57 protein-coding genes, 1 pseudogene and 1 riboswitch (1 of these 59 running past the window's edge) are annotated in these 57,671 nt (G+C 33.4%); of the genes and pseudogenes, 19 read left to right on the top strand and 39 right to left on the bottom strand.

From position 1 onward, the window contains the following. From KGI96_RS00290 to KGI96_RS00215, 16 genes are all read right to left on the bottom strand, one after another. Nucleotides 1–495: the 5' portion of an alanine/glycine:cation symporter family protein gene (locus tag KGI96_RS00290; protein ID WP_211598074.1), read on the bottom strand. Its footprint begins 960 nt before the window's first position; only the first 495 of its 1,455 coding nucleotides appear in the window; its start codon is at nucleotides 493–495; the stop codon falls past the left edge of the window. Nucleotides 496–612: 117 nt separating this feature from the next. Further along, the gene (gene ftsX / locus KGI96_RS00285; protein WP_211598072.1) at nucleotides 613–1,524 is read right to left on the bottom strand and encodes a permease-like cell division protein FtsX; all 912 of its coding nucleotides are present in this window, start codon (nucleotides 1,522–1,524) and stop codon (nucleotides 613–615) included. 10 nt (nucleotides 1,525–1,534) lie between these two features. Continuing rightward, nucleotides 1,535–2,197 carry a cell division ATP-binding protein FtsE gene (ftsE, locus tag KGI96_RS00280; RefSeq protein ID WP_211598070.1) on the bottom strand — a complete coding sequence of 221 codons (663 nt, stop codon included), beginning with the start codon at nucleotides 2,195–2,197 and terminating at the stop codon, nucleotides 1,535–1,537. A gap of 162 nt (nucleotides 2,198–2,359) precedes the next feature. After that, nucleotides 2,360–3,253: an ABC transporter permease subunit gene (locus tag KGI96_RS00275; protein ID WP_211598068.1), complete on the bottom strand. Its 894-nt coding sequence runs from the start codon at nucleotides 3,251–3,253 to the stop codon at nucleotides 2,360–2,362. A gap of 15 nt (nucleotides 3,254–3,268) precedes the next feature. Next, the gene (locus KGI96_RS00270; RefSeq protein WP_211598066.1) at nucleotides 3,269–4,273 is read right to left on the bottom strand and encodes an ABC transporter permease subunit; all 1,005 of its coding nucleotides are present in this window, start codon (nucleotides 4,271–4,273) and stop codon (nucleotides 3,269–3,271) included. Between the two features lie 106 nt (nucleotides 4,274–4,379). Beyond that, a complete protein-coding gene (locus KGI96_RS00265; protein WP_211598064.1) occupies nucleotides 4,380–5,972 on the bottom strand; it encodes an ABC transporter substrate-binding protein in 1,593 nt (530 codons plus the stop codon). Nucleotides 5,973–6,194: 222 nt separating this feature from the next. Continuing rightward, a complete protein-coding gene (murA, locus tag KGI96_RS00260) occupies nucleotides 6,195–7,457 on the bottom strand; it encodes a UDP-N-acetylglucosamine 1-carboxyvinyltransferase (protein WP_211598062.1) in 1,263 nt (420 codons plus the stop codon). Between the two features lie 72 nt (nucleotides 7,458–7,529). Then, nucleotides 7,530–7,787, bottom strand: a complete 258-nt coding sequence (locus tag KGI96_RS00255; RefSeq protein WP_211598060.1) for a BolA family protein — start codon at nucleotides 7,785–7,787, stop codon at nucleotides 7,530–7,532. Nucleotides 7,788–7,808: 21 nt separating this feature from the next. Beyond that, a complete protein-coding gene (locus KGI96_RS00250; protein WP_211598058.1) occupies nucleotides 7,809–8,135 on the bottom strand; it encodes an STAS domain-containing protein in 327 nt (108 codons plus the stop codon). A gap of 8 nt (nucleotides 8,136–8,143) precedes the next feature. Further along, on the bottom strand, nucleotides 8,144–8,782 hold the full coding sequence (mlaC, locus tag KGI96_RS00245; RefSeq protein ID WP_211598056.1) for a phospholipid-binding protein MlaC: 639 nt from the start codon (nucleotides 8,780–8,782) through the stop codon (nucleotides 8,144–8,146). 40 nt (nucleotides 8,783–8,822) lie between these two features. Further along, on the bottom strand, nucleotides 8,823–9,332 hold the full coding sequence (gene mlaD, locus KGI96_RS00240) for an outer membrane lipid asymmetry maintenance protein MlaD (protein ID WP_211598054.1): 510 nt from the start codon (nucleotides 9,330–9,332) through the stop codon (nucleotides 8,823–8,825). Between the two features lie 18 nt (nucleotides 9,333–9,350). Beyond that, complete coding sequence (mlaE, locus tag KGI96_RS00235; RefSeq protein ID WP_211598053.1) at nucleotides 9,351–10,127, bottom strand: lipid asymmetry maintenance ABC transporter permease subunit MlaE; 777 nt, start codon at nucleotides 10,125–10,127, stop codon at nucleotides 9,351–9,353. Further along, on the bottom strand, nucleotides 10,124–10,927 hold the full coding sequence (gene mlaF / locus KGI96_RS00230) for a phospholipid ABC transporter ATP-binding protein MlaF (protein ID WP_211598052.1): 804 nt from the start codon (nucleotides 10,925–10,927) through the stop codon (nucleotides 10,124–10,126). The genes mlaE and mlaF overlap by 4 nt, the downstream gene beginning before the upstream one ends. Nucleotides 10,928–10,971: 44 nt before the next feature. Beyond that, nucleotides 10,972–11,604, bottom strand: a complete 633-nt coding sequence (locus tag KGI96_RS00225) for an MBL fold metallo-hydrolase (protein WP_211598051.1) — start codon at nucleotides 11,602–11,604, stop codon at nucleotides 10,972–10,974. A gap of 13 nt (nucleotides 11,605–11,617) precedes the next feature. After that, the gene (mepK, locus tag KGI96_RS00220; protein ID WP_211598050.1) at nucleotides 11,618–12,178 is read right to left on the bottom strand and encodes a peptidoglycan L,D-endopeptidase MepK; all 561 of its coding nucleotides are present in this window, start codon (nucleotides 12,176–12,178) and stop codon (nucleotides 11,618–11,620) included. Nucleotides 12,179–12,282: 104 nt separating this feature from the next. Next, nucleotides 12,283–13,740, bottom strand: a complete 1,458-nt coding sequence (locus tag KGI96_RS00215; RefSeq protein WP_211598049.1) for a L,D-transpeptidase family protein — start codon at nucleotides 13,738–13,740, stop codon at nucleotides 12,283–12,285. Nucleotides 13,741–14,018: 278 nt separating this feature from the next. On the opposite strand from KGI96_RS00215, the gene dksA reads away from it, so the two are divergent. The 8 genes from dksA to KGI96_RS00175 all read left to right on the top strand — a co-directional run bounded on the left by dksA (nucleotide 14,019) and on the right by KGI96_RS00175 (nucleotide 24,905). Continuing rightward, entirely contained in the window at nucleotides 14,019–14,468 is a 450-nt protein-coding gene (gene dksA, locus KGI96_RS00210; protein ID WP_211598047.1) for an RNA polymerase-binding protein DksA, read from the top strand. 106 nt (nucleotides 14,469–14,574) lie between these two features. Then, the gene (pcnB, locus tag KGI96_RS00205; protein ID WP_211598045.1) at nucleotides 14,575–15,999 is read left to right on the top strand and encodes a polynucleotide adenylyltransferase PcnB; all 1,425 of its coding nucleotides are present in this window, start codon (nucleotides 14,575–14,577) and stop codon (nucleotides 15,997–15,999) included. Further along, nucleotides 15,999–16,466, top strand: a complete 468-nt coding sequence (gene folK / locus KGI96_RS00200) for a 2-amino-4-hydroxy-6-hydroxymethyldihydropteridine diphosphokinase (RefSeq protein WP_211598042.1) — start codon at nucleotides 15,999–16,001, stop codon at nucleotides 16,464–16,466. Before pcnB ends, folK begins: the two co-directional genes overlap by 1 nt. A 106-nt stretch (nucleotides 16,467–16,572) precedes the next feature. Next, complete coding sequence (locus KGI96_RS00195) at nucleotides 16,573–18,123, top strand: type I restriction-modification system subunit M (protein ID WP_213156492.1); 1,551 nt, start codon at nucleotides 16,573–16,575, stop codon at nucleotides 18,121–18,123. A 96-nt stretch (nucleotides 18,124–18,219) separates the two neighbouring features. Then, entirely contained in the window at nucleotides 18,220–19,311 is a 1,092-nt protein-coding gene (locus tag KGI96_RS00190; protein WP_090921660.1) for a Fic family protein, read from the top strand. A 13-nt stretch (nucleotides 19,312–19,324) separates the two neighbouring features. After that, a complete protein-coding gene (locus KGI96_RS00185) occupies nucleotides 19,325–20,512 on the top strand; it encodes a restriction endonuclease subunit S (RefSeq protein WP_213156491.1) in 1,188 nt (395 codons plus the stop codon). A gap of 107 nt (nucleotides 20,513–20,619) precedes the next feature. Continuing rightward, the gene (locus KGI96_RS00180; protein ID WP_211598034.1) at nucleotides 20,620–21,789 is read left to right on the top strand and encodes an AAA family ATPase; all 1,170 of its coding nucleotides are present in this window, start codon (nucleotides 20,620–20,622) and stop codon (nucleotides 21,787–21,789) included. 20 nt (nucleotides 21,790–21,809) lie between these two features. Next, nucleotides 21,810–24,905 (top strand): type I restriction endonuclease subunit R, encoded by a 3,096-nt coding sequence (locus tag KGI96_RS00175; protein ID WP_211598032.1) that lies wholly within the window; start codon nucleotides 21,810–21,812, stop codon nucleotides 24,903–24,905. Here KGI96_RS00175 and KGI96_RS00170 read toward each other — a convergent pair. After that, a complete protein-coding gene (locus KGI96_RS00170) occupies nucleotides 24,902–25,606 on the bottom strand; it encodes a 3-deoxy-D-manno-octulosonic acid kinase (protein ID WP_211598031.1) in 705 nt (234 codons plus the stop codon). The two genes, KGI96_RS00175 and KGI96_RS00170, sit on opposite strands and share 4 nt — an antisense overlap. 196 nt (nucleotides 25,607–25,802) lie before the next feature. Between KGI96_RS00170 and KGI96_RS00165 the strand changes: the two genes are divergently transcribed. The 4 genes from KGI96_RS00165 (at nucleotide 25,803) to KGI96_RS00150 (ending at nucleotide 29,345) form a co-directional block, all read left to right on the top strand. After that, nucleotides 25,803–26,360 carry a VUT family protein gene (locus KGI96_RS00165; protein ID WP_211598028.1) on the top strand — a complete coding sequence of 186 codons (558 nt, stop codon included), beginning with the start codon at nucleotides 25,803–25,805 and terminating at the stop codon, nucleotides 26,358–26,360. A gap of 29 nt (nucleotides 26,361–26,389) precedes the next feature. Further along, nucleotides 26,390–26,794, top strand: coding sequence for a hypothetical protein (locus tag KGI96_RS00160; protein WP_211598026.1), 405 nt, complete (start codon nucleotides 26,390–26,392; stop codon nucleotides 26,792–26,794). Between the two features lie 64 nt (nucleotides 26,795–26,858). Next, nucleotides 26,859–27,515, top strand: coding sequence for a GTP cyclohydrolase I FolE (gene folE / locus KGI96_RS00155; protein WP_211598024.1), 657 nt, complete (start codon nucleotides 26,859–26,861; stop codon nucleotides 27,513–27,515). 48 nt (nucleotides 27,516–27,563) lie between these two features. Further along, the gene (locus KGI96_RS00150) at nucleotides 27,564–29,345 is read left to right on the top strand and encodes a cation:proton antiporter (protein ID WP_211598023.1); all 1,782 of its coding nucleotides are present in this window, start codon (nucleotides 27,564–27,566) and stop codon (nucleotides 29,343–29,345) included. 108 nt (nucleotides 29,346–29,453) lie between these two features. On the opposite strand, the gene cdd is transcribed toward KGI96_RS00150, so the two are convergent. The 4 genes from cdd to nfo form a co-directional block, all read right to left on the bottom strand. After that, a complete protein-coding gene (cdd, locus tag KGI96_RS00145) occupies nucleotides 29,454–30,350 on the bottom strand; it encodes a cytidine deaminase (RefSeq protein WP_211598022.1) in 897 nt (298 codons plus the stop codon). A gap of 10 nt (nucleotides 30,351–30,360) precedes the next feature. Beyond that, on the bottom strand, nucleotides 30,361–30,720 hold the full coding sequence (gene folB, locus KGI96_RS00140; RefSeq protein ID WP_211598021.1) for a dihydroneopterin aldolase: 360 nt from the start codon (nucleotides 30,718–30,720) through the stop codon (nucleotides 30,361–30,363). A gap of 117 nt (nucleotides 30,721–30,837) precedes the next feature. After that, the gene (gene recN, locus KGI96_RS00135; RefSeq protein WP_211598020.1) at nucleotides 30,838–32,520 is read right to left on the bottom strand and encodes a DNA repair protein RecN; all 1,683 of its coding nucleotides are present in this window, start codon (nucleotides 32,518–32,520) and stop codon (nucleotides 30,838–30,840) included. Between the two features lie 137 nt (nucleotides 32,521–32,657). Further along, nucleotides 32,658–33,503: a deoxyribonuclease IV gene (gene nfo, locus KGI96_RS00130; protein ID WP_211598019.1), complete on the bottom strand. Its 846-nt coding sequence runs from the start codon at nucleotides 33,501–33,503 to the stop codon at nucleotides 32,658–32,660. Between the two features lie 68 nt (nucleotides 33,504–33,571). Here nfo and KGI96_RS00125 point away from each other — a divergent pair, with 68 nt between their 5' ends. Beyond that, nucleotides 33,572–34,126 carry a TorD/DmsD family molecular chaperone gene (locus tag KGI96_RS00125; protein WP_211598018.1) on the top strand — a complete coding sequence of 185 codons (555 nt, stop codon included), beginning with the start codon at nucleotides 33,572–33,574 and terminating at the stop codon, nucleotides 34,124–34,126. A 116-nt stretch (nucleotides 34,127–34,242) separates the two neighbouring features. Here the strand turns inward: KGI96_RS00125 and KGI96_RS00120 are convergent, their stop codons facing one another. The 12 genes from KGI96_RS00120 to pyk form a co-directional block, all read right to left on the bottom strand. Continuing rightward, nucleotides 34,243–35,625 carry a glycoside hydrolase family 1 protein gene (locus tag KGI96_RS00120; RefSeq protein WP_213156489.1) on the bottom strand — a complete coding sequence of 461 codons (1,383 nt, stop codon included), beginning with the start codon at nucleotides 35,623–35,625 and terminating at the stop codon, nucleotides 34,243–34,245. Next, nucleotides 35,622–36,032 carry a DUF3284 domain-containing protein gene (locus tag KGI96_RS00115; RefSeq protein ID WP_211598016.1) on the bottom strand — a complete coding sequence of 137 codons (411 nt, stop codon included), beginning with the start codon at nucleotides 36,030–36,032 and terminating at the stop codon, nucleotides 35,622–35,624. Before KGI96_RS00115 ends, KGI96_RS00120 begins: the two co-directional genes overlap by 4 nt. Then, complete coding sequence (locus KGI96_RS00110; RefSeq protein WP_211598015.1) at nucleotides 36,032–36,175, bottom strand: hypothetical protein; 144 nt, start codon at nucleotides 36,173–36,175, stop codon at nucleotides 36,032–36,034. The genes KGI96_RS00115 and KGI96_RS00110 overlap by 1 nt, the downstream gene beginning before the upstream one ends. A gap of 51 nt (nucleotides 36,176–36,226) precedes the next feature. Continuing rightward, the gene (locus tag KGI96_RS00105) at nucleotides 36,227–37,543 is read right to left on the bottom strand and encodes a PTS sugar transporter subunit IIC (protein WP_211598014.1); all 1,317 of its coding nucleotides are present in this window, start codon (nucleotides 37,541–37,543) and stop codon (nucleotides 36,227–36,229) included. A 19-nt stretch (nucleotides 37,544–37,562) separates the two neighbouring features. After that, nucleotides 37,563–38,423: a DUF7916 family protein gene (locus KGI96_RS00100; RefSeq protein WP_211598013.1), complete on the bottom strand. Its 861-nt coding sequence runs from the start codon at nucleotides 38,421–38,423 to the stop codon at nucleotides 37,563–37,565. Further along, nucleotides 38,420–38,725 (bottom strand): PTS sugar transporter subunit IIB, encoded by a 306-nt coding sequence (locus KGI96_RS00095; protein ID WP_211598012.1) that lies wholly within the window; start codon nucleotides 38,723–38,725, stop codon nucleotides 38,420–38,422. Before KGI96_RS00095 ends, KGI96_RS00100 begins: the two co-directional genes overlap by 4 nt. Beyond that, nucleotides 38,718–39,056, bottom strand: a complete 339-nt coding sequence (locus KGI96_RS00090; RefSeq protein ID WP_090920635.1) for a PTS lactose/cellobiose transporter subunit IIA — start codon at nucleotides 39,054–39,056, stop codon at nucleotides 38,718–38,720. Before KGI96_RS00090 ends, KGI96_RS00095 begins: the two co-directional genes overlap by 8 nt. A gap of 8 nt (nucleotides 39,057–39,064) precedes the next feature. Then, on the bottom strand, nucleotides 39,065–40,891 hold the full coding sequence (locus tag KGI96_RS00085; protein WP_211598011.1) for a BglG family transcription antiterminator: 1,827 nt from the start codon (nucleotides 40,889–40,891) through the stop codon (nucleotides 39,065–39,067). Between the two features lie 299 nt (nucleotides 40,892–41,190). Next, a complete protein-coding gene (gene trxA / locus KGI96_RS00080) occupies nucleotides 41,191–41,514 on the bottom strand; it encodes a thioredoxin (RefSeq protein ID WP_211598010.1) in 324 nt (107 codons plus the stop codon). Between the two features lie 112 nt (nucleotides 41,515–41,626). Beyond that, nucleotides 41,627–42,748: a bifunctional chorismate mutase/prephenate dehydrogenase gene (gene tyrA, locus KGI96_RS00075; RefSeq protein ID WP_211598105.1), complete on the bottom strand. Its 1,122-nt coding sequence runs from the start codon at nucleotides 42,746–42,748 to the stop codon at nucleotides 41,627–41,629. Next, nucleotides 42,748–43,779: a glycosyltransferase family 9 protein gene (locus tag KGI96_RS00070; protein WP_211598009.1), complete on the bottom strand. Its 1,032-nt coding sequence runs from the start codon at nucleotides 43,777–43,779 to the stop codon at nucleotides 42,748–42,750. The genes tyrA and KGI96_RS00070 overlap by 1 nt, the downstream gene beginning before the upstream one ends. Before the next feature lie 58 nt (nucleotides 43,780–43,837). After that, nucleotides 43,838–45,280, bottom strand: a complete 1,443-nt coding sequence (pyk, locus tag KGI96_RS00065; protein ID WP_211598008.1) for a pyruvate kinase — start codon at nucleotides 45,278–45,280, stop codon at nucleotides 43,838–43,840. Between the two features lie 126 nt (nucleotides 45,281–45,406). Here pyk and sixA point away from each other — a divergent pair, with 126 nt between their 5' ends. Both sixA and rlmKL read left to right on the top strand, forming a co-directional pair. Beyond that, nucleotides 45,407–45,892 carry a phosphohistidine phosphatase SixA gene (sixA, locus tag KGI96_RS00060; RefSeq protein WP_211598007.1) on the top strand — a complete coding sequence of 162 codons (486 nt, stop codon included), beginning with the start codon at nucleotides 45,407–45,409 and terminating at the stop codon, nucleotides 45,890–45,892. A 100-nt stretch (nucleotides 45,893–45,992) separates the two neighbouring features. Further along, on the top strand, nucleotides 45,993–48,143 hold the full coding sequence (rlmKL, locus tag KGI96_RS00055) for a bifunctional 23S rRNA (guanine(2069)-N(7))-methyltransferase RlmK/23S rRNA (guanine(2445)-N(2))-methyltransferase RlmL (protein ID WP_211598006.1): 2,151 nt from the start codon (nucleotides 45,993–45,995) through the stop codon (nucleotides 48,141–48,143). A 221-nt stretch (nucleotides 48,144–48,364) separates the two neighbouring features. Here the strand turns inward: rlmKL and KGI96_RS00050 are convergent, their stop codons facing one another. The 4 genes and pseudogenes from KGI96_RS00050 to rsmC form a co-directional block, all read right to left on the bottom strand. Beyond that, nucleotides 48,365–49,891 (bottom strand): Na+/H+ antiporter NhaC family protein, encoded by a 1,527-nt coding sequence (locus KGI96_RS00050; protein WP_211598005.1) that lies wholly within the window; start codon nucleotides 49,889–49,891, stop codon nucleotides 48,365–48,367. A 101-nt stretch (nucleotides 49,892–49,992) separates the two neighbouring features. Next, a riboswitch (Lysine riboswitch) is annotated at nucleotides 49,993–50,171 on the bottom strand. Nucleotides 50,172–50,280: 109 nt separating this feature from the next. After that, nucleotides 50,281–50,880: pseudogene (locus KGI96_RS00045) on the bottom strand (IS256 family transposase); the annotation flags it as partial. A 151-nt stretch (nucleotides 50,881–51,031) separates the two neighbouring features. Further along, a complete protein-coding gene (locus tag KGI96_RS00040; RefSeq protein WP_370685831.1) occupies nucleotides 51,032–53,005 on the bottom strand; it encodes a bifunctional 2',3'-cyclic-nucleotide 2'-phosphodiesterase/3'-nucleotidase in 1,974 nt (657 codons plus the stop codon). A 103-nt stretch (nucleotides 53,006–53,108) separates the two neighbouring features. Then, nucleotides 53,109–54,104 carry a 16S rRNA (guanine(1207)-N(2))-methyltransferase RsmC gene (gene rsmC, locus KGI96_RS00035; protein WP_211598003.1) on the bottom strand — a complete coding sequence of 332 codons (996 nt, stop codon included), beginning with the start codon at nucleotides 54,102–54,104 and terminating at the stop codon, nucleotides 53,109–53,111. A 97-nt stretch (nucleotides 54,105–54,201) separates the two neighbouring features. Here rsmC and KGI96_RS00030 point away from each other — a divergent pair, with 97 nt between their 5' ends. Continuing rightward, complete coding sequence (locus KGI96_RS00030; protein WP_211598002.1) at nucleotides 54,202–54,612, top strand: DNA polymerase III subunit psi; 411 nt, start codon at nucleotides 54,202–54,204, stop codon at nucleotides 54,610–54,612. A 2-nt stretch (nucleotides 54,613–54,614) separates the two neighbouring features. Beyond that, entirely contained in the window at nucleotides 54,615–55,052 is a 438-nt protein-coding gene (rimI, locus tag KGI96_RS00025) for a ribosomal protein S18-alanine N-acetyltransferase (RefSeq protein ID WP_211598001.1), read from the top strand. 4 nt (nucleotides 55,053–55,056) lie between these two features. Here the strand turns inward: rimI and KGI96_RS00020 are convergent, their stop codons facing one another. Together KGI96_RS00020 and KGI96_RS00015 are read right to left on the bottom strand one after the other, a co-directional pair. Next, nucleotides 55,057–55,941, bottom strand: coding sequence for an NAD(+) kinase (locus KGI96_RS00020; protein ID WP_211598000.1), 885 nt, complete (start codon nucleotides 55,939–55,941; stop codon nucleotides 55,057–55,059). 149 nt (nucleotides 55,942–56,090) lie between these two features. After that, entirely contained in the window at nucleotides 56,091–56,300 is a 210-nt protein-coding gene (locus KGI96_RS00015; protein WP_211597999.1) for a hypothetical protein, read from the bottom strand. Between the two features lie 199 nt (nucleotides 56,301–56,499). On the opposite strand from KGI96_RS00015, the gene grpE reads away from it, so the two are divergent. Both grpE and KGI96_RS00005 read left to right on the top strand, forming a co-directional pair. Further along, nucleotides 56,500–57,105, top strand: a complete 606-nt coding sequence (gene grpE, locus KGI96_RS00010) for a nucleotide exchange factor GrpE (protein ID WP_211597998.1) — start codon at nucleotides 56,500–56,502, stop codon at nucleotides 57,103–57,105. A 70-nt stretch (nucleotides 57,106–57,175) separates the two neighbouring features. After that, on the top strand, nucleotides 57,176–57,628 hold the full coding sequence (locus tag KGI96_RS00005; RefSeq protein ID WP_211597997.1) for a DUF441 domain-containing protein: 453 nt from the start codon (nucleotides 57,176–57,178) through the stop codon (nucleotides 57,626–57,628). The last annotated feature ends 43 nt before the right edge of the window (nucleotides 57,629–57,671 follow it).

Raw genomic sequence — 57,671 nt, 5'->3', positions numbered from 1 at the left:
ATTAAAACCGATAGAAAAAGAAAGTGTTAATGCAACCGCATAAATTACGGCTAACCAACGATAATCAGGACCTAATCCGTGTAAAATATAATGAGCAGGACCACCACGATATGTACCATCTGCTTCTTTACGTTTATAAAGCTGAGCTAAAGAACATTCAACAATACTGGTCATCATTCCAATAAGTGCCACAACCCACATCCAAAATACAGCACCTGGACCACCTAAACTGATAGCAACTGCAACACCTGCAATATTACCACCACCAACGCGACCTCCGATAGAAACCAATAAAGCCTGACGTGAGCTCACTGAGTCAGGATCATGACTCTCTTTTTCAGATTTGAAAACATTAAACATGCGTCCAAAATATCTAAATTGGGCAAAACCACCTACAGTAGTAAATAGTAAACCAAATACAATTAACATTGGAATTAATGCCCAACCCCAAGTTAGATCATTAATGGTATCGAAAAATTGATGAATATATTCCATAGTTAGAAATCTCCTAATTTTTTATTTCAGGTCAGAACTCTAACAATAAATGGCAAAACGATCAAGCATTATTGATAACTTTTTCTTATCACTAATATTACTTTTTATACGTTAAAATTAAATATTTTTTGTTGCAACCTTGGCTGATAACCAACCAATAAAGATACAAAAAATAATAACGAAAAAGATTTCACTAAAATTGAAATGGTTTAATTCAAATTTCACCACAAAAAGATCAGCTACATATCTCACCACATTTGAAAAATAGCTAGCTACAACTAAAGCCAGTAATATTGCTAAAATACTGCCAAGTAACCCATAAATCATTGCAGTATAAATAAAACGACGAGCAATAAAATACTTAGTTGCTCCCACTAACTGCATAACTTCAATCGTTGCTTTATTATTAGAAACCTCAGTACGAACACTATTAGCAATAACTAAAAAAACAGAAATTGACATCAATAATGCACAAATAACGCCCACTTTAGCAATTAACCAAGTAAGAGCCGTTAATTTTTCCAACCACTCATTATCAAGACGAACTTCTTGTATTCCTTTAATGTTTTGAAGCTCATTTCTAAATAACAGCATATGTTCTGTATCACTAAATTCTTTTTTTGGTTTAAGAATAACAATAGTAGGTAATGGATTATCATCTAAAATATCTAATGCCTTACTAAAGCCTGACCATTGACGAAAATCATTTAAACTTTGTTGACGAGAAATAAACTCAAAATTTTCCATTTTATCTGGTTCAAATTGACGAATTTTCTCCACAATCAAATTAACACTACTTTTAGATAAATTTTTATGCAAATAAATCGTTAATTCTTGTTCTGGATAAAATTGTGTTGCTGCATTATGTGTATTTTTCCACAATAAATATCCCACCATTGGAATAGTTAAAGAAACAGAAATAACTAAAACGGTTAATAATGTCCCAAGTTTATGCTGCAATAGATCCTGCCAAACAATTCGCCAAATATAGCGGGTTTGTACACTAAAAATATTAAATAACTGAAACATTATTATTTCCTTAACTGATTCTTTTTAAGTGACCATCTTCAAGTCCCAAACAAACTTTAGAACTTTGATTTATTATATTGGTATCGTGGGTTGCAATTAAAACTGTTGTACCTGATTGATTAAATACTTCAAATAAACGAAGAATATCAAATGATAACTTTTCATCCAAATTCCCTGTCGGTTCATCGGCTAACAAAAGCTGAGGACGATGAATTATTGCTCTGGCAATATCTACTCTCTGTTGCTCTCCTCCAGATAATTGCATTGGGAAATAATGAGTTTTATCTTCCAATCCAACTCTTTCTAAAGCTATTCTTGCTTCTCTTTCCACAATAGATTGCTTAATACCCATAATAATCAAAGGTAGCGCAACATTATCTAATATAGTTCGATCTGTTAATAGGGAATAATTTTGATGAACCATTCCAATTTGTCGTCTTAAAAAAGGAAGCTCTCTTTTAGGTAAACGTGTTATATCGTGTCCATTAAATAAGATTTTTCCACCATTCACTCGCTCCATTCCCATTATTAATTTTAATAATGTACTTTTCCCAGCCCCAGAAACACCTGTTAAATACGCCATTTCTCCAGCGGGAAGATGAAAGCTAATATCTTGCAATACAGGTCTTCTTGCACCAATATATGCTTTATTCACATTAGTAAACTGTATCATTTTTGCAAGAACCCTCTTTAAACAACTAAAATCGTTAGGCATTATATAGTAACACGAGATAAAACTTAAGCGTATTATTCATCTTTAATATTGTATATAAAAAACAAAATAGGTGAATGCTCAATTCACCTATTCTAATTTATAAGAAATTATCTTTAATAATTATTTCAACCTTGGATCCAACGCATCACGTAAACCGTCTCCCATAAGGTTGAAAGCTAATACGAGTAATAAAATTGCAATCCCTGGTATAGTAACCAACCAGTTAGCTGATTGCATAAAACCTCGAGATTCTGCCAACATTGTGCCCAGTTCTGGTGTTGGAGGTTGAGCACCAATACCTAAAAATCCAAGTGCGGCAAGCTCCAAAATCGCATTAGAAATACCCATTGTCATTTGAACAATAAGTGGAGCAAGACAGTTTGGTAGAATAATAATAAACATTAAACGGAATATACTCACACCAGTTACTTGAGAAGCGGTTACATAATCTCGTGTTTTTTCACTCATTACAGATGCTCTGGCTAAGCGTACATAACTCGGTATTGAGACAATAGCAATGGCAATCGCCGCATTAAAGAGTGATGGGCCTAAAATAGTTACTACTCCAATGGTTAATAACAAGCTAGGAATAGCTAGCATAATATCAACAAATCGCATAATTACTGCATCAAGCAAACCACCATAAAACCCTGCCAACAATCCAAAAAACACACCTAATAAACAGGATAAAACGACAATGAATAAACCAATAAATACGGACAATCTCGCACCATAAATGATACGAGATAACATATCTCGTCCAATATCATCAGTACCTAAGATATAAGTCCAATCTCCTCCTTCAAAAAAGGCGGGAGGTAACAATAATGCACTACGATTTTGCTCAATAGGATCAAAAGGAGCAACAAAATGAGCAAATACACAAATAAAAAAAACGAAAGCAATAAAGTAAAATCCTATTACTGCTCCTCTATTTTTTCGAAAATTAATCCAAAACTCACTTAAGAGGGATTTTGCTGGAGGAAGCGTGTTATCAATAACTGTACTAGACATTTTTTCTCCCTAAAATTAACTATGACGGATACGAGGATTAACCACGCCATATAATAAATCAACCATCAAATTCACAAAAACAATTACCATTGCAATAATTAATACTGAACCTTGTAACACAGGATAATCACGAGAGTTAATGGCATCAATTACCCATTTTCCAATACCTGGCCACGAAAAAATATTTTCAGTTAACACAGCTCCAGATAATAGCTGTCCAACAATTAATCCAACTACTGTAATAATAGGAATTAACGCATTACGTAATGCGTGGTTGATGATAATACGAGATTGCGTCAGCCCTTTCGCTTTTGCAGTACGAATATAATCTTGACTTAATACTTCCAACATTGATGAGCGAGTCATCCGAGTAACTACCGCTAGTGGGATAGTTCCAAGTACAATTGAAGGTAAAATCAAAGATTTAATCGCAGCAAAAAATGCCCCTTCTTCATCAGAATTCCACGTGTCAATTAACATAAATCCTGTATCTGTATCAATCCAATACTCTGCAGGTAATCGCCCTGATGCAGGTAAATCAAGAGGAATAGAAATATATAAAATTAAAATCAATCCCCACCAAAAAATTGGCATCGAATAACCTGTTAATGAAAGTGAACTAATTAAATGAGACCACCACGAATCTTTTTTAACCGCAGCAATAACACCTAAAACAATTCCACCAATTAATGACCACAATAACGCAAAAAATGCTAATTCAACAGTTGCAGGAAAGAGGGTAAAAAATTCTTTTAAAACAGGTTCATTATTTCTAAATGAATTACCTAAGTCTCCCTGAAAAATACCTTTTAAATAATTAAAATATTGTTGAGGTAATGAAAGGTCTAACCCAAGTTGATGCATCATTTGAGCATGAACTTCAGGACTCAGCCCTCGCTCTCCCATTCTAATTTCAATCGGGTCACCTGGAATTAAATGCACTAAAGCAAAAGTAATCAATGTTATTGCAAAAAAAGTAGGAATAACAGAAAGTAAGCGTTTTAAAATAAACTTTAACATTTATATTTTCTCAACTTAAATTAAATAAAAATGAAGCGGTAAGATTATAATCGATTTTTGCAAATTTTATATAAAATCTTACCGCTTGAATAACAAGATTCAATAACTATTTTAAATCAACATTATAAAAATCGTGTAATCCAAATGGACTCACAACATAACCTGTTACTTCTTTACGCACAGGGAAATACGTTGTTGAATGAGCAATAGTTAACCAAGGTGCTTGATCTTTAAATACTTGCTGTGCTTTTTTATAAAGTGCAGTACGCTCTGCTGGATCTGTTTTTTGAACAGCAGAAAGTACTAAATCATCAAATTCTTTATTACAGAATTTTGCATAATTAGACCCTTTTTCTTTCGCAGAACAACTTAATAGTGTATTTAAGAAGTTATCTGGATCTCCATTATCACCTGTCCAACCCATTAAGCCCGTTTGGTGATCACCTTGACGCATACGTTTTAAGTATTCGCCCCACTCATAGCTCACAATCTTGGCATTCACACCCACGTTTTTCCAATCTTCTTGGATAATCTCCGCCATACGACGAGCATTCGGGTTATATGGACGAGACACTGGCATTGCCCATAGTTCAACATCAAAACCATCTTTAAAGCCAGCTTCTTTTAACAACTCTTTTGCTTTCTGTGGATTATATTCATAATCTTTAACATCATCGTTATAACTCCACATTGTTGGTGGAATAGCATTTTTCGCGGCTTGCCCTGCACCTTGATACACAGACTCAATAATGGCCGCTTTATTAACAGCATAGCTTAATGCTTTACGTACTTTTAAGTTATCAAAAGGTTTTTTCTCAGTATTAAAGGCAAGATAACCAATATTTAATCCTGGTTTTGAAAGTAAGGTTATTTTTGGATCTGCTTTTAATTTTTCAATATCTGCTGGATTTGGATAAGGTGCTGCGTGACATTCCCCTTTAGTTAATTTTGCATCACGCACCGAGGCATCAGGGGTAATTGAAAACACTAAGCGATCAATTTTTGCTTTACCTTTCCAATAATCTTTAAAGGCTTTGTAACGTAAATTTGAATCTTTTTGGTAAGAAACAAATTTAAATGGTCCTGTTCCAATTGGTTGTGTATCAACCTCTTCAGGCGTTCCTGCTTTTAGCATTTTATCTGCATATTCTTTTGAAAAAATAGAAGCGAAATCCATCCCTAAGTTTGCTAGGAAAGGGGCATTTGGTACTTTCAGGCTAAACTTCACTGTGTAATCATCAACTTTTTCCACTTTATCAATAATACTTGCCATATCCATTCCCACAAAGTACTCATAGTTTCCTCCAGATACTTTATTATAAGGATGCTTTGGATTTAATTGACGATTAAAAGAGAATAAGACATCATCTGCATTTAAATCACGAGAGGGCTTAAAATTTTTATTACTGTGGAATTTTACCCCTTTACGTAAATGAAAAACATAAGTTTTGCCATCATCAGATACCTCCCATTTTTCCGCCAAAGAAGGAATAACTTTCGTCGTTCCTGCTTCAAAAGTGGTTAAACGGTTATAAATTGTTCGGCTTGCCGCATCTAATGATGCACCATCAGTTGCTAACTGAGGGCTTAAAAAAGACGGCGACGCTTCTAAGCAATAAACAAAAGTTTTAGGGGCTGCAAAAACAGTAGTAGATGCTATTGCTAATGTCATTAAAGAGAATTTTGTCATTTTTCTCATTGAGTTTTACTCCTATATGTTGTGTTTGAATTATTATTTTTTAAAGACTATTTTGTCTTCTTTTTTTAATTATGAGTCTATGACTATACAAGTTTTTTTATGAACTGCAATAGTTTTTTTAATGGGAAAGATGAAAAATGATCAAAAAATGTAAATTTTTTAAAATAAAAAAGCAATCTAGAAAGATTACTTTTATTAAAAATTTAAATTGATATGATAATATTATTCGGCAATTCGATCTATATTTGCACCAAGATTACGTAACTTTTCTTCAATATGCTCATAACCACGATCAATATGATAAATACGATCAACTACCGTTTCTCCATTTGCAATTAAACCTGCCAAAACAAGACTAATTGAAGCTCTTAAATCTGTCGCCATCACTTGTGCTGCAGATAGTTGTTCAACGCCGTGACAAATTGCCATATTTCCTTCAATTTCTGCTTTGGCTCCCATTCTATTCAACTCGGGAATGTGCATAAAACGGTTTTCAAATATTGTTTCTGTAATTGTACTAGTCCCTTCTGCAATCACATTTAACAAAGTAAATTGAGCTTGCATATCTGTAGGAAAGGCGGGGTGTGGCATTGTGCGAATATTCACCGCTTTTGGTCGTTTACCATGAGAGTCTAGAGTAATTGAGTTTTCATTCACTTCAACCTCCATTCCTGCTTCACGTAGCTTTTCGATCACCGCATCAAGGGTATGAGCCTTGGTACCATGACAAGTAATTTTTCCTTTAGAAACCGCTGCAGCAATTAAGAATGTACCTGTTTCAATACGATCAGGAACGATGCTATGTTCACATCCTAGCAAAGTTTCTACCCCTTCAATAGTGATAGTATCAGAACCAACACCCTCAATTTTAGCACCCATTTTATTCAAAAATTCTGCGGTATCAACCACTTCAGGCTCACGTGCCGCATTTTCAATAATAGTTGTGCCCTGTGCTAGGGTTGCTGCCATTATTACAGAAAGAGTCGCTCCAACACTGACTTTATCCATATAAACACGACAACCCATTAAACGTTCATTCACTTGTGCTTTAACATAACCTTGATCAAGAGTAATAGTTGCACCCATTTTTTCTAATGCTGAAATGTGCATATCCACAGGTCTTGCTCCAATAGTACAGCCACCGGGTAAAGAAACTTGTCCTTGATGGAAACGTGTTAAAAGTGGTGCCAATGCCCAAATAGATGCTCGCATTGTTTTCACTAATTCATAAGGGGCAATATAATGATTAATATTGCTGGCATCAATTTTTACTGCATTTTGCTCATCACGCTCAACAACAACACCTAATTCACGTAAAATTTTAAATGTAGTATCCACATCTTTTAGATCTGGTACATTCGTTAATGTTATAGGCTTAGTCGCAAGAATTGTTGCAAATAAGATTGGTAAAGCAGCATTTTTTGCTCCAGAAATTTGCACATCACCATTTAAACTAATAGGTCCTTTAACACAAAACTTTTCCATTTGAATTCCTTTATTAAATATTTTATAAAATTTGTAAATTTTTAATTAAATCTTACCGCTTAATACTTGTAATCAATTTGGAAAATTAAGAAGTTTTTCTCTCTTCCACTGCTCTTTTGTAAAGGTCTTAATAGTTAATGCGTGAATAACATTCGTGGTAAAAAGTTCGGTCAAAGGCGCGTAAATCATCTGTTGTTGTTTAACTTTTGAAAGTGAAGCAAAACTATCACTTACTGCAATAACACCAAAATGTGAACCATCACCCTGCACGTGGATTTCATCAAGTTCTAATGCTTTATTTAAGAGATCTTCTATCTGTTTTAATTCCATAATTACCGCTCTAGCTTAAAATTAGGTTGTAAACTGCTCTAACCATTCTTGCAAATCAAAAAGTTGTGCAAGATTAGTAATACTATTTGGTACATTTATAATATAATTCTTATTGTTTTTTGCATAAAAATGCAGCAATTCCATCAAAAGAGTGAACCCTGCAGAATCTATCTCTTTAAGATATTCAAGATCCCAATAAATACACTGTTTTAATTCTGGTTGCAAAAAAGAAGCACGTTGTTCCCATAAAGAGAACAACGTGTTTCTTGTTAAATTACCAGATAAAACAACCACTAAACCATCATTATTTACTTGAATATTCCATTGCAATATTTTTTGTGATTTCATAGCATCAATTATTTGCTTAAGGTAATAGGTTTCTGAGTAGATTTTTCTAAATCAGCGATTAAAACATCAATCCCTTTTTGGCGCAATATTCCACTCCACTCATTATGCTTAGTTGTAATCATACTAATACCTTCAGCAACCATATCATAAGCTTGCCATTCACCTGTTCTACTGTTCTTACGCCATTTAAAATTTAATTCAATTGGTTTTCTATCATCGTTTGCTAAAATATTCACTCGAATACCTACAATCAATTTATTATCAAGCGGTTTTTCTGTTTCAATCTCAATTTTCTGATTAGTGTATTGTGTCAATACTTGAGCATAAGATTGCTCAATAAATTGCCCAAAGACATCAAAAAATTTGTCACGTTGCTGTAAATTTGCACTTTTTAGATATTTTCCTAATACTTTTAGTCCCGCATATTTCACGTGAACATAAGGCATTAAATCATTACGAACAATAGTGCGTAAATAATTTGGATCCTTATTAATTTTATTTTGATTTGCTTTTATATCACTAAATAATTTATCTGCCGTTTGCTGCATTAATACGTAAGGGTTTGTATTTGCAAACGTTTGAGCAGAGAAAAGTGTTGATAAAGTGATAACTGTCGTAAAAATTAGTTTTTTCATTATTTTTATCATAGTTTTGTCAATCTCCGAGTAGTTATAACAAATAATTGTTTTATTGTGCGTCTAAATCTGGTTCATTTTTTGAACTATCTGATTTTTTATCACCATATAAAAATTGTCCGATTAAATCTTCTAGCACCATTGCTGAATTAGTGTCAAAGAATGTATCTCCTTCTTTTAATGTTGTGGTTTCTCCGTCAAGAACAAAGCCAATACCAAGAGCAATATACTGTTCACCTAGTAAACCTGCGGTTTTTATAGACAACGAACTAGTATCTGGGATATTATTAAATCTTTCATTAATCGCTAAAGTCACTTTTGGCGTATAATTTTCGGTATCTAAATTAATTTCTGATACTCGTCCAACAACAACCCCACCTACTTTTACAGGTGCTCGCACTTTTAGTCCGCCGATATTATCAAAAGTTGCATAAAGAGTATAGGTTTTTTCAGAAGAAAAACCTTGTACATTTGCAACACGTAATCCTAAAAACACCAATGCACCTAATCCAATAAGTACAAATAACCCTACCCAAAATTCATATTTTAACGATTGTCTCATTTTATTTTCCTTTTAAATCTAACCACCAAACATTATTGCAGTTAAGATAAAATCTAACCCTAATACAACTAATGATGCATTTACTACTGTTTTTGTTGTTGCCTGACTAATTCCTTCTGAAGTAGGTAGTGAATTATAACCATTAAATAAAGCAATCCAAACTACTGCAAAAGCGAAAAAAATACTTTTAATTGAACCATCGAGTAAATCTGTTAGAGTTACACTACTTTGCATCACAGACCAGAAACTACCAGAATCAACCCCTTTCCAATCAACACCAACGAGAGAACCACCCCAAATACCAATGGCTGTAAAAATAATAGCTAAAATTGGCATTGAAATAATACCCGCCCAAAAGCGAGGAGCAATCACTCGTCTTAGTGGATCAATCGCCATCATTTCCAAACTAGAAAGTTGCTCTGTTGCTTTCATTAAACCTATTTCTGCCGTTAATGCCGATCCTGCTCGACCAGCAAAAAGTAATGCCGTAACTACAGGTCCTAACTCTCTTAATAATGATAAGGAAACTAATTGTCCTAAACTGGTTTCTGCAGAAAAATCGACTAAAACGACATACCCCTGCAAGCCTAATACCATTCCAATAAATAAACCAGAAAGCATTATAATGAGCAAAGATTGTACACCTAAAACATATAACTGTTTAATGACTAAAGGCGTATTTTTTCTAAACTGCGGTTTTCCAACTAATGCTCCCCAGAGCATAAAATTAGCACGCCCAAATTCACGAAAAAATCGTACAACGGAAGAACCCAATAATGAAATAAAATTAATCACTGAAATAGCTCCTCTGTATAAGTTTTATTCGTTGGATAGTGAAAATGTACTGGTCCATCTGCATTACCCGCAAGAAATTGTATTACTCTAGGATCTTCACTTTCTATTAGCACTTTTGGAGAGCCTTCAGCAATGACTTTTTTATCTGCCACAATATAAGCATAATCCGCAATACTTAACACTTCATTTACATCGTGTGAAACAACAACAGAAGTTAATTTCAATGCTTCATTAAGCTTTTTAATTAATTCTACAATCACGCCCATACTGATAGGATCTTGTCCTGCAAAAGGTTCATCATACATTATTAATTCAGGATCGAGTGCAATTGCTCGTGCTAACGCTGCTCGACGAGCCATTCCGCCAGATAATTCAGATGGCATTAAATATGCCGCACCTCTTAATCCAACAGCCTCAAGTTTCATTAATACCATTTTTCTTATTAATTCTTCAGAAAGTTGAGTATGCTCTCTGATAGGGTAAGCTACGTTATCAAAAGTAGAAAGATCAGTAAACAATGCCCCTGATTGAAATAACATCCCCATTCGCTGACGCATTTCATAAAGCGTTTTATTATTCGCTTTACAAATATCTTCACCATCAAATAAAATTTCACCTGATTCAGGTTGAAGCTGTCCACCAATCAAACGAAGTAATGTTGTTTTACCAATACCTGATGGTCCCATAATAGCCGTTATTTTTCCTGCTTTTACACAAAGATTGAGATTATCATAAATCAGACGGTCGCCCCTACTAAAAGTCAGGTTTTTGACCTCAATTAAATTTTCTGTATTATGCATTCTATTTCTACTATATTCGTGAGAGTTGAAAGGTGAATTGTACCTTATTTTTTTAGAAAAGGGTTAGTTTGTTTTTCTTTACCGATAGTCGTATGAGCACCATGACCTGCAATAACAATAAAATCATCATCTAAATCAAGCATTTTTGTTCTAATGGAATGAAGTAATTGCTCAAGGTTTCCCATATATAAATCTGTTCGACCAATGCTATTTTTAAATAACACATCACCACTAAAAGTAATTTTATTTTGAAAATCAAAAAAACCAATATGTCCAGGTGCGTGTCCAGGTAAATGGCGAATATCAAATTTAAATTCTCCAAACTCAACAACATCACCTTCATTCAGCCAATGATCTGGTAAAAAGCCCTCAACTCTTGGAAAGCCATATTCTTCAGTAATTTGACCTAATTGTTCAAAAAGAGGTTGATCTGCTTGTTGTGAACCATAAATTTCCACACCAAAATACCGACGAAGTTGATCTGCTGCCATAATATGATCAAGATGGGCGTGAGTAATTAAAATTTTGGTTAAATTTAATTGATTTTGTTCAATATATTGAATTAAACGCTCACCATCATCACCTGGGTCAATAATAGCGGCATTCCTCTGGTTATCCCAAATGACAGAACAATTTTGTTGAAATGCTCCAACAGGAATAATTTGCAAATTAAACATAAAATGTCACCGCTTATCTACCACGCCAAGTGCGTACAGGACCAGTATCTATATGAACAAAATTACTACGAGGATAATAACCCACGCCACCATTATGCAAACTTAAGGCTGCTTGATACAAACGAGACAGCGGTACACCTGTTACTCTTAAATCAATGGCTTGTCCTTTGATATGATAACTCTGTTTAGCCACACCTCGACTACGACGATGCATTTTTGCATTTGTTCTAGCAGTACGATACCCACAAATAATCTTAACTTCTGCATTTTTTAGTGCGAGCTTTTTCTGAATTTGATCGATTTTCAAAAATAACTTGGGATCCATATTAGTGATCTTACCTGTTCTACGGTCACGAAGAATATAATTCAGTTTCTGTAATTCTTTCTTAACAAAATGCTTACCATTATGAAATTTTGAAACAAGATATTCATTTGTATTGATATTATGAAAACGCAAAGAACGTGGTTTTGAACCTGATAAGTGGGCCTGCACTGTAGAGGAAAGTAAGGTACTACCTAAGACAATCCCTCCTAACGAAAGCCAGCGACGACGATTATTATCAACTTGTTCCACAATTCCTCCCTTCATATTTATTAAAAAAATTATAAAAAACTCTATGTTAGTATCTTAAAAATAGATAAAGTTCCAAAAAATTGGAACTTTTAAGTAGTTGATAACTATTTTAGTAAAGTATTTATAGAATACAAATCAATGCCATTTAATCTAAATTTAGGATCTAAATGATAAACATCTGGTACACTTCGCACACTACCATTCTCAACCCAAGCGGTAACATAATAAAGATAGACAGGATTTTCCGATCTAATTTTAACAAAAGTCGTTTTCTCACTTCGATATACTTCTTTTTGCTTGGAAATATTCCAACCAGCTTCAGATAATAAAATTTCACTCAATTCTGCTGCTTTCTGTACTCGAACACAGCCTGAACTTAATGCTCGTTTTTTTCTTGAAAACACATTTTTATGAGGTGTATCGTGTAAAAATATCGCATCAGCACTTGGCATATTAAATTTATAACGACCTAAAGCCGCTTGTTTTCCTGGTTTTTGACGAACCATATAAGGAAATTTCTTCACATTTTCACCCTTGTAGTTTTCCCAGTCGATAGAGCTTGGCTCTACTTTTTCCCCTGAATAACTGATAATTTCAAATCCTTTTTTACTGCCATAATTTGGATCTTTAGCAAATTTAGGTATAACATCTTCTTCTAAAATTGTTGGAGGAATAGTCCAAGGAGGATTAACTACCACATCACTTAATTGACTAAATAAGATAGGTGTTTGGCGTTTTTTACGACCAACGACCACAACAGAATGTAATGCCAATGCGCCATTTTTATAGTAGTCCAGTTGATATGCAGGAATATTCACATACACGCCATTATTAAAGTTTGGAATAAGCCGTAAACGTTGTGCATTTAGTGCTAACTTAACAATGGTCATATTATCTATCGATTGGTTGCCTTCTGCTTCCGTGACTATTTTATTAATAATTTCTGTATATAGTTTATTATCACTTGGAATATATTTAGAAATAAATAATGCTCCATAGTTACTTTTAGCCAAGTCAACCCATTGTAATAATAATTGATCACTAAGCTCTTGTCTTTGATACGTGCTAGATTGATATAGCCATGAACTGATATTATTTTTTACATTTTTACTGTAATAAACATAATCTAGAAGTGCGTCTGTTAATAAAATATCCCTTTGCATACTTCCTTTAGGGCTTTCTATAATTTGTTTTAATGTTACTAAAGCACTATTCGAAACACCACTTGTAGCAAATACTATATAATCTCTCAAAAACATTTGTTCTGTTTTTTGATCTGTCCAAAGAGGTTCTAAATTAGCAAGAATATATACTTTCTTTAATTGATTTAAAGATTGTAATCTATTATTCTTCATTTTTTTGCGAATATAAGCCCCCACATCAGATAAAAGTTGAGGATTTTTCATTAATCGCTGAAATTTTGCTAATCTATTTTCTGTATGTATTTGCTGTTCTGTTAAGCTTAAATTTGGTAATACTTGAGTGACATTCGCTATCACAGATAAGGGGAAAACCATAATGCCGACTAATATTAATAATATAAGTTTTTTATTTTTAATCATATTTATCCTTAAGATAATATTATTTACAAGCTATAAAGTATTCGGCAAATTATTCTCATCACTCTCAATGATTAAATTTACATTATAAGGGCTGATTGTAACACAAATAGATCATTTTTGTTTTCCAATTTTTTTCGATTAATTTAAAAAAACATTTGCTAAATATATGTTTTTCTGATATTTGTAACGACCTTAAAAATAATCTTAATATTATAAATTTAAAAAAAACATATAACTTATTGTTATATAATAACTAATCATTCAAAAGGAGTTAAATTATGGTAAAAAAACCATCAGCATCTTCGTTAAGTTTACTCGCAATCGCTGGCGTTTCACCATATAAACCTAAAAAAAATGAAGAATATATGAGTGAATCACAAATTGCACATTTTCATAAAATTTTAACCGCTTGGCATACTCAAATTATGGATGAAGCCCAACGAACCAAAACACAAATGCAAGATGAAGTGACTCATTTTGCTGATCCATCAGATCGTGCCACTCAAGAAGAAGAGTTTAACCTTGAATTACGAAATCGTGATCGTGAACGCCGTTTATTAAAAAAGATTGAACTTACATTACAAAGACTTAAAGAAGATGATTATGGTTTTTGTGAAGCCTGTGGTGTAGAAATCGGTTTACGCCGCTTAGAAGCTCGTCCAACGGCTGAGTTATGTATTGATTGTAAAACATTAGCAGAAATTCGTGAAAAACATATGGGACGCTAGACTAGTAGTAACGAGGTGAATTATTTTTAATTATATTAAATCTTTTCTTTTTAAGAAAAAAAAATCTCACAACAACTCTTTTATTTCAAATAAAAAAATAAAAGAGATGGATTCTTGTGCGCCAAAAACATCAAATACACAAAAACCAAATAAAAAAGAAACACATCAGAAAAGTGATATGCCTTCACATATTTTACATAAAAATATTACGGTTAATGCCCCAAATTATGGCATTTCTAGACACAACATTTCAAAAAATGCACTTTCTATCGTAAATAAACTCTCTCAAAATAATTTTGAAGTTTATTTAGTTGGCGGATGTATTCGCGATATTTTATTGGGAAAACCCCCAAAAGATTTTGATATTGCAACCAACGCCCGCCCTGAAGAAATTAAACGTATTTTTGGACGACAATGCCGTTTAATTGGTCGCCGTTTTCGACTTGCACATATTGTTTATGGACGAGAAGTTTATGAAGTCGCAACCTTTAGAGCGGGGCATGATCAAAACTTAAATAATCAAATTTCTAAAACAAATGATCAAGGAATGTTATTGCGAGATAACGTTTATGGTTCATTAGAAGAAGATGCAAAACGTCGAGACTTTAGTGTTAATGCTCTTTATTTTGATGTTAAGCATAATTTAATTTTTGATTTTTTTAACGGCATTCAAGATCTCAAAGAGGGGAAATTACGTTTAATTGGCGATCCAACCACTCGCTATCAAGAAGATCCAGTTCGAATGCTTAGAGCCATTCGCTTTATGGCAAAACTGGATATGTTTTTAGATAAACCCACAGAGCAGCCTATCCGTCAATTGGCTCATTTATTACAACATATTCCAGCTGCACGTCTATTTGATGAATCATTAAAACTATTGCAAGCAGGTTATGGCGTAAAAACCTATGAATTACTACAGCAATATCATTTATTTGAAGTATTATTCCCTACTATTTCTAGTTCTTTCACTAAAGATAGTGACTCGAATGCAGAACGAATGATAACCAAAGCACTTACATCAACTGATGAGCGAATTCGTGATAATTTACGTATCAATCCTGCATTTTTATATGCTGCTCTACTTTGGTATCAGATGCGTGAAAAAATGGACGAACTCAAAAATGAGGGAGGACTGAATACTCACGATGCAATGATGCTCGCCGCCAATGAGATTTTAGCAGAAACCTGTAAAACCATTGGCTTACATCGTCGTCATACAGCAGTCATTCGAGATATTTGGCATCTACAATTTAAAATGACTAAACGTGTGGGTAAACGTCCTTATCAAACCCTTGCACATATTAAGTTTAGAGCAGGATTTGATTTGTTAGTAATGCGAGCTGAAATTGAAAAAGGGGATTTAGTTGAGCTGAGTGCGTGGTGGCACGAATTTCAACTAAGTAATGAAGTACAGCGTTCAGAACAAATCAAAAATGTTCACCCTCATCATAGTGATGATGAGAAGAAAAAACGTAAACCTCGCCGTAAACGTTATTACAAAAATCGTAAACCTAAAACAAGCATAGAATAATGGAAAAAGTGTACATCGCTTTGGGTTCAAACCTCAATAATCCGCTTGTTCAACTTAAACAAGCGGTACGATCTTTACAAAAATTTGCAAATTTTCAGGTAAGTTCTTTCTACACAAGTAAACCCCTTGGACCACAAGATCAACCTGATTATATCAATGCGGTTGCAAGTTTTGATACAGAGTTGCAACCATTGGAATTATTGGATTATTTACAAAATATCGAAAATCAACAAGGACGAGTCCGTTTACGTCGCTGGGGTGAGCGTACCCTTGATTTAGATATTTTGCTTTTTGGTAAAAAAGTGATCACAAGTGACCGCTTAATCATTCCTCATTATGATATGCAAAACCGTGAATTTGTGATTGTACCACTTTATGAGTTAGATCCTGAATTAATCTTGCCAAATCAAATGACATTAAAAACCTTATATACTAAATTTAAAAATCATCAGATGGTTAAAATTTAACACCTCCTCCTTACCTAGATTTTCTATCTATATAGTTTCGTAGATAGCTCTCGTTTTTTCTTATAATTACAGTATAATCTCACCCATATTTATTTGAGGAGTTTTTATGACAGTAGGCATTCAACAAAGAGCGACATTACAGCGTAGAATTTGGCAAATTGCAAATGAAGTGCGTGGTGCAGTTGATGGATGGGATTTCAAACAATATGTCTTAGGTGCATTATTTTATCGATTTATCAGTGAAAATTTTACCTATTTTATTGAAGCCGGTGATGAAAGTATTCATTATGCAAATTTATCTGATGATATTATCACTAATGAAATAAAAATTGATGCCATTAAAACCAAAGGTTATTTTATTTATCCTAGCCAACTATTTGAAAATATTGTAGAAAATGCACACAAGAACGATAATTTAAATACGCATCTTGCTCAAATTTTTTCAAGTATTGAAAGTAGTGCGACTGGATTTGACTCAGAACGCGATATCAAAGGATTATTTGCAGATTTTGATACAACATCTAACCGCCTTGGCAATACTGTTGAGGATAAAAACAAACGATTAGTTTCAGTATTAAAAGGAGTGGCTGATCTTGATTTTGGGGATTTTCAAGATAATCAAATCGATCTCTTTGGTGATGCCTATGAATTTTTAATCTCAAATTATGCCGCTAATGCTGGAAAATCAGGAGGCGAATTTTTTACTCCACAAAGTGTATCAAAATTGATTGCTAAAATTGCACTATTAGGTCAGAAAAATGTGAATAAAATTTATGATCCTGCTTGCGGTAGTGGTTCACTTTTATTACAAGCAAAAAAACAATTTGATAATCATATTATTGAAGAGGGATTTTTTGGTCAAGAAATTAACCATACGACCTATAACTTGGCACGAATGAATATGTTTTTACACAATATTAACTATGATAAGTTTGATATTGTACTGGGCGATACGCTTTTAAAACCTCAATTTAAAGATGATAAACCCTTTGATGCGATTGTCTCTAACCCGCCTTATTCTGTCAATTGGATTGGTAATGACGATCCAACGTTAATCAATGATGATCGCTTTTCTCCTGCTGGTGTGCTTGCACCAAAATCAAAAGCGGATTTTGCTTTTGTTATGCACTGCTTAAATTATTTATCTGCCAAAGGAAGAGCTGCTATTGTGACTTTCCCAGGTATTTTTTATCGAAGTGGTGCAGAGAAAAAAATTCGCCAATATTTAGTGGATAATAACTTTGTTGAAACCGTGATCGCACTTGCACCTAATTTATTTTATGGCACAAGTATAGCGGTAAATATTTTAGTACTTTCTAAACATAAAACGAACACTAAAACCCAATTTATCAATGCCACTGAAATTTTTAAAAAAGAAACAAATAATAATGTCTTAACCAATGAACATATTGAACAAATTTTAACATTATTTAGTGAGAAAAAAGATGTTGAGCATCTAACAAAATCTGTTGAAAATAATCAAATTGCGGAAAATGATTACAATTTATCTGTTAACTCTTATATTGAAGCAAAAGATACCAAAGAAGTAATCAATATTGATGAGCTAAATAAAGAAATTGCAAAAACAGTGAAAAATATTACCGCTTTGCGTAATGAAATTGATAAGATTGTCGCGGAAATAGAGGCAGAAAAATGATACTTTCTTCATATAGACACAATAACGGAAGAAAACATTGATTTTCTTCCGTTATTGTAAGAATATAGGAAGAAAGAGATAATTTTAGGAAAAGATATGAATTTAACCCCTGATTGTCCAGTAAAACCATTACCCTTTGATGAGATTTTTGAGAAAATTGAAACAAAAGCAATACTAAAAAAACTTGCGATAGCACACCGTTCTCTTGCAGAGTTAAAAGGTGTTGTACAGTCTATTCCTAATCAAACTATTTTAATTAATACACTCTCTCTACAAGAAGCTAAACACAGTAGTGAAATTGAAAATATTATTACAACGCAAGATGAACTTTACCAAGCAGATTTATCAGAATTTTCCACATTCAATCCTGCAGTTAAAGAAGTACAACGCTACAGTTATGCGTTAAATAGCGGATTTAACCTCATTAAACAAGAACAGATTATTCGACTGAATACACTTTTAATGGTTCAAGAACAGTTAGAACATAATAATGCAGGTCTGCGAGCCATATCGGGAACAGCATTAAAAAACGCCTATACAGGCAAAACTGTTTATACGCCACCACAACATAAAAATGATATTATCCTATTGATGGAAAATTTGATTGAATTTATCAATACAGAAGATCGCTTTGAACTTGATCCTTTAACTAAAATGGCGATTATTCACCATCAATTTGAAAGTATTCACCCTTTTTATGATGGTAATGGCAGAACAGGACGAATTTTAAATATTCTTTACCTTGTAAAAGAAAACTTATTAGATATTCCAATATTATATTTAAGTCGCTACCTTATTGAAAATAAATCAGACTATTATACTCTTTTACAAGCAGTTAGAGATTCTCAAAACTGGGAAGATTGGGTGCAATATATCCTTAATGCAATTATTGAAACAGCTCAATCAACCATTGAATTAGTTAAACAAATTAAAATTTTAATGCAAAATTTCAAAAATCAATTCCGCAGTGAATTACCGAAAATTTATAGCCAAGATTTGCTCAATCAATTATTTATGCACCCTTATTCAAAAATAGCCTTTATTCAAAATCATCTTGGTGTCAGTGATAAAACAGCAAAGCGTTACCTTGATGAATTATGCCGAATTGGATTATTAAAAAAAGAAAAAATTGGACGAGAAAATTTTTATATCAACTACGCTTTATTTGATCTATTTATCAAATATTAAATGAGAAAATAAAATGTTACATAACTATATAGAAAAATTATTACAAGGGCGAGAAGTTGAGTGGAAAAGACTTGGTGAGATAACTAACTACCAACAACCCACCCCCTATCTAGTAAAAACAACAAATTATAATGATAGTTTTAAAACGCCAGTTTTAACCGCTGGAAAAACATTTATTTTAGGCTATACCGATGAAACAGATGGACTTTATCAGGCCACAGAAAATCCTGTTATTATTTTTGATGATTTCACAACAGCAAATAAATGGGTAGATTTTGATTTTAAAGTAAAATCTTCTGCAATGAAAATAATCTCGTCAGTTGATGAAGAGCAGTATTTATTAAAATATATTTATCATTGGATAAATACTTTACCAAATATTGGTAAAAATACGGATCATAAACGCCAATGGATTAGCAATTTTTCAAATTTAAAAATCCCAATCCCACCACTTGATGTGCAACAAGAAATAGCAGAAACACTTGACAGAATGACAAACATATGCTATGAGCTTGCGAAAGAGCTTGCGTTGCGCGATCAACAGTATAACTACTATAGAGATAGACTATTGAACCTTGGAGAATTGATAGGGGGGGGGAATCAATGTGAATGGATTCGATTGGGAGATATTGCCTTAAAAATCACATCTGGCGGAACACCAAATACTAAAAAATTAGAATATTGGGAAAATGGAACAATTCCTTGGATGTCGTCTGGTGAAGTAAATTTGAAAATAATTTTTAAAACTGAAAAATTTATTACGCAAAAAGGATTAGAAAATTCTAGTGCAAAACTAATTCCGAAAAACTCTCTTGTTATAGCGTTAGCTGGGCAAGGTAAAACAAGAGGAAAAGTTGCAAGAACTAGAATAGATTTAACTACTAATCAATCTTTAGCAGCACTAATATTTGATGAAAAAAATATAAACAGTGATTATGTTTACTATTTTTTAACTACTCAATATAAAAATTTAAGACAAATTTCATTAGGAAATAGTGGACGAGGCGGACTAAATTTACAGATGATTTCTGATTATAGAATTCCCCTCCTCTCACTTGATGAGCAAGAACGGATTGTCAAAATTTTAGATAAATTTGACCGCTTAACCAACTCAATTACCGAAGGGTTGCCAAAAGAAATTGATCTTAGACAAAAACAGTATGAATATTATAGGGATTTGTTATTAAACTTTGATAAGTAAGCGGTAAGATTATTATAGTTTTTTGCAAATTCTGATTAGGATGTAACCGCCTATTACTATTTGATTCAATTAGAAATAAAAAATAAATTTTAGAGCAAAGGATAAATATGGATGAATTAGAATTACAAGGTACATTACAAGATATTGCCCAACACTTAAAAAACAAAGAGAAAAAAGTACAGCTAATCTATGCTTTTAATGGTTCTGGAAAAACACGGCTTTCTCGTGAATTTAAACAACTTATTTTTCCCAAACATAATACTGATGAAAATGTGGAGCAAATTCAGTTAGCTCGTACAAAAATTCTTTACTACAATGCCTTTACTGAAGATTTATTTTATTGGAATAATGATTTAAATAATGATGCCGAACCTATACTAAATATCCAATTAAATACTTTTACTGAATGGGTGTTGAAAGAGCAAGGGCAAGATCAAAATGTCATTGATAATTTTCAATATTATACTAACGATAAATTAACACCTCGTTTTGATGAAAATTTTTCAAAAATTACGTTCTCCTTTACTCGTGGCGATGATTCATTAGAAGAAAATATTAAAATATCGAAAGGAGAAGAAAGTAATTTCATCTGGAGTATTTTTTATACTCTGATTCAATTAGTTATATCAGAACTCAATACGGCTGAACCAGAAGACCGTTCAACAAATCAGTTCGATGAATTAGAATATATTTTTATTGATGACCCCGTTAGCTCTTTAGATGAAAACCATCTAATTCAATTAGCTGTAGATTTAGCACAACTCATTAAATCAAGTAAATCAGAAATCAAATTTATTATTACAACACACAATCCTTTGTTTTATAATATATTACACAATGAACTCAATCGCGATGATAAGCCTAACAAATATAAAAAGAAAGAATTATATAAATATCAATTAAACAAACGAGAAGACGGTACATACGAACTGATACAACAACAGAATGACTCACCTTTTTCTTATCACCTTTATTTAAAAAAAGAAATTGAAAAAGCGATTGAAAATAATCAATTAAAAAAATATCATTTTAATTTCTTAAGGAATATTTTAGAAAAGACATCCACGTTTTTAGGTTATCAAACTTGGGGAGAACTGTTACCTCAGAATAATGATGGTTTACCAAACCCTTATGAAGCAAGAATTATTAATTTTTCTAGTCATTCTAAACATTCTAGTGAAGAAACCGTTGAATTATCAGAAAATGATAAAAAAGTTTTAAAAGGATTAGTAGAAAAATTAAATAAAATGTATCAATCTAAATTAGATGATGATTAAAAGAGTATAAAGGTAAAAATATGACTACAACAAAACCCATCACAGAATCAAAAAACTTTATCATTTTAGATAAATATAGCCCTATTAAACAATCTGGAAGCTACCAAACTGAAAGTGATTTAGAAAAAGAATTGATTTCTGATCTTGTTAATCAAGGATACGAATACCGCCAAGATTTAAATTCAAACGATAAACTGCTCGCTAATCTTCGTAAACAATTACAAAACTTAAATAAGATGAATTTTAGTGATGATGAATGGCAACGCTTTTTAAGTGAATATTTAGACAAACCAAGCGATACGATTATTGATAAAACTTGCAAAATTCATCATAACCATATTTATGATTTTGTTTTTGATGATGGACATATCCAAAATATTTATTTGTTAGATAAGAAAAATATAACACGCAATACCTTACAAGTTATCAATCAATTTGAACAAAAAGGTGAGCATACTAATCGCTATGATGTCACTATTTTAATCAATGGCTTACCACTTATTCAAATTGAACTGAAAAAACGTGGGATGGCAATTAAAGAAGCTTTTAATCAAATTCATCGCTACACCAAGGAAAGTTTTAATAGTGAATATTCTCTCTTTAAATTTTTGCAGATCTTTGTCATTTCAAACGGAACAGATACCCGCTATTTTGCCAATACCACAAAACGAGATAAAAATAGTTTCGATTTTACAATGAACTGGGCAAAATCAAACAACGAACTTATTAAGGATTTAAAAGATTTTACAGCGACATTCTTTCAAAAAAATACGCTTTTAAAGGTGTTATTAAAATACAGTGTTTTCGATACTAATAACACCCTTTTAATTATGCGACCTTATCAAATTGCTGCAACAGAACGCATTTTATGGAAGATTGAAAGCTCTTACAATGCCAAAAATTGGAGTAATACGGAAAGTGGCGGTTACATTTGGCACACTACAGGATCGGGCAAAACATTAACAAGTTTTAAAGCAGCTCGATTAGCAACAGATTTAACATTTATTGATAAAGTATTTTTTGTGGTTGATAGAAAAGATTTAGACTATCAAACAATGAGAGAGTATCAAAATTTCTCACCAGATAGTGTCAATGGTAGTGAAAGCACGGCAGGGCTAAAACGAAATATAAAAAAAGATGATAATAAAATTATCGCTACCACTATTCAAAAACTCAATAATTTAATAAAAAGTGAAGATAATTTAGATATTTATAAAAGGCAGGTTGTCTTTATTTTTGATGAATGTCACCGTAGCCAATTTGGTGAAGCACAAAAAAACATTAAGAAAAAATTTAGAAAATATTATCAATTTGGTTTTACTGGAACTCCAATCTTCCCACAGAATGCGCTTGGCAGTGAAACGACTGCAAGTGTATTTGGATGCGAATTACATTCTTATACTATTACTGACGCTATTCGCGATGAAAAAGTCTTAAAATTTAAAGTAGATTATAACAATGTTCGCCCACAGTTCCAATTGCTTGAAAATGAAATAGATGAGCAAAAATTAACAACTTATGAAAATAAACAAGCACTCCTCCATCCTCAACGGATCAATGAAATCACAAATTATATATTAAGTAATTTTCATCAAAAAACCCACCGCTTTACCACACAATCAAAAGGGTTTAATGCAATGTTTGCAGTAAGTTCTGTTGAGGCTGCAAAACTGTATTATGACGCATTTAAAAGATTACAAAAAACTGCCCATAAGCCACTAAAAGTAGCGACTATTTTTTCATTCACACCTAATGAAGAGCAAGATGCAAAGGGCAATATTGCAGATGAAAGTTTTGACGTCACGGCAATGAATACAAGTAGTAAAGAATTTTTAACAATGGCAATTGATGATTATAATCATAAATTTCAAACTAATTTCAGTGTAGAGAGCAAATCTTTTCAAAATTATTATCGAGATCTCTCCTTACGAGTAAAAAATCAAGAAATTGATTTACTCATTGTGGTCGGGATGTTTTTAACGGGGTTTGATGCGGTCACTTTAAATACATTATTTGTAGATAAAAATTTACGTTTTCACGGACTTATACAAGCTTATTCACGTACCAATCGTATTTATAATGCAACTAAATCTTTTGGAAATATTGTTACTTTCCGTAATTTAGAGAAAGCTACCATTGATGCCATTACTCTATTTGGTGATAAAAACACCAAAAATGTTGTTCTTGAAAAAAGCTATAAAGAGTATATGCAAGGCTATGAAGATAATCTTACAGGAAAATTCCAGCGTGGTTATTTAGCCATTATTGAAGAATTAAAACAACATTTTCCCGCTCCTGAAAAAATTAAAACAGAAGCAGACAAAAAAGAATTTGTAAAACTATTTAGTGAATACTTACGTGTAGAAAATATTTTGCAAAATTATGATGAATTTAGTGCATTACAAAAAGCACAAACTCTTGATTCTAGCAATATAAATTTAGTAGAAGAATGCCAAGGGAAATATGGCGTATCTCGTAAAAAGCTAATAGAAATGCAGAATACACTTATTCCAACAGAGCGTGAAATCCAAGATTATCGTTCAACTTATAACGATATTAGAGAATGGTTGCGTCAAGAAAAATCAAATTCTAAACAAGAGCAACTTACTATTGATTGGGATGATGTTACCTTTGAAGTTGATTTATTGAAGTCACAAGAAATAAATTTAGACTATATTTTAGAACTGATTTTTGAACAGCATAAAATAACTCAAAATAAACCTGCTCTAATATCAGAAATTCGTCGTATAATTCGTTCAAGTCTTGGGCATCGTGCAAAAGAAAGTTTAATCGTTGATTTTATCAATCACACTAATTTAGATGAAATAATAGATAAAACAATGATTATTGAAGTATTCTTCCGATTTGCACAACAAGAACAACAACGAGAAGCTAACGAGCTAATTGACGCTGAAAATCTAAATGAAGAAGCCACAAAACGTTATATTAAAACGTCATTAAAACGTGAGTATGCCAGTGAAAATGGGACTGAATTAAATGATATTCTACCCAAAATGAGCCCTTTAAATCCTAAGTATTTAACAAAAAAACAGGCTATTTTCCAGAAAATAGCCACTTTTGTGGAAAAATTTAAAGGTGTTGGAGGGACGCTTTAACTCTTATACCCAACCAACAAACTCTGCCAATCTTGTTTATCAAAACGAATATTCAAGCGTTGTACTTCTTTATTAAAAGATCGTAGTAATCTTTCAAGGTTACTACTCTTCCAATCATCCCCTTGCTGAATACCGCATTTATCAAAATCAATGAGCCAAAACTGATTATTGTTTTCATCAAATAAAATATTATGGATATTCAAATCACTATGGTGAATTTGGTGTTGGTGAAGTTGTTTAATCAGTTTTCCAATCTCAATGTATTGCTGTGAAGATAACCTATTTTTTTGTAAAAATTGACTAAGATCTTGAGCGTTTTCGATTTTTTCAATTAAAATATCGGCTGAATAAAAACAACATTTTTTAGTAATTTTTACTGCAATAGGACGAGGGATAGGTAATCCCTCCTGAGACATTTTTTGTAGCAAATTAAACTCTTGTACAGCTCTTGTTTGCTCAAAACTAGTAAAAAAATAGCTATCCTTAATCAATTTCCCAAATAATCCACCACGATAATAATGACGTTTTACACTATTGACACCCATTAACTGCTCTGTTTTTAAAAACCACGTGATACCTCGTCCTTTAGAAGAACCAAGTAACCACTCACTTTCGAAAAAAGAGACGGTATCTAATAAAGTTTTAATCGCAGATTGTTGCGTATCGCTGATAAATTGTTGGTTAAATTGATAATAGTCCATTAAATTTTAATTAAGTAAAAAGAACATTTTCGCAGAGATAGATAAAAGATCAACATTTAGTTGCAATAAATTTACCGATTACCGTAAATTTTTGTTAGACTGTCGTCCCTTTCAGGCGTGGATGTTTCTGCTAACCTGTGTGTATATTAATAAAAATATACAATCCATCAATCTGTTTTATTGCTTTGGAGAAACAATGACGTTACCATCCTTCCGAGGAATTGGGTTTTCTTCCCCCTTTTTCTTGGTGTTTTTATATGTGATGAGCATTTTGCTCGCTAATTTAACTCTAGATACTTTTATTACATTGCCTTTTTATGGAATGCTTTCTATTGGAACAATTTTCTTTGCTGCCATTTTTACCCTACGAGATAAAATTCATTTTTATGGTGGCTTAAATCTTGTTTATTGGGCAATTTGTATAGCGGTTATCGTCAATATTATTGTCTCTTATTGGCTAAATGTACCAAGCCGTTTTATCTTTGCTTCTTTTTTATCAATAAGTGTCAGTGAACTTGCTGATACTGCTGTTTTTCATCGTTTTAAACATCGACGATTTGTTATTCGTGTATTGAGTTCTAATGCGTTAAGTGTGCCACTAGATAGTATTTTATTTACTTTTTTAGCTTTTTACGGTGTGTTACCTTTAACAGAAATCTGGCAAATTATTTATGCGGATATCATTGTAAAATATGGTATTGCAATGCTATTTATTGCTAAATTTTGGCAATTTAAACGCTTACAACAAGCCTAATTTATTATTGTTTAAAAAAGGAAAACAAAATGACAAATGAAATTTTAGATCTACACCAAAATGTAGCAGAACAGAAACACAAAATTTCACCGATGAACGTAATCGATAACCCTAATCCAAAAATGGATACTGAAGTCGAACATATTCTCTATTTACCCGAACTTTGCCCTGCTTCTAAAAACCCAAAACAAGGGAGTTTTATTACTCTGCGTTATAAAAATAGCAACCATTTTTTAGAACTGTTTAGCCTTGATAAACATATAGATAGCTATATTGGGCATACTATTGTGCGAGATATGGAATATTTTGTGCAAACCATCGCTCAAGCAGCGGCAGATGTTTTAAAGGAAACCGTCACCGCAAGTGCAAAAATAGATTATAATCTCATTCGCCAGTGTCAAAAAATTTATGTTGTAGCGAAACCTTCAATTTAATTTTTAACATTGAATTTTCAAAGTAATTTGATAAAATCCATCCCTCAACTATTAGAGAGAGACTATGAACACAACAACATTTGAAGCTGACAATGTGCGTAATGCGTTATTGGAAAAAGGTATTGAAACACCAATGATTACGCCAATCAAAGATAAAGAAAGCCGTAAAACGGAAATTCAGCAGCATTTTCAAGCTATTATGGAATTATTAGGGATGGATTTACGAGATGATAGCCTTGAAGAAACACCACATCGTTTGGCAAAAATGTATGTTGATGAGATTTTTAGTGGCTTAGACTACGATACTTTTCCTAAAATCACAAAAATAAAGAACCAAATGAAAGTGAGTGAAATGGTACTCGTCGATGAAATCACTTGTACTAGCACTTGCGAACATCATTTTGTCACTATTGATGGAAGTGTCTCTGTCGCTTATTACCCTAAAAATTGGGTTATTGGCTTATCTAAAATTAATCGTGTTGTACAATTTTTTGCTCAACGCCCTCAAGTTCAAGAACGTTTTACTGAACAAGTGCTTACCGCCTTTCAAACTATTTTGGATACAGATGATGTTGCTGTTTTTGTCAAAGCAACCCATTTTTGTGTAAAATGTCGTGGCATAAAAGATACCCACAGTAAAACCATCACCTCTGCATTTGGAGGAGTATTTTTACAAGATAGAGAAACCCGTAAAGAGTTTTTAACCTTAATAAAAAAATAAGCGGTACGATCTTATTTAAAATTTACCAATTTTCGGAGTAATTCTATTATGGATTCAGCATTAATTTTATCCATCATTGTTGGATTAGGCATTGCCGCACAATGGTTAGCTTGGTATTTAAAACAACCCTCTATTCTATATTTATTATTAATTGGAATTTTAGTTGGACCTGTTTTAAATATTTTTCATCCTGATGAAGTTTTAGGTGATCTGCTCTTCCCCTTTATCTCTCTTGGTGTTGCAATTATTCTATTTGAGGGCGCATTAACACTAGAATTTAAAGAAATTCAACATCATGGTAGAGTAGTTAAGCTCCTCGTTTCTGTTGGAATGCTCATTACTATTGCGGTTATATCCCTCGCAACTTATGGTTTATTTGATATAGACTGGCGAATAGCTTTATTATTTGGCGCATTAGTTTGTGTGACAGGTCCGACTGTTATTATTCCTTTGCTACGTAGTGTTTGTCCTAATAACTCTATTTCTAATATTTTAAAATGGGAGGGAATTTTAATTGATCCTATTGGTGCCATTGCGGTCGTTTTAATTTATGAATATATTATTTCAGATGGTGCTTCTAATGGTTTTTTAACCTTTGGTACAATTATCCTTATTGCTGCAGTGCTGGGTATGGTTGGTGCGCTTATTTTAGCCAAATTAATCAAATACCATCTTATTCCTGACTACCTACGAAATGTGTTTGTACTTGCTTATGTTTTACTTCTTTTCTCTGTTTCAAATGCACTGTCTCACGAATCAGGATTGTTAACTGTTACTGTATTAGGGGTTGCTCTTGCAAACTGGAAAAACTTTCCTAAAGATAATATCTTAGAGTTTAAAGAGTCAATCACAGTTTTATTAATCTCCGTATTATTTATTATTTTAGCCGCAAGAGTAGATTTAAATGCACTACTGAGTGTTGGATTCTCAGGCTTTGCACTATTACTCGTGGCAATGTTTGTTGCCCGTCCTCTTGCTATTTGGGTGTCTGCAATAGGTTCAAAATTAACATTCAATGAAAAAATAATGATCAGTTGGATAGGTCCTCGTGGTATTGTAGCCGCTGCTATTTCATCGCTTTTTGCGATACGCCTACAAGATCAAGGTATCAAAGGTGTAGAATTACTTGTTCCGTTAGTATTTACCATTATTATTGGAACCGTATTTATTCAAGGATTAGGAGCAAAACCTATTGCAACCTTTCTCAAAGTGCGACAAGTTGCCAATACGGGTGTACTAATTATTGGTTCTAATCCTGTGGCGCTAATGATTGCAAAATCTTTGAATGATTTAGGAATTGAAGTAGTTATGGCAGATATTTATTATAACGGATTAGCCAAAGCCCGAATGATGGGAATACGTACTTATTATGGTAGTCCTCTCTCTAATCACGCAGATAATCACCTAGACCTAATAGGTATTGGTCACTTATTCACAATGAGTACAGATCGAGAAATGAATTTGCTCTCAGCAACCCATTACCTACACGATTTTGGTGAAAAAAATATTTTCCGTTTAGAGTTTAATGATGAAACAAATGTAACCGAACGTAATCAAAAGCAGAATGGTTTTAATTTTAATTATCTATTTGGAAAAGATATCACTTACGCCAGATTGACCACAATGTTGAATAAAAATGCGAAAATTAAAGTGACTAATCTAACAGATAACTACAATTATGAAGAGTATAAAGCGAATAACCCTGCTTTTATTCCACTTTATACTGTTGATAAAAATGGATTGCTACACATCGTTAATGAAAGAAAAACAATTAAAAAAGATCGTAAATTAGTCTCTCTAGTTTTACCAGATGAAGAGATAAATTTATAGTTTTTCTTTCACGTTTTCCTACTCACTCTTTCCCTTGCTTTTAAAGGGAAAGAGTTTCAAAATTGTAAATTTTTACTTAAATGTCACCGCTTGATATTACTTAATCTATTAAATAGAGATATATTCTATATCCATATCCAAATAAGCTTTCGCTAAACTTTCTGTTGCTTGCTTATGACTTAAACCCGCTGCTTTTTCAACCATTATAATTTTTTGAATATTCACCTCACTTAAACTATTTAAGCGACGATAATTTAATGCACTTTGTAAAGGTGGAAAACTTGGATTAAAGGCTGCATTTTCTACATAACGTCCCGTTACAATTTCACCATTTTCTAAGGCTAATGCAATTCCACAATAGGCTTGGCTATAAGGTGCATGAGATTGGTTAAGGGCTTGTAATGCTGCTTGAGTAACAGGTTCATTTACTGTTAAGCTAAACTGATGATCTTGATGATCAAAAAGCAATTCCGAAATTTCAAGATCTTTAGGTCCAAAAGAATCTGGAAGATAACTATGCAATAAATTATTTTGAGAATGAGGTAAGTGAATTTTTAAATTTGAAGCGACATTAAGTTCATTTAGAAACTGACGGCAATGTCCACAAGGCGTATAATTAACAACAATATCGGTAATGGACTTTTCATTGCTATGCCAAGCGTGGCTAATTGCACTCTGCTCTGCGTGTACTGTTTGAGCAATGGCAACATTACTGTATTCTTGATTTGCTCCGAAATAGAATGTTCCTGATATTCCAATTGCTACCGCCCCAACATTAAAATTTGAGATTGGTGTTAATCCGTAGCAACTTGCGATAGGTAAACACTGTAAGGCTAATTCAATCGTTGATAACTGGAATTGCTGACATAATTCTGTTACTTGAACAGCAGATAACTGCCCTTTAAAATGCTGATAGGATAAATGTGTTACCACTGCTGAAATTACAGCATTATTTTCTTTTTGTGATAATTGTATCAAACGTTCTAAGATAGCTTGATGTTGCATACCTTTCCTCCTATTTTACTTTTGAACCTCTTTCTATTATCACGCCAACACTACTCGCCTGTGACACTGCTTGAGGTTTGTGTAATTCAATTTTAAGCCACGGAATATTAAATTTTACGGCTAACAATTCTGCTAATCGGTGAGCGATAGTTTCAACCAAATCAAAATGTTGCGATTCAACAAAATTAATTACTTCTTGAGAAACCTCCGCATAATTTAAACAATCTTTCACATTATCTGACTGTGCTGCTTTTTCGAAATTCCATACCATTTCAATATTAAACACCAAAGGTTGTTTAATATTTTTTTCCCACTCGTATACTCCTACAGAAGCAGAAACAGTCAATTCTTTTATAAATATGATATCCATATATTGATCTACTTTTATTTTATGCTTTACAACAAATATTATGAAATATAAGTGCTATACTAAAGTGTAATTCATAGTCCAATTTTACCTGAATTCATTTTTTAATTGTAATAATTTTTACTCTTTTTGAGACAAATCTAACATTTCTTGTGCATTTGCAAGCACCACTTTTGAAATTTTATTTCCTCCTAACAATTTGGCTAATGCGGTAACACGCTCTTCTGTCGATAAATAACTCATTCGAGTTTCTGTTTGCGCATCTTGAACAAATTTTTCTACATTAAAATGATGATGCCCATAACTTGCCACTTGTGGTAAATGTGTCACACATAATACTTGGCATCTTTTAGCAAGTTTACGTAATAGTTTACCGACGGCAGTCGCTGTTGAACCACTAATGCCCACATCAACTTCATCAAAAATTATCGTTGGTGTAGAAAGTTTATTTGCAGTAAGCACTTGAATGACTAATGAAATTCGAGAAAGTTCTCCTCCTGAGGCGATTTTAGCCAATGGCTGTGGTTCTTGACCTAAGTTACTTCTTAAATTAAAGATCACACTATCCGCTCCATTTACAGAAAATTTCTCAGGATTATGTTGAACATCAATAGAAAATTCACCATTCTCCATTGCAAGCTGTTTAATCTGTTTGGTGACTTGCTCTGATAATTTTTGACTTGCTTCTAAACGCTTTTGATAAATTTCTTCAGATAAAATTAAACATTGTTGATAGGCTAATTTTTCTTCGTAAATTAATTGCTCTTCACTGTCTTCAAAATTGACTAAATCTTGTAACTCTTGTTGCAATTGTCGATGATATTGCCATAGTTCTTTCGCTGTAATATTATGCTTACGAGCAAGGTTCATAGCCTTACTGATACGAGTTTCTAATTCATACAATAATTCAGGGTCTTGTTCAATATTATTCGCAATAGATTGAATATCGGCACTTGCTTCTTGAATTTGAATAAGGGCTTCATTTAGCATTTCTTGGATAGGACTATAATTCGCATCAACCTCAGCAAGCTCACCAAGATGACTAATGACAGAATAAAGCATAGAATCAATATTACATTCCGTATTCTCAGTTAATAAGTCTAAAGAGTGCTGAGAAAGAGAAATAAGCTGGTCTGCATTCGCTAAGCGGTTATAATTTTCTTCAAGCTCCTCAAACTCTCCTTGTTTTAAAGAAAACTCATCAAGCTCCTCGACTTGATATTGCAATAATTGTTTACGAGATTCATTTTCTAAACAACGTTGCTTATAAGATTTTAAATCTTTATTTAGTTTTTTCCATTTTGCATATTGCGTTGCCATCTTACCTAAAAGAGCAGTAAGGTTGGTATAATTATCCAAAATATTTAATTGATAGTCACTTTTAAGCAATAATTGAGGGGCGTGCTGCCCATTAAGATGGATAAGATATTGCCCCAACTCTCGTAGTTGAGAAACAGGGAGAGGATGGTTATTTACAAATGCTTTAGAACGTCCCTCACTATTAAGTATTCGACGTAAAATACATTCTTGAGGGTTATCATCATCCAGTAATTCATATTTTTTTAACCATAGAAATGCTGGACTATTTGGTTGTATAGAGAATGTTGCTGAAACACTGGTCTTATTATTTTTATCACGCACCATCGAGCTTTCTGAACGATAGCCTAAACAAAGACCAAGAGCATCAATTCCGATAGATTTTCCTGCTCCGGTCTCGCCTGTAATAACCGTCATACCATCATTTAAAGCAAGATCAAGTTGGCGAACAATCGCAAAATTATTAATAGTTAAATGAGTAAGCATACAAAAACACCCTATAAAAAAACACTGTATGGATATATAGTAATACTGTTTTTTTAAACAGTAAAGAAGAATTTATATAGAATGTGAATTTTTTATCAACATATTAATACTAAACGAGTTTTATATTAATTCTCTTATTATGCAGCTTGTAATGAACGCAAAAATGCAATTTCTTCGCCCCAAATATCAGGATTAATGGTTTCTAACACTAAAGGAATATCATCAAAACGCTTATCATTCATTATATATTTAAATACATCGATGCCAATTGTTCCTTCTTGCAATGAGTGATGGCGATCCACTCGGCTACCTAACGCTGTTTTTGAACCATTCAGGTGCATTCCACGTAAATATTGAAAACCAACACTATTTTCAAAATCAGTAAATACTTGTTCACAACCTTTAAAACTAGAAATATCATAACCTGCCGAAAATGTATGACAAGTGTCTAAACAGACTCCCACTCGACTTTTATCATCTACTTGTTCAATAATCTCAGCTAAATGATCAAAATGCCAACCTAAATTTGTACCTTGTCCTGCGGTATTTTCTATGACAGCAATGACATTTGGCACCGTTGCAATTGCCATATTTAAGGATTCAGCAATACGACTTAAACAGTCTTTTTCAGACATTTTATTTAAATGGCTACCAGGATGAAAATTGAGTAATTTAATACCAAGTTGATCACAACGTTGCATTTCATCAATAAATGCTTCTCGAGACTTAGCCAAGTTCTCGGTATCAGGATTACCTAAATTAATAAGATAACTATCGTGAGGTAAAATTTGATCGGCATTAAAATGATGTGCCTGACAAAAACGTTTAAATTTTTCAATATTTTCTACCTTAAGTGGTGCTGCTTTCCATTGACGTTGATTTTTCGTAAATAATGCAAAAGCATTCGCCCCTATTTCAACCGATCGTAACACCGCATTTTCTACTCCTCCAGCAGCACTTACGTGAGCACCAATATATTTCATTTTTTTGTCCTTATCTTTATCTTGTGTATAATGTCTTTTTTAATTCTAATAGGTCATTTTAAAGTATTATGAGCGAAACCACCATTAACGATTTTTCATTACTATGCCGTTTATTTGGCAATCTTTTTTACCGCGAACCCACCGATCCCATTTTAAGTGAATTATTTGAATGGTTAAAACAGGGTAACTTACGCTCAGATTGGGCATTAAGCCTTGACACTCAAAGTGACAAAGCCTTAGATACGATAGAAAAACTCGCTAACCCTACTGAACTAGCGGTCAGTTATAACAAACTTTTTGCAAAAAATGGTAATATTGATACCGCTATATCTAGCTATGATATCAATATTCAAGATTTTATAGTTTTCCGCCAACAACGAGGAATGCCAGTATTAGAAAATCCTGATCACGTCGCATTACTACTTTTAACTGCCTCTTGGATTGAAGATAATCTTGATTCCGTTGAAGCCCAAAAAGATCTTTTTCAACGTTTTTTACTCCCTTGTGCCAGCAAGTTTTTAGGTAAAGTCGAGGCTTTTGATACAAGTTTTTACAAAGCCCTCGCCCAACTCACTCGCGACGCCTTGAGTGCTATGGCGGATGAGTTGGAAGAAGTGGAATAAATAAAAATTTCTGTATACAAGAGTATAGAGCTTGAACTACCCATAAAATAGAAAGATTTATTATCCTTTACTTCTATAAGCTTTTAAAGTTCTATTACTCTTACTCTTGTTGTTTTTTAAAACCCATTATTTTTTGCAACTTCAGCAAACCATCGTCCTGATTTTTTAATGGTTCTTTTACCAGTAGTGTAATCAAGTGCAATCAAACCATAGCGGTTTTTGTAGGCATTTAACCAAGACCAGCAATCAATACTTGTCCAAACTAAATAGCCTTGACAATTGGCGCCTCGCTCAATCGCTTTATGCAACCATTGTAAATGTTCACTAAAAAATTCAATACGATAGTCATCACAAATTTGACCATTTGTATCACAAAACTGCATTTCATTTGCTACACCCATTCCATTTTCTGCCACAATCCATTCAATATTACCGTAGTTCTTGCGTAAATTTTCAGCAATATAAAATAAACCTTTAGGGTAAATCTCCCAGCCTCGATGTGGGTTCATTCTTCGTGCAGGCATTGCATAGTGATCATAATAATAAGATGGCATAAAAGGAGCATTTGGATTTGGCATTTTAACAGGTGCAGACACTCGCAAGGGTTGATAGTAGTTAATACCTAAAAAATCGACAGTATTCTCTTTGATAATGATGAGATCATCATCTGTGTAATCAGGGAGTAAATCGTGTTTTTTGATTAATTCTACTAATTCTGCTGGATAGCACCCTTTTACCGCAGGATCTAAAAATGATTGTGTTGCAAAAAGTTCTGCAATTCTTGCCGCTTCAAGATCTGCTGGGTGGTTAGAACGTGGGTAAGCTGGAGTTAAATTTAAAATAATCCCAATTTTTCCCCCTTGTTCTAATTCGTGATAGATTTTAACCACTTTCGCACTCGCTAGTGCCATATTAAAAGCAACCTGTACTGCTTTTTTAGGATTAACTTCTAGTGGATAATGATATTGTAGTAAGTAACCACACTCCACAGACACAATAGGTTCATTGAATGAAAACCAATATTTGACAATATCTCCAAAAAGCTCAAAACAGGTTTTAGCATATTGTACAAAAGCATTAACGGTTTCACGTCCTACAAAGCCATCATATTTGTCTTGGATAACTAAAGGAATATCAAAATGAGATAAATTAACCATCGGTTCAATGCCAGCTTCTTTAAGGGCGGTAAAATAGGTGCGGTAGAATGTTACGGCTTGTTCATTTATTTTTCCTTCGCCTTCAGGGATCAGCCTTGCCCACGAAATACTGGTACGAAAGGCGTTGTGTCCTGTTTGTTTTAAAAGTGTAATATCATCTTTAAAATAGCGTAACACTTGAGAGGTATGTTCTGTACCAATACCATCAAAAAATTTATAGGGCTCTGTTTGAAAAAAATAATCCCAAGTTGTTTTGCCTTTGCCATCATTGGGAAGTCGCCCTTCACTTTGTTCAGCCGAAGTTGATGATCCCCAAAAAAAGTTGGGTGGAAAATGTATCATTTTTGCTCCTGTAAAATATGTTGTTCAATTTGTTTAAATAAACGGCGCTTTTTGCGTAAGAAAAACCACTGCCAAATCCAACCAATAAGCCAATAGTTTGTTTTATAAAGGAATTTATCTGTATGGTATTCTTCACTGTAATGTACACATACCCCATTATCGGTAGGACTAATTTGATAATCCACAATATTTCTGCCTAGATTAGTATAATATTCGAGAGTAAATTGCTGATTGGGTTGATAATTTTTAACGATAACACGATAGGATTGATCCGCTTTCTTTCCTATTTTTTGTGTAAATTCTTGTCCAAAAGTAACCGCTTGTACACCAACCTCTCGGCAAAAATTTTCAATAAGAAAGTCATATAATTGTTGATCTGATACCGCCAAATGATAATCTGCTTGCATTATTTTCTCCCTAAAAATAAACCTATTGCACCGAATCCAACTAATCCACCACCGAAATATAAATTACCCATAGAATGCGTGATTGGGTAAGTAACAATAAGGATTGTGCCGAGTGTAACAACAAATAAACTCCAAGATTTCATATTCTCTCCCTGTCTAATAAAGGCAATAAAGGGGCATATGCCCCTTTTAGATTATTCACTTTTAATTTTATTTGCAATTAATACAAATGGTGTCCAAATTAAGAATGAAACAAATACGTTAAATAAGCTCACTAATGCGGCTGCAAATGATCCGCCTGTTGCAAAGAATGCAAATATTCCTGGAGGTAATACCCAAGGAACTTGTACGAAAACAGGTGGCACAATACCCATCACAGTTGCAGTATAACCAATTATGGCAGCAACCATTGGAGCAAGAATGAAAGGTATTAAATACAATGGGTTTAATACAATAGGCATTCCAAAAATAATTGGCTCATTGATATTAAAAATAGCCATTGGTGTACCTAATTTTGCTACAGCACGGCTTTCTTCTCGTTTAGAGAAAAGTAAAATTGAAATAATCAAACCAATCGTAATTCCACTCCCGCCCATTTGTAGATAAGCATCAAATGAACCACGAGTCCATAAGTAAGGTAAGGTTTCGACAGTTCCACCTAAAGCAATATGCTCTACGTTTGCAAGCAATGCTGGTTGATAAATACCATCAAAAATAGGTGCTAATACATTATGTCCGTGTAAGCCAAAGAACCAGAATAACTGTGTTAAAAATGCTAATACTAATACAGAGAATAGCCCTTGTGATAATCCAAGAAGTGGCATTGCGATATAGGTATTGATGACATCGTGTAAGGATTGTCCTGTGTATTGTGTCACTAAATAAGAAACCGTTGCACTCGCATAAATGGCAATTGTTCCAGGAATAATTGCAGAGAAGGCTTTGCTCACTGATGGTGGTACAGAATCAGGTAATTTAATCGTAATATTACGTAACATCAATTTACTATAAATAATAGTAGAAAAGAAACCAATAACCATTGCTGGGAAGATCCCTTTTGCTCCCAAGTAATTTACCGCTAAGTAACCCCATTCGGAGATATTGTGTGCTGTTCCATCAATAGTAGTCGTAAAATTGGCACTTTGTGGTAAAAACATAATAAAAGATGCAAAGGCAACTAATCCACCTGCAATGGCATTCGTTTTGTAACTATTGGCTAAATTATAGCCTAATGCGAATACAAATACTAAACTTAGAATTGCAATAGATCCAAACCAAAAAATGCCGTTGATGTTAATAAGTGGTGTCATTGCATCAGCAAATTCAGGGTAACCATAATTACGAGGTAAGTCACGGAAAAATACATTTAAAAGTACTGCGATTGAACCTACCATCGTAATAGGTAAAATATCAATAAAGCTATCACGAATGACAACTAAATGGCGTTGAGTAGAAATTTTGACTGCAAAAGGAACAAAATAACGCTCCATAAAATTAATGAATTTATTCATTTGAAACGCCTTAATTACATTATCGGTTAATTGAAGTAGCCATCATTTTTAGACTATGACGATTACCTCGAATAGTATCAGATAGAATTTGAATATTTTCAGGTGGTGCAATTCCTCCTACACCTGCATCACCAATATGGTATAAATCAAAACCAGCACTTTTAGAAGCCAGTGCAATCTGAGCAATAGTCGCTTGGTTTGCTGTTTCTTGGCTTGTACCAATAGTTGCCATTGCCATTTTTCCTTTTTTATGAATAAGACTAACTGCTTCTCTTGCACACTCAGGCGTTGAGGCTGGTACAGTGTAAGGTGCAGGTAACATTACAACATCTGTTCCTGCATCAAGTAGTTGTTCAATTCCTGAAGTATCACACAGATCTTCTATTTCCCCAGCTCCGTGCATTTTGCCTGCAAAAACCAGTCCTTGAAAATGTTGTTTGGCTACTTTCACTGCCTGAATAATACCTTCAAGACTGACACCTGTAGCAGGGTTTCCTGTGATGGATACAAAATCAAAACCTAATTGTTGAGCCAGCATAAAATTTTGAGAACTCGCCATTCTTCCTGCTTCAACCAATTCTGATGGTTCTAAATTCACACCAAAAGGACGTGGACAAAGTTTTTTTAAATCCGAAATAGGTGATGAAGATAAGGGTAAATTTTTCACCTTAGGATTTGTGACATCAAGTAAATTAAGTAACATTAGATCTGCTGCAAAAGCACGTGCAATTTCAGCATTAGTACAATCAGGAATCAAAGCGTGAGTGGCTAACATTTCACTCACCACAATACGTCCTTCACTTAACTTTAAAGATGTAAAAAGATCCTCTGGTGATAAATATGCCATTTGTTGAGGATCAAGACTTAAAAAACGTTTCATTTTTCCTCCAGTAGTGCTAATGCACTATCTAATACTTTTTCACCATTCATCATTCCATAATCAACCATATTGATAGGTGAAACAGGGGTTGGGTTAAACATTTCAGTCATTTTGGGTACAAGATATTTAATTTGTGGACCCAGCAATACAACATCAGCTTTTCCTACAAAGTCTTCAGCGGTTGATTCAGCAATCGCCTGAATTTGGATATCTAAATTACGAGCCGTTACAGCTTTTTTCATTTTTTCAACCAATGCTGAAGTAGACATTCCAGCGGTACAAATTAGTAAAATATTAGTCATTTTTTTCCTCCAGTTTGTGATATAAATCTATCAATTCACGTGCAAAATCTTGTGTCATTAATGCCATTGTTAAATGATCTTGAGCGTGAACCATCATTAAAGGTACAATTAATTGCTTATTTTTTTCAGCTTGTTGAGCTTCAAGACGAATCAGTGCAGTTTGTGCTTTATGTGCTTCACAATAAAATTGACTTGCTGATTTTAAATGCTCGTTAGCAGTAGTAAAATTTTCTTGTTTTGCTGCCTGAATGGCTTCCATTGCACTGGATTTTGCTGCACCTGCATTAACAATAATTTCCATTGCTAATTCTGATAATTCTTCATATTGCATTGTTACTCCTAAATATTTTCAAAAGTTTCTAATAAATGAATGACATCTTCATAGTTATGTGTGGAACAGACTGCATCAATCATTGCTCGATCGTTGGTCAATTCCCCAAAAATCTTAAAAATTGGTTCGTTACTATTTTCTTCATTGTTTAACAATAGGAAAAAAATAATGCGTACCGCATTGTCATTCCATACGACAGGCTTTTTTAGCTGAACTAATGCTAATAAATTAACACCAGATAGAGGTTTCATTAAATGAGGAATGGCAATATCAGGGCAAAGTTCAGTCATTCCTAACTGTTCTCGCTCTAAAAACTTCTCTTTGATATTTTGTGGTACACCACAGTATTGACTCATTACTTGGCTCACACTCTCTATAATTTGTTCTTTTTTAATGGGCTTATCAAATGAAAAAAAGAGTTGCGGAGGTAAAATTTCACGCCAATTTATATTGCCGTAAACCCAAGAACGAATTTTCTCAATTTCTTTATTATCTAAAAAATAATTAATTTTATGCACCTTTTTACTTAAAGGTTGCTCTATTTCTACCAAAGAAAATACAGTATCTATTTCCGTTAAATCTCTTGTTAAAAGCTCCGCTATAGAGCAATGCTCAATAATGGCATTATCAAAAATATTATTAAATTGATGAGCTAAAAACTTGGAGAGAGAGCGTCCAGCAGGGCAAGCAATCAGTAAGCGTTTTGTGGTGACTTCTTGATGTGCCATTGATAAAATTACCGCTAGATAACCAATCTCCTCTTCACTTAACTTTTTGCCATAATGACGCTCAATAATATTTGCACCCAAACGAGCAGCACCAAATTCTAGAGGTCTTTTTTGCTTAATTTCACCCAAGAATGGGTTATATAATGGTAAATAAAAGCGTAAACGAATAATTAGACTAGATAAATGAATATATAGATTTTGATAAAGTTTCTCTTTATTACTTAATTTCAAAGGATAAGCGGTTTGTAAATAGTGTAGAATTTCCTCAATAAGCCATTCTATTTGTGGATTCTTTTCTAAATGAGCAAAGGACATTTCTTCCAAACTTAAAAAGTTTAAGGTGATAAAATCTAAATCTGCATCACTTAAATAAGCAGGAAAAAACTTTTCACACATTTTGACCATCAGCGTACGTTTTTGAGTAAAGAATGCAGACTTTTCTACTTCTATGGAATCTAAAGTGAAACCCGCAACACTACGTTTTAGACAGACTAAGATACTGGTAATCAGTTTAGAAAAACACCAATCAGAAATTTTAATACCTTGCTCTCTCATAAATTGAAAAATAGGTACAAGATCTGATTCAGGAAATAAAAAATCATCAAAACGCCGTAGAGGTAAATCACGTACCACCAAATCAATCATTAAATTACGGCGATCAAATTCTTTTCCTTGAATTTGAATACCGTGATGTGGACGGCGAACAAGTTTAAGATGATGTTGGTTAATTTGTTGCTCAATACTAGGGAGATAGCGAGAAAGTGTTTTTTCACTGACAAAAATTTGAGTTGCAAAATCCTCTAGTTTATAAAACCCTTCTGCACTTAATAGTAGAGCCAATAATTTAGCACGGCGATTTTCATTGATATTGAGTGATGAATTTAGTGTAGAAAACAGTAGAGATGGTTTAACCAAGTTTCCGTTTAAGCAATATCCTTTACGTGGTTTTGCAATAATTTCTAATGGATAGTTTTCTAAAATAGAGGCGAGATCTGCCATTTTATTACGAACACTACGATCACAAATGCCCAATTGAACTCCAATTTCCTTCGCACTGTGGTAATTTTTATCACTTAATATTTGATAAATTTCTTGTAAATATGCCATCGTCCACCTCTTATTTATTCTTTTATTATTAACAATAAAAGAATAATTTCCACCACCTTTTTTTCCACATTATTATTACATTTTTATCAAAATATCAAATTGGATATTGATCGTAAATAAATTTTATTTTGGCTAGACTAAAAATTTTGGTATTACAACTAAGAAGGGACTATTTTTTACATATCTTTTTTCTAATATGCTTATTAGAACAATGGTCTAGACAAATACCTAAACCATTGAAAAAGTGCTATCTATAATAGAGGGTTTACGACTCTTTTAACGTTATTCAGTCATCAAATTTAAAGCACTTGCTCTACAAATTTTGCTAATTGTGCCTTTGGTAAAGCACCCACTTGTTGTGCAACAACTTCACCGTTTTTAAATAATAATAAAAATGGAATGCTACGTACACCAAATTGCATTGGAGTTGTTTTATTCTCATCAACATTCATTTTAACGATCTTAACTTTACCTGCAAATTCTTCTGATAGCTCTTCTAATAATGAACCAATCGCACGACAAGGTCCACACCAAGGTGCCCAAAAATCTAATAATACTGGAACTTCTGATTTTAAAACATCTTGTTCAAATGTTGCATCATTTGTTTGAATTAAATTACTCATAATTTTTCTTTCCTTATGTTAATAAATATAAAACATCTCTAAATTAAGATGTGTGGGGTACAAGATAAAATGTTCTCTGCAAAATTGCAATAGTTGTTAACTATTATATTGATTACTTTCTGTAATCATTTGCTTGTTGCAATAAAGCACTACTTTCTTTCAAAAACTGATCAGAATAATCACCAAACCATTGATGTACTTTTTCAAAAGCATCAACAAAACCTTGTTTATCTTGCGTTTCAAAATATGCAAAACACTGTTGAAAACTCTCTTCAAGAGACTTTATAACGATTAAATTCTCAGGCTTATCCGCAATGATATCTGCATATAATTCAGCATCTTGTGCAAATAGTCGCCCAATCATTGCTAATTCTAAACGGTAAATAGGCGAAGATAAGGCTAATAATTGGGATAATTTTATTGGTTGTTGTGATAAATGAAAACCTGCTACAAAAGTTGAAAAGTGGCGTAATGCTTGAATATATGTCATTGTATGATCGTGATCTTTTGCATCAATAAATTCAATTTTTGCACCCCAAATTTGTATTTGTTCTAACAACCATTGATAGCTTTCACTTAATCTACCGTCACAGCAAGCGATAACTTGTTTTGCAAAACTTGTAATATCACTTCCAAACATAGGGTGTAAACCAACCACTGCTCCATTATGAATTTCAAGCATTTTCTCTACAGGTTTTGCTTTTACAGATGTGAGATCAGCTAAAATCATATTTGACGTTAAATAAGGTTGTAATGCTTCAATCACATTAAGGGTATGTGCAATTGGCACAGAAACAATCACAACATCTGCATTCGCTAGTATTATTGTTGCATTATGCCAATCTTCTTTATCTAAAATCTCCACTTTATAACCAGAATAATCAAAATAACGAGCAAACAGTCCTCCCAATTTTCCTTTACCACCAACAATCACTATTTTTTTGATATTAGGATTAACTGTTTTAAAACCGTGATGGTGTTCATTAGCATAAGACTCTCGCATCAAACGACGCAATACATCTTCTATTAAGGTAGCTGGGACACCTTGTTTTTCAGCCTCAGTTCGACGAGCTAAAATCATTTGATCTTCACGCTCTGGATCATAAACTGGCAATCCATATTCTGATTTTATTTTACCTACGTCTTCCACAAGCTTTAAACGTTGTGAAAATAACTCAACTAATTGTTGATCAATATCATCAATTTTATTTCTAATTGGATCGAGTGGATTTATCATTTTATTTCTAAGATTTTAATCAATTTTTGTTTGACTTGCTCAACAGTTATTCTTTCCATTAGATTTTTACCCTTTGCTTTGGTAGCCCAAGGAAGTGCTGTCCAAGGTTTTCCATAACTTTCCAAAACTGCATCATCATAAACAGAAATCACTTTATCAAGATCATTATAAGGACCTGTTCTTCTTGGATTATGTATTGCGTATAAACCAATAATAGGGGTATTTTGTGTTGTTGCAAGATGAGCAGGTCCCGAATCAGAAGATAATACGAGATCAACTTGTGAAATTAATGCAGTAAGTTGCTGTAAATTTGTTTTCCCTGCAAGATTAATACATTTAGGGGCTAATTCGTGAATTTTGGCAGCAGTATTTAATTCATATATTGCAGACGAACCTGCAAGAATAACATTCATTCCTTTTTCTATTAAATATTGCGTAATTTGAGCATAATTTTCAGGAGACCAATCTTTTTCTTTTTTACTAGAACAAGGGGCGATTAAAACATTTTTTGTTTTTTTATCTATAAATTGTGCAGTAAATTCAATGTCTATTGGTAAAATACCAAGATCCCAAGTGGGGGTTAAATCTGTAACTCCCAGAGCTTGTGCAAACATCATTTGACCATCTAATACGTGAGGGGAAGTGGTTTGTTTTACTTTACAATTTGTAAAAAATTGTTGCCCTTCTCTGGCTCTATCTTTATTAAACCCCATTTTTGTATTTGCTTTAATACCCAAAGATAAAATGGATGTTCTAAATGCAGTTTGCATATTTAGTAAAACATCAAATTTTTGTGTTTTTAATTGTTTCCACAAAGAAAAAAAACCTTTCCAGCCTTGCTGTTTGTCAAATGAAATCAGTGTAACATTAGGAATGTTTTTCATTAGTTTAGCTTCAGTCTTACCTATAATCCAACTAATTTTATAATCTGGATAAGATCGCTGAATTGCCTGAATAACGGCTAATGTATGACAAACATCACCAATTGCAGATAACCTTAGAACACAAATAGAAAGGGGTTTATTCATTGTTTTACCTATAAAAAAAATCCACGTCGCAACGTGGATTTTATTGAATCTCTGTAAATTATTCCACTGTTAGAATACGAGTTGTATTGGTTGTGCCAGTTTTTTGCTCATCACCATGTGTTAATAACACAATATCACCACTCATTAAACTACCGCTCTCTTTTAACAATTGAATGGCTTTTCTCGCCCCTTCAATTGTACGGCTATCTTCTTCAAATAGCACAGGAGTGACACCACGATATAATGCACAACGGCTTAATGCTTTGTCATTACGAGAAAGTGCAAAAATAGGTAATCCAGAACTAATTCGACTCATTAAACGAGCAGTATTGCCAGAACTTGTTAAAGCAATAATTGCTGAAACACCTTCCATATGATTAGCGGCATACATTGCAGACATTGCTACTGCTTCTTCTGAATCGTCAAATGTACGATCTAAACGATGTTTAGAGTTATTTACATTTGGCATTTTTTCAGCACCAACACATACTTCAGCCATTGCTTTAACCGTTTCAGCTGGATATTGACCTGCTGCTGTTTCACCTGAAAGCATTACCGCATCGGTACCATCTAATACCGCATTTGCGACATCCATTACTTCCGCACGTGTTGGCATAGGGCTATTAATCATCGATTCCATCATTTGTGTTGCAGTAATAACAACACGATTTAATTGACGTGAACGTTTAATTAAACGTTTTTGAACACCTACTAATTCAGCATCACCAATTTCAACACCCAAATCTCCACGAGCAACCATCACCACATCAGAAGCATTAATAATATCATCCATTGCTTCTTGCGTTGCAACCGTTTCTGCACGCTCAACTTTTGCGACAATTTTTACATCATCTAAACCCGCTTCTTTTGCAAGTTCACGAGCATAATTTAAATCAGCACTTGAACGAGGGAAAGAAACAGCTAAATAGTCCACACCAATCTGTGCAGCAAGTTTTATATCTGCTTTATCTTTTTCAGTTAACGCATCCGCAGATAATCCACCACCTAATTTATTAATACCTTTATTATTTGAAAGTGGTCCACCAACAGTAACCTCTGTATGCACTTTTGCACCTTCGGTAGAAATTACTTTTAACTGAACTCTACCATCATCTAATAATAAAATATCACCAGGAACGACATCTGATGGTAATTTTTTATAATCTAAGCCTATTGCATGTTTTGTTCCTTCTCCTCTTGGAAGATCGGCATCTAACACAAACTTATCACCAATATTTAAGAAAACTTTTCCATCTTTAAATGTTGACACTCGAATTTTAGGTCCTTGTAAATCACCTAAGATTGCAATGTGTTTACCTAATTTTGCTGCAATTTCACGAACTTTATTTGCACGATCAATATGATCATCAGGTGTGCCGTGTGAGAAATTCATTCGAACCATATTTGCACCAGCCACAATGATTTTCTCTAAATTATTACCACGCTCAGTTGCAGGCCCCATTGTACAAACAATTTTGGTTCTTCTTATCTTTCTAAACATCTATTTACTCCATACTTTTATATAATTTATTTAAATTCTAAATTCTTTTTGTAGTTGCATCTACATAAAACGAGAGGCATTATACACCTAATTTTAATCAGTTTATAGATAAATAAGAGGAAAAATATGAATATTTGGATTATGCGACACGGTGAAGCGGCTTTTAACGCAACAATGGATAATCAACGTAGTTTAACTGAATATGGAAAAACAACCACTTTCCAACAAGGTCAATGGTTAGCTAAACGTTTAATTATTCAAAATGATCAATTAGATCATATCCTTGTTAGTCCTTATTTGCGAGCTCAACAAACTTGGCAAGAGGTACAAAAAGGATTTCAAGCGGTCACTTCTGATCAACTTTTTACAAATGTTGAAACTTGGAATGGAATTACCCCTGCTGGACACCCTCAAACAGTACTGGATTATATGAGAGTACTACGTGAAAATAATGTAAAAAATTTACTTATTGTCTCTCATTTACCACTGGTCTATGAACTCGTATCAGCCCTAACACAACACCAATCCTCTGTTCATTTTTATCCTGCTGTTATTGCAGAAATTGATTGGACAATTGATTGTGGGAAATTGATTACATCAGAAAGACCATAAAAAACTCAATAAAATAATTAAGCATCAATACAAAGATTAGTACAAAGTCTATTGTTGCCCTGCTATACTATCCCCTATTCTTTTTATTGATGATACAAAAATGACTAAACAAACGACTTATTTCGCCACCACAGCACGTGGCTTTGAAGAGATGCTGAAAACTGAACTTACCCAACTTGGTACAGATGATTGCCCAATTGAGTGCAAAATTGCACAGGGTGGAGTACATTTTACGACAAGTCAAAAAGGGGTCTATAAGGCATTACTTTATACCCGTTTGGCGTCTCGTATTTTATTGCCTTTAACACAAGCCAAAATTTTTGATGAAATTGACCTTTATACCACGGTGGTGGCTTATCCTTGGGAAAATATTTTTGATGAGAGAGACAGTATTTTTATTGATTTTAATGGTACTAATGATGAAATCCGTCATTCTCAATTTGGTGCGATGCGTATTAAAGATGGTATTGTCGATCACTTTGAACATAAGGGGTTAAATCGCCCAAGTGTAGATAAAGAACAGCCTGATATTCGTATTCACGCCTATTTAAATCGTGAAGATATTATTCTTTCCTTAGATTTAAGTGGCGATGCGTTGCATTTAAGAAATTACCGTACCGACACAGGTAAAGCACCTCTACGTGAAACCTTGGCATCTGTCATTGTTATGCGTTCTGGTTGGCAAAAAAAGACACCGTTGGTGGATCCTATGTGTGGAGCAGGAACCTTGTTAATTGAAGCCGCTCAGATGATGTGTAATATTCCAGCTCAAATCAATCGTTTACGTTGGGGATTTGATAGTTGGAAAGGTCATCAACCTGCGGTGTGGCAAGTGGTCACTTCTGAAGCAAAATCTGCAATTTTATCTTTCGATGATATTCAGTTTTATGGATTTGATCTTGATCGTCGAGTTATTGAAAAAGCCAAACAAAACGCTGTAAATGCAGGGGTGGGACATCTTATTCAGTTTAAATTTGGCGATGTGGCAGCACTTAAAAATCCAGTAGAAGACAAAAAAGGAACGGTTATTTGTAACCCGCCTTATGGGGAACGTTTAGGCACAGCCCCTGAATTAATCGCCCTTTATACGGTTTTTGGTCAGCGTTTAAAACAGCACTTTGCGGGCTGGAATGTGTCTATTTTTAGTAGTGAAGCGGATTTATTAAACTGCTTACGTTTACGCTCACACCGTCAATTTAAAGCAAAAAATGGTCCTTTGGACTGTATTCAAAAAAATTATTTGTTAAGTGATCGCAAACGTGAAGAAAGCGAAATTGAGCAACTGAAATTTGATGCGGATGCCCAACTTGCGCCTGATTTTGCGAACCGTTTAAAGAAAAATATTAAAAAAATTGATAAATGGGCAACACAGCAGGGTTTAGACTGTTATCGTTTATATGATGCGGATTTACCTGAGTATAATCTTGCCGTGGATCGTTATGGTGATCATATTGTGGTGCAAGAATATGCGGCACCCAAAACCATTGATGAGCAAAAAGCCCGTCAGCGTTTATTAGATGCAGTCGCTGCTACTCTTTCAGTCACAGGGATTGAGACCAATAAATTGGTGTTGAAAGTCCGTCAAAAGCAAAAAGGCACCAATCAATATGAAAAATTAGCCAACAAAGGCGAATATTTTCACGTAACGGAATACGGTGCAAAACTATGGGTAAATTTAACGGATTACCTTGATACAGGTTTATTCTTAGATCATCGTTTAACACGAAAAATGGTCGGTGAAATGGCAAAAGGAAAAACCTTTTTGAATTTATTTGCTTACACAGGTTCTGCCACTATTCACGCTGCCCTACAGGGGGCAAAAGCGACAACGACCGTTGATATGTCAAATACCTATTTGAACTGGGCTGAACAGAATTTAGATTTAAATGATTGTGATCTACGTAATCATCGTTTAATTCAAGCAGATTGTTTGCAATGGTTAAGTGAATGTCGTGAACGTTTTGAAGTGATCTTTGTTGATCCGCCAACCTTCTCAAATTCTAAACGAATGGAAGACAGTTGGGATGTTCAGCGTGATCATTTAGAGTTATTTAAAAAACTAAAACGTATTTTAACCAAAGATGGCACAATTATTTTCTCAAATAATAAACGTAATTTTAAAATGGATTTAGAGGGTTTAACTGAGCTGGGTTTAGTGGCTGAAAATATTACGGAACAAACTATTCCATTAGATTTTGAACGTAATAAACATATTCACAATTGTTGGATTGTGAGAAATGTTGAGGGTTAAATGCTGATATTTGAGGTCGAGTATATGCCCTGTCTCAAATATCAATAAGTTAATCATATTGCTTTAGCATAAATACAGATATTGTGTAAAATTATAACACATTGATTTTGAATTATATTTATAGAGGCGTAGTATATAAACTACGCCTCTATGCTAGATATCTAATTTGCAAATTTTAACCATTATCTACCCGCCTAAAATATTCAAAAATAGTGAATATATTAACTGGCTTTCTTTTTAAAAATTAAAATCAGTGCAGTAAAGACCACTGCAGTAACAACAAAACCAGCAAGCATCGAGCCACTAAATCCTAATGCTAAATAACCTAAGGTTGTCGCAACTGCGACTAACATTGCATAAGGAAGCTGTGATGTAACGTGATCGATATGATTACACTGTGCACCTGTTGAAGATAAAATCGTCGTATCTGAAATTGGAGAGCAATGATCACCACATACTGCTCCTGCCATTACTGCGGATAAGCAAGGTAAAATTAATGTAGGATCTGCATTTGCTGCCATTGATGCTGCAATTGGGAGCATAATACCGAAAGTTCCCCAACTGGTTCCTGTTGAAAATGCCATTCCAGCAGCTAAAATAAATAAAATTGCAGGTAAAAAGCCTGAGTGAATATTCCCGACCACTAATGTTGACAGATATTTTCCTGTTTGCATATCTCCTACTACACCATTAATTGTCCACGCAAAGCAGAGAATAAGAATAGCACCTAGCATTGATTTTGCACCAATACCCCAAGATTTAGTATATTCTGAAAGGTTAAATCTACCATCAATGATAAGACAAAGTGTCGCTACAATGAGTGACATCACGCCACCCACAACTAATGATATTCCTACCGTTGTATTTTCAAAAGCACCTAAGATACTGAATGCTTTACCATCACTAGCGAGAGCTTCATAACCCGTATAAATCATCATTGTTACTGTTGCTAAAATAAGTGTTATAATGGGCAATAATAAATTACGCACCTTTCCTTCTTCTATTAAAGACTCTTCTTCAACCACTTCTCTATTCATTGCTTCTTTTTCAAAACGTGCCATTGATGCGATATCAAAAGAAAAGTAAGAGACGACAAATACCATAATCATAGAAAAAATAGCATAAAAGTTCATTGCACTCATTGTCATAAATGCACCAAGTGGTGAATATTGTGTAATTGAATGAGTGGCTAATAATCCTGCCACTAAGGTAATAATGTATGCTCCCCAGCTAGAAATAGGCATTAATACACACATTGGTGCAGCGGTCGAGTCAAGAATATAAGCAAGTTTGGCTCGAGAAACTTTGAATTTATCGGTAACAGGACGTGCAATGGCACCCACTGCTAAACTATGAAAATAGTCATCAATAAAGGTAAAAAAGACCAAGCTAGCAGCCATTAATTTTGCACCACGTCTTCCTTTTATTCTTTTTTGTGCCCAATTAGCAAATGCTTGGTTACTGCCTGAAATACTTAATAATGTGGTTAATACTCCTAATAAAACAAGGAATAGTAGAATATTTACACTACCAGAATTAAGTCCTCCATCAGTGTAAACCAATGAAATAAAACTATCTTTTATATAAATTAAGCTATTTAAAATATTACCATCAGCGAGCATAAACGCACCGACAATAATCCCAATACTTAAAGATAGAATTACTTTACGAGTAAAAATAGCCAATAGTAGTGCCAATAATGCGGGTACTAATGACCATATAGAATGGGAATAATCAATTAAGTTCATAAAATCCTCTGTGTTGTGTTTACAAGAAGATCGAACAAAAAGTAGAAGGAAAAAAATTGCTAGAGATGAAGAATTTAATCAATTTAGAACAGATTTTACTCTTAACTAGTAGCACTCCATCATTCTTATATAAGAAATGATGACAGTGTTATCCCTTTCGGAAATAACCCCAACCAATTAAAGTGACCTTTAATTGATTTCGGCAAATACACCTTTCTTCTATCTTCAACGTTATCCACTCAAATAGAATACTCTTTGTATTCGCACCTCTACGATCTGTAAGATCAAAGCTAGATTACATTAATAACATTATTTTGACAAGTGCTAAAATAAATTTTTTAACTCCTCAGATCAGGGTAAAATCATACTTGAATAATAATTAACCAAACATAAGTTGTTCTCTTATTGATGACTTTGCGAATAACACTATTTACAGACTCAATAGCATTGGTCGTATAAATGGCTTTTCTTATATCCTCAGAGTAGTTAAACAAGGTATTCAGGTTATCCCAGTGTTTATACCAAGACCGAGATATTTGCGGATATTTATCATCATAAGTATTCGCAAAATTCTCTAATTCCTGCAAGGCTTCATCTTCTGTCACAGATTGATAAATTTTCTTTAAGTCTCGAGCAACTGCTTTATAATCCTTATAAGGCACATATTTCATAGAATTACGCATCATATGGACGATACAAAGCTGGATTTTGGTTTTTGGATAAACAGCATTAATCGCATCAGGAAAGCCCGTTAAACCATCTACACAAGCAATAAGGATATCTTTCACACCTCTATTTTGTAATTCAGTCAGCACCCCTAACCAAACTTTAGCCCCTTCATTTTCAGATATCCACAAGCCTAAAAGCTCCTTTTGTCCTTGCATATTAATGCCTAAGGCGAGGTAAATAGCCTTGTTAATCACACGTTTATCTTGACGGACTTTAACAACGATGCAGTCCAAATAAACGATAGGATAGACATCATCAAGCAACTGTGTTCTAACTTAAAAATATTTTGGTTTCTCATTTTCTATATATAAATATAGCGAGTAGATCAAATCGAAAATTTACAAATTTCATATATAGACAGGTAGACAGGGCATACCCTGTCTCTGCGATATATTTTACTAATATTAAAATTTATTTTTCACGACTTAAATCAATGTAATAACGAGCAAAACCATTTTCATCAACCCCCATTGCTTTCATTGGGTAGCGACTATTTGTTTCCACAAATTTTTTCGCTTTTTCACTTGGTGAGGTTTCTACCATTAATTTTAAATCGGGTGAATTAATAAGTTTAAAGTGCCAGTTATTATCTGCTGATGGTGAAATCTGTCCTTTTTCTTTTGAAACTCGACGAATATAATCAGCAACTATACTACGGTTCTCATCTGGTGATGAGAAAGCCAGATGCGCTTTATCCGTTCCTGCAAACTTACCACCGTAAGCTCGATAATTATTTGTAGCAATTAAAAATTCTTGAGTTGGTTTGATTGCTTTGCCTTTATAAGTGAGATTGACAATACGTTCTGCTTTCGGATTTTGTAATTGACAATTGCCGTTATAACGTTTTGGTTGAGTGACATCAATTTGATAATTAACACCATCAATGACATCAAAGTTATAACTTCTAAAACCATCGTAATCTAATAAGGCTTGCTCATTTTTATTTGTTGGCTCAATTTGATTAAACATCCCTGCTGAACATTCCAACCACTCTTTTAGCTCTTGACCATTAATTTTTAATGCTACTAATGTATTTGGATAAAGATATAAATCTGCCGCATTTCTAAAGGTTAATTTACCCGCTTCAACTTCAGTATAATTAGTTGGATCGTTTTTACGTCCTCCAGTTTTAAATGGCGCAGCCGCAGATAACACAGGAATATTCGCTAAATTTGGGTCACCTTGTACAAAGCGTTCTACATAATCTTTTTGTGCTAAATTGACAATTTGTATTGTCGGATCATCTTGTACTAATGCTAAGAATGAATACATTGGTGCATCAGATTTACCCATTGGTTGATTAACAAAATCACGAGTACCTTTATGATCTTCTTTGATTACGTCACGTAAATGTTGCTCACCTTCAACCAGTGCTTTACGCTCTTTTTTATTCCAAATTGCACGGGTTTGTGCTTGTCCATCTGTTACTGTCCATTTACCTGAATCATTAGAAAGCGTTAAATCAATTACTCCAATATGACTTCCCCAACGACCCGGCATTACAGCAGGGATACCATTAATTGTTCCTTTTTTAATATCTGCTTTTTTTGTATCTGCATAGTCTTTACTTGGAAAAACAGCATGAGAGTGTCCAAAAGCAATTGCATCAATCCCCTTAACATCTGCGAGATAAATAACAGAGTTTTCTGCAAAACGACTATATTTTTGAGATGAAATACCAGAGTGAGGAATAGCAACAATCAGATCTGCTCCTTTTTCTTTCATCTCTGGAACTAATTTCTCCGCTGTTTTTTTAATATCACCAACAGTCACCTTTCCTTCAAGATTTTTCTTATCCCAGATTAAGATTTGTGGAGGGACAAAACCTATATAACCAATTTTAATGATCTGTTCATTACCTTGCTGATCCTTAAATTTATGTTTTTTAATAATATAAGGAGTAAAAAAATGTTCCCCTGTTTTTGCATCAAAAACATTTGCACTTATATAAGGGAAATTTGCACCTTCAAGAGACTCTTTTAAAAATTCTAATCCATAATTAAATTCGTGATTACCAATATTAGCAACATCATAATTAAGTTCATTCATTACCTTATACACTGGGTGAATTGAACCTTTTTTAATACCAGTGGCAGCGACATAATCTCCCATTGGGCTACCTTGTAGTAAATCACCATTATCTACCAGCACACTATTTTGTACTTCACTGCGAGCCTGTTTGATTAAAGACGCTGCACGCACCAAACCTAAATCTGCCGTTGGTTTATCACGATAATAGTTATAATCCATTATATTGGTATGCAAATCAGTGGTTTCAATAATACGTAAATCTAAAGTTTCAGCACTTGCTGTACCAAACATTGCAAGGGTAATAAAAACCAATGGCTTTAAGGTTGTTTTCATTTTAGAACTCCTGTTGTACATACAAAATAAAGGGAGTGTGATTTTACGCTATTTAAAAATAAATTATTGAGAGCTAGATCACAAAATTTTGCTCAATTTAACGATAACTCTACAACTGTCTAAATTACATTCTAACCGAATAAACCTTAAATTTATTGGTTTTCGCTAATACTTTATGTGAACCAAAGAGGTTATCTAATAAATCAGCATAAGGTAAATGGCTATTTGCAACAATTCGCAATTCGCCACCACGATTAAGGTGTTTTTTTGCTTCTGTAATTAAGGTTTCAACTGCTGTATAAGCCGTATCTATCCCATCGTGAAAAGGGGGGTTAGAAACGATTAAATCAAAACGCTCTTCAATATGTGAAAAAACATTACTCGCCACAACATTACCCTCTAAATGATTTTCTTTTAAGGTACGTTCACTTGATTGCAGTGCCATTGCATGAATATCTGACATTGTGAGTTTTATTTTAGGAAATAGCTGCTTTAAATATGCCCCAATCACCCCTGCTCCACAACCTAAATCTAAGGTTTTACCTTTTACTTTGTCGTTTTTGTTAAAGGTAGAAAGCAATAATTTTGATCCCATATCTAATTCTGCTGAGCTAAATACTGCTGGTAACGTGAAAATGGTCAAATCAGCAATAGATAAGCGGTATGATTTCCAAAACTTTTTGCAATTAAAATCTGGTAACTGAGTTAATTCAAAATGATATAACCCACAACGACGAGCAGAATCAATTTTAGCAATATGCCCAAAGGGTGAAAGAATTTTTTCAACAGAGCGTACTCCACTGCGATTTTCTCCAATAATCAATAATTCTTGCCCCACTTGAGTGGTTGAAAGCCATTGCAATAACTGAAATTGACACTCTTGTTTATTTTTACTCCAGTAAAACACCCCTAAATCTGCTTGTTGATGGCATTCTATACCAAATTCTATATTCTTATTTTGAGTGACAAAATCAAAATAACTACTAAAAACAGCAATATTTTTAGCTTGTGAGCTTATTTGTTTTGCAAATTGATCTTGCATATATCCGAATAACAATATATTTTTATTTTCAAACAATTCTAAATGGCGTGATAATACTTCACTTTCACTTGATAGCATTTTATTTTCCTTTAATTTTTCATATTTATATAAATAATATTTCCCCATTGTACCGACTTTTGCTACCATTCCCCAATGATTTTTATGAGGAATTACAATGAACCGACGAGATCTACTATTACAAGAGATGAATATCACTCAATGGGTGTTAACAAAGCCACAAGTTTTAAAAGGTGATGCGAAAATTCGTCTTTCAAAAGAGGTGAAACTCATTGTAATATGTGAAAATGAATATCAACAAACAAGACTATTTCAAGATATTTTATTAAGTCTACAATTCTCAAAACAACAATATCAATGGGTAACTTTTGAACAATCGTTACGATTAAGTTTTGATCATCATCCTATTTTATGGATTATTCAAAATGAGAAACAAGCGGTCACATTAACTCAAAAATTTGCAAATTTAACAATTTGGAAAAATAGAAGTTGGCAAGATCTTGCTATTTCAATTAATAAACGTCAATTTTGGCAACAAATAGAACCTTTTTCACAACAAATAGTATAATTATGATTACGAATATTAAATCTCAAGATTTTGATCTTTTATTTGAAATTGAACAAAAGGCACACCCTGTTCCTTGGTCAAAAGGCACATTACTTAATAATCAAGGTGAGCGTTATTTAAATCTAAAACTAATCGAGGAAGATCAGATTGTTGGTTTTGCGATTTGTTATAAAACCTTAGATGAAGCCACATTATTTAATATTGCCGTTGATCCAGAATTTCAAGGGAAAGATTATGGTAAGCGGTTACTTAATTCATTAATTTTGCAATTAAAACAACAAGGTATTATTACTCTATGGTTAGAGGTAAGAGAAAGTAATCGAAAAGCAATTCAACTTTATCAACACTTAGATTTTGTTGAAGTGGATATTCGCAAAAACTATTATCCAACCCCTAATGGAGGCAAAGAAAATGCCATCGTAATGGCATTGTATCTATAAATTATTAGAATAATTTATTCAACCAACCTAATTTCGATCCTAATACAGAAAAATAGTTATAATCACTCAAGTGAAGCAGATGAATACGATCACTACTTTTTCTAACAATAATGCGATCATCTCTTGAAAAAGGCAGATAAACTTGACTATCACAACTTACCTGCAATTCATCTTGGTTATTTTCTGTAAAACGTAAGGAAATTTCACTGTCTCCATCAATGACCAAAGGACGAGCAGAAAGAGTGTGAGGGTACATTGGTACTAATGCCATTGCATCCATATTTGGGGTAAGTATAGGACCACCAACAGATAACGAATAAGCCGTTGATCCTGTTGGAGTGGCAATTATCATTCCATCAGAACGCTGTGAAAAAGCAAATTTTCCATCAATACACACTTCAAATTCCATTGTTTTCACAATTTGAGTAGGATTAATAACCACTTCATTCAATGCATTACCACTTTCAACAATTTTACCATTACGCTCAATATGGGCTTCTAATAAAAAACGTTCTTCAATAATAAATTCATCTCTCTCTAAACAACTATAAAGCTGCTCAAAAGCTGTTTGAGGAGTAATATCTGTTAAAAAACCAAAATTACCCCGATTAATACCAATAAGAGGAACTTGATATTTTGCCAATTCACGAGCAACGCCCAACATATTACCATCCCCCCCAATCACAATCACTAAATTAGCTTGTTGTCCAATTTCTTCAAGGGTTAAAGCTGAAGGTAAATTTAATTGTGTCGCAATACTCGTTTCAACAGAAACTTGATAATTACGGTCTTTAAGCCAATTATATACTGCCAAATGTGTTTCTAAAGCAGCATTACGACGAGGTTGCCCAACAATGGCGATATGGTGAAAGTTATGTTCCTTTCTCATTTTATACTCACTTAAATAATTTAAGAATTACTATAGACCTTAATGTATCAAAGTCTACAAAAAAAATCACCAGCAATTTTAAATAACTGGTGATTTATTCTTCTTTAACTTGATATCAAGTCTTCAATTAAAATAGTGTCACTAATGTTTCATAAATGAGCTGCATATTTAAGATAACCATAAATCGCTCCTCCTTGAATAGAGGTACTCCAGTTACCAGGATCCATATAACCCACAGTAACTAATGCCCAGACCTGAGAATCCCATAAGATTAGCAAAAAAACTTTTTTACGCTTTGGAATTGAGATTGTATTATTGATCTCTTCAAGACTTAAATGAAAATTATCATTTTTATACATCTTTATTCTCACCACAAGTAAGAATGAGAATCAATTGGGTTATTAAGTAGGAAAATTCTAAAGAGATTAGTAATTTATGTCAATAAAAAGTATAAAATAACGACAATAAAATACACTAAATTTTCAGTTTTGTCTTGAATTATTTAAATGTGTTACTATATTGCTTGTGTGTATTTAACTTTACTTTAAAGGATATAAAATGACGAATAAAACAGAAAATAATCAACCTGAACAAGAAATTGAAATCTCAGAAGATCTACAACAAGAAAACGAACAGATAGAAGAAAGTATTGAAATTCAAGATGAACCAAATTTAGGTATTGATGAATTAGCCATTGCACAAGCACGTATTGCTGAATTGGAAACTTATATTGCAGAAGCAAATAATCGTGAAAGAGATATCTTATTGCGAGCAAAAGCTGAAAATGAGAATACTCGTCGTCGTGCTGAACAAGATGTTGAAAAAGCCCATAAATTTGCTTTAGAAAAATTCTCAAAAGACTTATTAAACGTGGTTGATAATTTAGAGCGTGCATTAGAAACTTTAGAAGGTGTTGATGAAACTATTAAACCACTAATTGAAGGTGTTGAACTTACGCATAAAGAATTAACCTCTGTATTAAATCGCTACGGAGTACAAGCCTTTGGTGAAGTAGGAGAAGCTTTTAATCCTGAAATGCACCAAGCCATTTCACAAAAAGAAGCAGAAGGTATTGAAACAAACCATATTAGTATTGTATTGCAAAAAGGGTACAAATTAAATGAGCGAGTTATTCGTGATGCAATGGTAATGGTTGCACCTTAAATTTTCATCGTTATTCACTCCCTTTTTATTCGCTATAATAAAAAGGGAGTTTATTTTTAGAGGTTTTCAAATGTCCCTACAACTCAATGCCATTGCTCTCCTTTTAGCGATATTAATTTTTCTCGGATTATTTAGCCAAAATACTCCTGTTACCATTTCTGCAGCAGTTTTATTGATTATGCAACAAACCCTACTTTCTAAATATATTCCTTATGCGGATAAATATGGACTAAAAATAGGCATTATTATTTTAACGATCGGTGTATTAGCCCCTTTAGTTTCAGGTAGAATTGCCTTACCCCCACTTAATGAATTTTTAAATTTTAAAATGGCTGGAGCAATTATTGTAGGAGTTATTGTTGCATGGCTCGGTGGTCGTGGTATTCCATTGATGACACATAATCCACCACTTATTACAGGATTAATGATTGGAACAGTGTTGGGTGTTGCATTCTTTGGTGGAATTCCCGTAGGTCCGTTGATTGCTGCTGGGATTTTGTCTTTGGTTATTGGAAAAAGTTAATATTACAAGGGAAATTAAATTCAACAATGAAATGTAACGTTTT

Source organism: Phocoenobacter atlanticus subsp. cyclopteri, from assembly GCF_018343795.1.
Classification (GTDB): Bacteria; Pseudomonadota; Gammaproteobacteria; order Enterobacterales; family Pasteurellaceae; genus Phocoenobacter; species Phocoenobacter atlanticus.
Note: the sequence above shows the minus strand (reverse complement) of the source record. Positions and strands in the feature narration are given on the sequence as shown.

What these genes read in the sequence shown, in the direction of transcription:
- ftsX (WP_211598072.1), bottom strand. Translation starts at nt 1,524, where the DNA reads ATGTTTCAGTTATTTAATATTTTTAGTGTACAAACCCGCTATATTTGG.
- ftsE (WP_211598070.1), bottom strand. Translation starts at nt 2,197, where the DNA reads ATGATACAGTTTACTAATGTGAATAAAGCATATATTGGTGCAAGAAGA.
- KGI96_RS00275 (WP_211598068.1), bottom strand. Translation starts at nt 3,253, where the DNA reads ATGTCTAGTACAGTTATTGATAACACGCTTCCTCCAGCAAAATCCCTC.
- KGI96_RS00270 (WP_211598066.1), bottom strand. Translation starts at nt 4,273, where the DNA reads ATGTTAAAGTTTATTTTAAAACGCTTACTTTCTGTTATTCCTACTTTT.
- KGI96_RS00265 (WP_211598064.1), bottom strand. Translation starts at nt 5,972, where the DNA reads ATGAGAAAAATGACAAAATTCTCTTTAATGACATTAGCAATAGCATCT.
- murA (WP_211598062.1), bottom strand. Translation starts at nt 7,457, where the DNA reads ATGGAAAAGTTTTGTGTTAAAGGACCTATTAGTTTAAATGGTGATGTG.
- KGI96_RS00255 (WP_211598060.1), bottom strand. Translation starts at nt 7,787, where the DNA reads ATGGAATTAAAACAGATAGAAGATCTCTTAAATAAAGCATTAGAACTT.
- KGI96_RS00250 (WP_211598058.1), bottom strand. Translation starts at nt 8,135, where the DNA reads ATGAAATCACAAAAAATATTGCAATGGAATATTCAAGTAAATAATGAT.
- mlaC (WP_211598056.1), bottom strand. Translation starts at nt 8,782, where the DNA reads ATGATAAAAATAATGAAAAAACTAATTTTTACGACAGTTATCACTTTA.
- mlaD (WP_211598054.1), bottom strand. Translation starts at nt 9,332, where the DNA reads ATGAGACAATCGTTAAAATATGAATTTTGGGTAGGGTTATTTGTACTT.
- mlaF (WP_211598052.1), bottom strand. Translation starts at nt 10,927, where the DNA reads ATGCATAATACAGAAAATTTAATTGAGGTCAAAAACCTGACTTTTAGT.
- KGI96_RS00225 (WP_211598051.1), bottom strand. Translation starts at nt 11,604, where the DNA reads ATGTTTAATTTGCAAATTATTCCTGTTGGAGCATTTCAACAAAATTGT.
- KGI96_RS00215 (WP_211598049.1), bottom strand. Translation starts at nt 13,740, where the DNA reads ATGATTAAAAATAAAAAACTTATATTATTAATATTAGTCGGCATTATG.
- dksA (WP_211598047.1), top strand. Translation starts at nt 14,019, where the DNA reads ATGGTAAAAAAACCATCAGCATCTTCGTTAAGTTTACTCGCAATCGCT.
- pcnB (WP_211598045.1), top strand. Translation starts at nt 14,575, where the DNA reads ATGGATTCTTGTGCGCCAAAAACATCAAATACACAAAAACCAAATAAA.
- folK (WP_211598042.1), top strand. Translation starts at nt 15,999, where the DNA reads ATGGAAAAAGTGTACATCGCTTTGGGTTCAAACCTCAATAATCCGCTT.
- KGI96_RS00195 (WP_213156492.1), top strand. Translation starts at nt 16,573, where the DNA reads ATGACAGTAGGCATTCAACAAAGAGCGACATTACAGCGTAGAATTTGG.
- KGI96_RS00190 (WP_090921660.1), top strand. Translation starts at nt 18,220, where the DNA reads ATGAATTTAACCCCTGATTGTCCAGTAAAACCATTACCCTTTGATGAG.
- KGI96_RS00185 (WP_213156491.1), top strand. Translation starts at nt 19,325, where the DNA reads ATGTTACATAACTATATAGAAAAATTATTACAAGGGCGAGAAGTTGAG.
- KGI96_RS00180 (WP_211598034.1), top strand. Translation starts at nt 20,620, where the DNA reads ATGGATGAATTAGAATTACAAGGTACATTACAAGATATTGCCCAACAC.
- KGI96_RS00175 (WP_211598032.1), top strand. Translation starts at nt 21,810, where the DNA reads ATGACTACAACAAAACCCATCACAGAATCAAAAAACTTTATCATTTTA.
- KGI96_RS00170 (WP_211598031.1), bottom strand. Translation starts at nt 25,606, where the DNA reads ATGGACTATTATCAATTTAACCAACAATTTATCAGCGATACGCAACAA.
- KGI96_RS00165 (WP_211598028.1), top strand. Translation starts at nt 25,803, where the DNA reads ATGACGTTACCATCCTTCCGAGGAATTGGGTTTTCTTCCCCCTTTTTC.
- KGI96_RS00160 (WP_211598026.1), top strand. Translation starts at nt 26,390, where the DNA reads ATGACAAATGAAATTTTAGATCTACACCAAAATGTAGCAGAACAGAAA.
- folE (WP_211598024.1), top strand. Translation starts at nt 26,859, where the DNA reads ATGAACACAACAACATTTGAAGCTGACAATGTGCGTAATGCGTTATTG.
- KGI96_RS00150 (WP_211598023.1), top strand. Translation starts at nt 27,564, where the DNA reads ATGGATTCAGCATTAATTTTATCCATCATTGTTGGATTAGGCATTGCC.
- cdd (WP_211598022.1), bottom strand. Translation starts at nt 30,350, where the DNA reads ATGCAACATCAAGCTATCTTAGAACGTTTGATACAATTATCACAAAAA.
- folB (WP_211598021.1), bottom strand. Translation starts at nt 30,720, where the DNA reads ATGGATATCATATTTATAAAAGAATTGACTGTTTCTGCTTCTGTAGGA.
- recN (WP_211598020.1), bottom strand. Translation starts at nt 32,520, where the DNA reads ATGCTTACTCATTTAACTATTAATAATTTTGCGATTGTTCGCCAACTT.
- nfo (WP_211598019.1), bottom strand. Translation starts at nt 33,503, where the DNA reads ATGAAATATATTGGTGCTCACGTAAGTGCTGCTGGAGGAGTAGAAAAT.
- KGI96_RS00125 (WP_211598018.1), top strand. Translation starts at nt 33,572, where the DNA reads ATGAGCGAAACCACCATTAACGATTTTTCATTACTATGCCGTTTATTT.
- KGI96_RS00120 (WP_213156489.1), bottom strand. Translation starts at nt 35,625, where the DNA reads ATGATACATTTTCCACCCAACTTTTTTTGGGGATCATCAACTTCGGCT.
- KGI96_RS00115 (WP_211598016.1), bottom strand. Translation starts at nt 36,032, where the DNA reads ATGCAAGCAGATTATCATTTGGCGGTATCAGATCAACAATTATATGAC.
- KGI96_RS00110 (WP_211598015.1), bottom strand. Translation starts at nt 36,175, where the DNA reads ATGAAATCTTGGAGTTTATTTGTTGTTACACTCGGCACAATCCTTATT.
- KGI96_RS00105 (WP_211598014.1), bottom strand. Translation starts at nt 37,543, where the DNA reads ATGAATAAATTCATTAATTTTATGGAGCGTTATTTTGTTCCTTTTGCA.
- KGI96_RS00100 (WP_211598013.1), bottom strand. Translation starts at nt 38,423, where the DNA reads ATGAAACGTTTTTTAAGTCTTGATCCTCAACAAATGGCATATTTATCA.
- KGI96_RS00095 (WP_211598012.1), bottom strand. Translation starts at nt 38,725, where the DNA reads ATGACTAATATTTTACTAATTTGTACCGCTGGAATGTCTACTTCAGCA.
- KGI96_RS00090 (WP_090920635.1), bottom strand. Translation starts at nt 39,056, where the DNA reads ATGCAATATGAAGAATTATCAGAATTAGCAATGGAAATTATTGTTAAT.
- KGI96_RS00085 (WP_211598011.1), bottom strand. Translation starts at nt 40,891, where the DNA reads ATGGCATATTTACAAGAAATTTATCAAATATTAAGTGATAAAAATTAC.
- trxA (WP_211598010.1), bottom strand. Translation starts at nt 41,514, where the DNA reads ATGAGTAATTTAATTCAAACAAATGATGCAACATTTGAACAAGATGTT.
- KGI96_RS00070 (WP_211598009.1), bottom strand. Translation starts at nt 43,779, where the DNA reads ATGAATAAACCCCTTTCTATTTGTGTTCTAAGGTTATCTGCAATTGGT.
- pyk (WP_211598008.1), bottom strand. Translation starts at nt 45,280, where the DNA reads ATGTTTAGAAAGATAAGAAGAACCAAAATTGTTTGTACAATGGGGCCT.
- sixA (WP_211598007.1), top strand. Translation starts at nt 45,407, where the DNA reads ATGAATATTTGGATTATGCGACACGGTGAAGCGGCTTTTAACGCAACA.
- rlmKL (WP_211598006.1), top strand. Translation starts at nt 45,993, where the DNA reads ATGACTAAACAAACGACTTATTTCGCCACCACAGCACGTGGCTTTGAA.
- KGI96_RS00050 (WP_211598005.1), bottom strand. Translation starts at nt 49,891, where the DNA reads ATGAACTTAATTGATTATTCCCATTCTATATGGTCATTAGTACCCGCA.
- KGI96_RS00040 (WP_370685831.1), bottom strand. Translation starts at nt 53,005, where the DNA reads ATGTACAACAGGAGTTCTAAAATGAAAACAACCTTAAAGCCATTGGTT.
- rsmC (WP_211598003.1), bottom strand. Translation starts at nt 54,104, where the DNA reads ATGCTATCAAGTGAAAGTGAAGTATTATCACGCCATTTAGAATTGTTT.
- KGI96_RS00030 (WP_211598002.1), top strand. Translation starts at nt 54,202, where the DNA reads ATGAACCGACGAGATCTACTATTACAAGAGATGAATATCACTCAATGG.
- rimI (WP_211598001.1), top strand. Translation starts at nt 54,615, where the DNA reads ATGATTACGAATATTAAATCTCAAGATTTTGATCTTTTATTTGAAATT.
- KGI96_RS00020 (WP_211598000.1), bottom strand. Translation starts at nt 55,941, where the DNA reads ATGAGAAAGGAACATAACTTTCACCATATCGCCATTGTTGGGCAACCT.
- KGI96_RS00015 (WP_211597999.1), bottom strand. Translation starts at nt 56,300, where the DNA reads ATGTATAAAAATGATAATTTTCATTTAAGTCTTGAAGAGATCAATAAT.
- grpE (WP_211597998.1), top strand. Translation starts at nt 56,500, where the DNA reads ATGACGAATAAAACAGAAAATAATCAACCTGAACAAGAAATTGAAATC.
- KGI96_RS00005 (WP_211597997.1), top strand. Translation starts at nt 57,176, where the DNA reads ATGTCCCTACAACTCAATGCCATTGCTCTCCTTTTAGCGATATTAATT.